This is a genomic window from Mesorhizobium sp. M0590 (assembly GCF_040320905.1).
In the GTDB taxonomy this organism is placed as follows: domain Bacteria; phylum Pseudomonadota; class Alphaproteobacteria; order Rhizobiales; family Rhizobiaceae; genus Mesorhizobium.
The window spans coordinates 1-57301 of record NZ_JAMYQN010000025.1; the positions used below are offsets into that span (position 1 = coordinate 1).

Genomic DNA, 57301 nt, shown 5'->3' on the forward strand with positions numbered 1-57301 from the left:
AAATTTAGTGTTTGGCGGTGTACACTTTCCCTTTAATTATATTTAACCATCCTCTTTGTCCTAATTGTTCGAAGTAGCGGGAATTCATTCGCGGGGCGCCCTTTTCGGGGGCGCCCGGCAAACGTTCCATCTTACCGCTTGCGCAAATCTGCTTGCGCCAGGTCGAGCGCCGTGGCGATGCGGTCGCAGGCCATGTCGATCGTCTCGCGCGTCCAGATCAGCGGCGGCGACAGGATCATCGTGTCGCCGGTAGCGCGCAGCATCATGCCCTGGACAATCGCGTGGTCGCGAACCATCACCGCCGCGCTGCCGGCCGGCAGGAAGCGCTCCTTGGTCACCTTGTCCTTGACGATCTCGATCGCCCCCATCAGCCCGAACGAGCGCACCTCGCCGACCAGATCGTGCCCACCGAGACGTTCCTGCAGGGCCCTGGCGAAGTAAGGCCCGGTGTCGTTCCTCACGCGCTCGACCAGGCCTTCGCGCTCGATGATCTCGAGGTTCTTCAGCGCCACCGCGCAGGCCACCGGATGCCCGGCATAGGTGTAGCCGTGATAGAATTCGCCGCCCTTTTCGACCAGCGTCGCCGCGATGCGGTCGCCGACCAGCAGCGCCGACAGCGGCTGATAGCCAGAGGTCAGCGCCTTGGCCGTGGTGATGGTGTCGGGCTCGACATCGAAGGCTTGTGCGGCGAACCACTCGCCTGTGCGGCCATATCCGGTGATGACCTCGTCCAGCATCAGCAGGACATCGTATTTGCGGCAGATGCGCTGCACCTCCGGCCAATAGCTCATCGGCGGGATCTTCACCCCGCCTGCCCCCATCACCGGCTCGCCGATGAAGGCGGCCACCTTGTCGGCGCCGGCTTCGAGGATCGCGTCCTCGACCGCTTTTGCCGCGCGCAGGCCGAAATCATGGTCGCTTTCGCCGGGCAGTGCGAGCTCATAGGCATAGGGCATCATCACATGGACGATGTTGGGCACGGCGCCGCCGAGCTGCTTGTGCATCAAATCCATGCCGCCGAGCGAGGCGCCGGCGATGGTCGAGCCGTGGTAGCCCATCTTGCGTGAGATGATGCGGTTCTTCTCGGGCCTGCCTTCCAGCACCCAATAGTGACGGACCAGGCGCAGCGCCGTGTCGTTGGCCTCCGAACCGGACGAGCCGTAGAACACCTGGTTGATGTGCCTTGGCGCGATCTCCGCCAGCTTTTTCGACAGCAGAACCGGCGTCGGCGTCGAGCATTTGAAGAAAGAGTTGTAGTAGGGCAATTCCTTCATCTGGGCGTAGGCGGCGTCGGCCAGCTCGTCGCGGCCATAGCCGACATTGACGCACCACAGCCCAGCCATGCCGTCGAGGATTTCCGTCCCTTCGGCATCATAGATGAACGGCCCGTTGGCGTGGGTGATGATGCGCGAGCCGGTCTCGCGCATCTCTTTGTGGTCGGTGAACGGATGAAGGTGATGCGCGGCATCGATCTGCTGAAGCTGCTTCAGCGAATAATTCTGGTAGGTCATGTCTGGTCTTTCCTCTTGAACCAATCCGGCAGCTTTCGCGCCGGGGCGGATTCGTCAGAGGACAGCGGGCGGCGAATAGCCGATGCGAGCGCAGAGCCGCAACAGCTCGGCGCGTAGCGTGCGCGACGACGGCGTCACCGCCACCCCAAATGCGCAACCCGATTTCGCCAGCCGAGCCATGCATGCACCTTAGGCTGCCTCGAGCCCTCAGTTCAAGCCGTGCCGGTCAAGCGACGCCGGTCAATTGGTGCCAGTCAGGGCCCGCTGCAGGAAGACGTACTTCATCGCCGCCTGTGCGGCCTGCGGCCGCCGGTCGCCGCGTCCGCCATGGCCGCCCTCGGTCTCCTCGAAGAACAGCGTCTTGCCGTGGCCGGCCGCCTGCAGCCGTGCCGCCATCTTGCGGGCATGCCCGGGATGGACGCGATCGTCGGCGGTCGAGGTCGTCAGCAACACCGGCGGATAGGCTGCATCCGTGTCTACATGCTGATAGGGCGAATAGGCGGCGAGCCAGGCTGCCTCTTCCGGCTTCGCCGGATCGCCATACTCGGCCATCCATGACGCGCCGGGCGGCAGCTCGGTGTAGCGCAGCATATCGAGCAGCGGCACGTCGATGATCACTGCACCGAACAATTCCGGGTGCTGGGTCAGCGAGACGCCGGTCAGCAAGCCACCATTCGATCCGCCCTGGATGCCCAGTGTGGCGGGCGTAGCGATGCCGCGTTTGACCAGATCTTGCGCGACGGCAGCGAAATCGTCGAAGGCATTCTGGCGATTGGCCTTGAGCGCCGCCTGGTGCCAGTTCGGGCCGAACTCGCCGCCGCCGCGGATGTTGGCCTGCACATAGGCATTGCCCTTCTCCAGCCACAGCCTGCCGCGTACGCCGGCATAGCCGGGCAGCAGCGGCACTTCGAAGCCGCCATAGCCGTAAAGCAATGTCGGCACGGGTCCATGCAAGTCGCGCCTCCTGACGACGAAGTACGGGATCATCGTGCCATCCTTCGAGCGCGCCTCGAACTGTTCGGAGAGCAGGGACGACGCGTCGAAACGCGCCGGCTGCGACTTCACCGTTGCCAGCCCCGCGGCGTTGTCGTCCGACCAGATGATCGAGCTCGGCGTCAGGAAATCGGTGAAGGAGAAGGAGACGCTGGAACCGAAATGCTCGGCATGGCTGATGCCGACATTGCCGTTTTCGGGCAACGCCACGGGCTTGAACTCCCAGCCGCTGTCGCTGCGCTTGCCGGCGACGACCTTGCCGCGCACATTGTCCATCAAATTGATGAACAGCCGGTCCTGCGTGCGGGCAATGCCGGCGATCGAGACGCGGTGCGCCGGCTCGAGCACGGTATCGAGGGATCCGAATAGCCCGGTTTCGATCCAGCGCTCGAAATCGAGTGAATAGAGTCCGTCGGGCTTACACAGCGTGCCGTCCGGCGCAGTCCACGGGGTACGCACGCCAAAGACGAGCTGGCCTTTGAACAGCGCCGTATCGGTGACGTCGTCCGGCAACGGGATGCGCCTGTTTCCGCCGGAAGGCAGCCGCAGGAAGCTGTGCGAGGCGAAGAAGTCGATGGTCCGGGCGAGGAAGACATGACGCTTGTCGCCGTCGAATTCGACGGACCCGCCGGCGGCAAGATCCTGCTTCAGCGCCTCGAAGATCGGCATCGCCGCTTCCAGTGGCGTGCCGCGCCGCCAAAGCTTGACCACGCGCGGATAACCGGACTGGGTCTTGTCGTCCTCCTCGAAGGCGGCGGAAACGATAACCGTGTCCTCGTCCAGCCAGCTAAAGCTCGATTTCGAGGCAGGAGCGCGAAAGCCGCCATCGACGAACGATCTGCTTTCGATATCGAATTCGCGCATCTCGCTGGCATCGCCGCCATCCGGCGACAGGTTGAGCAGGCAGCGGCTGAAGTCGGGGTAGAGCCGGCTGGCGCCGCTGAACACCCATTTCACCCCCTCTTTCGCCGCCAGACTGTCGAAGTCGATGATCGTCTGCCATTCCGGCTTGTCGGTCTTGTAGGAGGCGACGGTGGTGCGCCGCCAGAGGCCGAGTACGTTCGTCCGGTCCTGCCAGAAATTATAGACATAGCCGTTGATAGCGGCCCCGACGGCGATGTTATCCTCGGCTGTCATCAGGTCGAGCGCCGTCTCGAACGACGTCTGATAGGACGGATCACCCTGCAGCTCCCCGACCGTAACTGCATTTTGGTGATGCACCCAGTCGAGCGCCTGCTTGCCCCTCCTGTCCTCAAGCCAGAGAAACGGGTCTTCGGCCGCCGAACCCGGCTGGCCCTTGGTATTCGATTTGGTCATGAGGTCTCCGGTTGAGTCGGGTGGCGACATAGCCAAGATCGACATGGGGCCGCTTACATTCAAGCCATTCGTCAGAAACGGCGGCTTTCTGGCATTCACACCATCCGTCTTCGAATGACCGTTACAACTGCCAGCGCCAGGCAAATGGCACCGAGCGTCATTGGCAGGCCGCCGGCGCCAACAACATCCATGGCGCTGCCCGCCAGCGGCGGCACGGCGATGCCGCCGACGCCCCACATCAGCGAGAAGGCGGCGTTGCCGGCGACCAGTGCCGAGCCGGTGAACCGCTCGCCGAGTTCAATGATCGACATCGTGTAAATGCCGTAGGAAACCGCGCCCCAGATGAAGACGCACGGCCAGATCAGCGGCGTCTCGATGAGAACCGGCAACAGAACGCATCCCAGCACCGTCATCGAAACACAGATGAACCGCACCAGCCGCGCCGTCAGTCGTTCCGCCAGCAGGCCGAGCGGCACCTGCATAGCGATGTTGCCGGCGATCATCACCGACAGCAGCGCCGACATGCGCGCTTCGGCGATGCCATAATGTGTTCCGTAGACCGGCAGCAAGGCGAGCACCGCCTGTTCGAAACCGGCGGCCACGATCACTGCCGATAACAGCAGCCACGCCTGCGGCACGAACCCCAGCACCGAAACGCGGTGCCCGCTCTCGTCGACCTTGGGCAGCCGTGCCAGCACCGAGGCGAGGCAGGCGCCGCAAAACAGAAATGCGGCGATGCCGACGAGGAACGGCGGCCATCCCTCGGTGCCGACCGCAAGCAGGCACAGCGGCCCCGCCGCAAAGCCCGCCGAAATGATGGTCGAATAGATGCCCATGACGCGGCCGCGGCGTGTCGGCGGCGCCAGTGCGATCACCCAGACTTCGCTCAGCACGTAGAGCGGGTTGGTGACGGCGCCGATCAAAAAGCGCAGAGGAAACCACAGATAGACATTTTGCGTCCAGCCGATCAGCGCCAGCACCAGCGCGGAAAGTGCCGCGCAAGTAAGCGCGGTGCGCCCTGCCCCGAAACGCCGCGCCAGCGCCGGAACCAGCGGCGACGAGACGATGAAGCCGATCGGCGTCATTGCCGCCGACAGGCCGATCATGGCCGGCGAAACGCCCTGGCGCTGCAGGATGAAGCTCAACAGCGGATAGCTCAGCCCTTGCGCGATGGCGAACACCGAGACGGTGGCGATCACGCCGGTGATCGCCGCCCATTGCACTGTCTCGCCGCTGTCCTGTTTCGCCCGGTCCATGATGCAGGACTAGCGTTTCGCTTTCATCGCGGTAAGCACCGGCAACGAAAACCGCTTGCGCCAGCCGGAAGAGATAAGAGCCTGACGATCCCTCCGGCTGCCCTTCAGGCATGTCGCTTCCCTCGTCCTAGTGGTCGCCGCCTCCGCAATGGCTGGCCGGCCGGCAGTCCATTATGCCGCCGCATTGCCGCAGCGTACGAGGACTATCATGACCGCCGCCCTTCAGCCCGCCGAACCTGCATTGGCAAACGACCGCGCCCGTCGCGGCGGCCGCGCGGGAAAGCGTGCCGGCGGATCGGCGGCGTTCGAGCAGCCGCCGTTTCGGCAGTTGAAGAACCCGCTGGCGCCGACCCGGCTGGTTTCCGACGACGAGCTGGAATCTATCCACCTCGCCTCTCTGCGCGTGCTGCGGGAAATCGGCGTCGACGTGCTGCATGACGAAGCCCGGCGCATCATGAAGGCGCATGGCGCCGATGTCCGCGAAGGCAGCGAGCGGGTGCGCTTCGACAGTGACATGATCCTGGAACTGGTTGCGCACTGCCCGCCGGAATTCACCATCCACGCCCGCAACCCGGCGCACAACGTGCGCTTCGGCGGCGATAATCTGATCATCTCGATGATGGCGTCGGCGCCCAATTGCTCCGACGTCGACCGCGGCCGCCGGCCGGGCAACCAGCAGGACTACCGCAACTTCCTCAAGCTTGCGCAGATGCACAACATATTGAACTGCACGGGCGGCTATCCGGTCGAGCCGATCGACATCCATCCGTCCGTCCGCCACCTTGAATGCATCCGTGACCTCGCCACGCTGACCGACAAGATGTTCCACATCTATTCGCTCGGCAAGGAGCGCAACGTCGACGGCATCGAGATCACCAGGATCGCACGTGGCATCAGCCATGAGCAGTTGCTTGCAGAGCCGTCGGTATTCACCATCATCAACACCAATTCGCCGCTCAAGCTCGACGTGCCGATGATGGAAGGCATCATCCAGATGTCGAGCAAGGGCCAGGTGGTCATCGTGACGCCGTTCACCCTGTCCGGCGCCATGGCGCCGGTGACGATTGCCGGCGCGCTGGTGCAGCAGAATGCCGAGGCGCTGTCCGGCATCGCCTTTGCGCAGATGGTGCGCAAGGGCGCGCCTGTCGGCTACGGCGGCTTCACCTCGAACGTCGATATGAAGTCCGGCGCGCCGGCCTTCGGCACGCCGGAATATATGAAGGCGCAGCTGGTCGGCGGGCAGCTCGCCCGCCGCTACAACATCCCCTACCGCACCTCCAACACCTGCGCCGCCAACACGGTCGATGCGCAGGCCGCCTATGAAAGCGTGTTCTCACTGTGGGGCGCCATCCAGGGCGGCGGCAATCTGATGATGCATGCGGCCGGCTGGCTGGAAGGCGGCCTGCGCTGCTCCTACGAGAAGACCATCCTCGACATAGACCTGTTGCAGATGGTCGCCGAGTTCCTGACGCCGCTCGATCTTTCCGAGGAAGCACTCGGTTTCGACGCCATACAGTCCGTCGGCCCCGGCGGCCATTTCTTCGGCACCCAGCACACGCAGGACCGCTACAAGACCGCGTTCTATGCGCCTATTATCTCGGACTGGCGCAATTTCGAGAGTTGGGCGGAGGCCGGGTCGCCGACGGCGCTCGAAAAGGCCAATCGCGTCTGGAAGGAACGGCTGGCCTCCTATGAAGAGCCTTACATGGATCCGGCAATCAGGGAGGAGCTCAACGCTTTCGTCGACAAGCGCCGGGCCGAAGGCGGCGCGCCGACCGATTTCTGATCATCTGATGAGTAGTCGACCCCCACTCCGTCTTGATGGCAGGCTGGCCGGAAACATCGCTGTATCCGATCTCCGCTTTGTTTTCGCGCCCCGCTCACTCGATTCAATCTCTTCAAAAACGGAATTATCTTCATGAAATCTCATGCAAAAGCGGTTGTCATCGGCGGCGGGGTCGTTGGCTGCTCGGTGCTCTATCATCTGGCCAAGGCTGGCTGGAACGACATCATGCTGATCGAGCGTTCGGAGCTCACTTCCGGCTCGTCCTGGCATGCGGCGGGCGGCTTCCATACGCTGAACGGCGATCCCAACGTCGCCAAGCTGCAGGCCTACACGGTGCAGCTTTACAAGGAGATCGAGGAGATTTCCGGCCAATCCTGCTCGCTGCACCTGACCGGCGGCGTGATGATGGCTGACACGCCCGAGCGCATGGACTTCTTGCGGCTCGCCCACGCCAAGGGCCGCTATCTCGGCATGGACACCGAACTGATCACGCCGTCCGAAGCCAAGGCGATGTTCCCGCTGATGGACGAGACGAATTTCGTCGGCGCCATGTGGGATCCAGTCGAGGGTCATCTCGACCCTTCCGGCACCACCCATGCCTATGCCAAGGCCGCCAGGAAGCTAGGCGCCGAGATCGTACTGCGCAACCGCGTCGTGGAACTGACGCAGGAGGTCGACGGCACCTGGAACGTCGTCACTGAGCAAGGCACAGTCAAAGCCGAGCATGTGGTTAACTGCGGCGGCCTGTGGGCGCGCGAGATCGGTCGCATGGTCGGCGTCGAACTGCCGGTGCTGGCCATGGAGCACATGTATCTCCTGACCGAGCCGATGCCGGAGGTCGAGGAATTCAACAAGTCGACCGGCCGCGAGATGATTGGCGTGCTCGATTTCAAGGGCGAGATCTATACCCGCCAGGAGCGCAACGGCATCCTGCTCGGCACCTATGAAAAGGCCTGCAAGCCGTGGTCGCCGGTCAGCACGCCCTGGGATTTCGGCCACGAGCTGCTGCAGCCAGACATCGACCGCATCGCGCCGTCGCTCGAGATCGGCTTCAAGCATTTCCCCGGCATCGAGAAGGCCGGCATCAAGCAGATCATCAACGGCCCCTTCACCTTCGCGCTGGACGGCAACCCGCTGGTCGGCCCGGTGCAGGGCCTGACCAATTTCTGGTGCGCCTGCGCCGTCATGGCCGGCTTCAGCCAGGGCGGCGGCGTCGGCCTGGCGCTGTCGAACTGGATGGTCCATGGCGACCCCGGCTTCGACGTCTGGGGCATGGACGTTGCGCGCTTCGGCGAATGGGCAACGCTGCGCTATACCAACGCAAAGGTCCGCGAAAATTATTCGCGCCGCTTCTCCATCCGCTTTCCCAACGAGGAATTACCGGCGGCAAGACCAGCGCAGACGACCCCGCTTTACGACACCATGCTCGCCAACAACGCCGTCATGGGCGACAGCTGGGGTCTCGAAACCCCGCTCTGGTTCGCGCCGAAAGGCTCGGAGCCGAAGGACGTCGTGTCCTTCCACCGCTCCAATGATTTCCGCCCGATCGGCGAGGAAGTGCGCGCCACCCGCGAGAGGGTCGGCGTCACCGAGATCGCCAACTTCGCCAAATACGAAGTCTCCGGGCCAGGGGCCGAGGACTTCCTCAACCGTCTGATGACCAATCGCATGCCGAAGACCGGCCGCATCGTGCTGACGCCCATGCTGAACGAGTTCGGCCGGCTGATCGGGGACTTCACCATTGCCAAGGCGGGCCCAAGGGGTGGGGAAGACCGCTTCATGATATGGGGTTCTTCGGCAGCGCAAAAATACCACATGCGCTGGTTCGAGAAGCATCTGCCGAAGGACGGTCCAAGGGCGTCAGAGGTGCGCATCCACCGCTTCGACCAGACGCTGGTCGGGTTGTCGATCGCCGGGCCGAAATCCCGCGACCTGCTGCAGAAACTGGTCGATGTCGACATCTCGACCAAGGCCTTCCGCTTCATGGATTTCCGCGAGATGGCGGTCGGCGGAGCGCCCTGCATGGTCAACCGGATCACCTACACCGGCGACCTCGGCTATGAGATCTGGATGGCGCCTGCCTACCAGCGCCTGGTCTACAAGGCAATCAAGGAGGCTGGCGAAGAGTTTGGCCTTGTCGATTTCGGCATGCGGGCTTTGCTCTCGATGCGCCTTGAGAAGAACTTCCCGACCTGGTTCCGCGAGTTACGTCCGATCTACGGACCGTTCGAAGGCTCGATGGACCGCTTCATCAAGCTAGAGAAGAACGACTTCATCGGCCGGGAAGCAGCGGCCAAGGAACAGGCAGAAGGGCCGAAACTGCGCCGTGTCTCCTTCATCGTCGATGCCGCGGATGCAGACGTCATGGGCGACGAGCCGATCTGGGCCAAGGTCGGCGGCAAGGATTACGGCACCGTGGAAAAGCCGCATGGCTATGGCGCGCCGCGCTTCGACGCGGGCGGCAAGGAAGTGCGCGGCTCGAACGCCGCCGAAGGCGCGTCTGCCGTGCGCGGCATTGTCGACGGCGACTGGCGCGTGGTCGGCTGGGTCACCTCCGGCGGCTATGCGCATTATGTCGAGAAGTCGATGGCGCAAGGCTATGTACCGGCAGCGCTTGCCGAGAACGAGAGCGCCGGGCTGTTCGAGATCGAAATCCTCGGGCACCGGCGTCCCGCACGCATCAATGTCGAGCCGCCCTTCGACCCGAGCGGCGAAAAGATGAGGACGTAGGCGCAGCCAGCCGGTCGCATTGTGCGGAGCATACTCTTCATGCTAGCGCAGCCGGCAACACTCTGCTGGCAAGGGCGATGAGATTTCATTGAAGTACAATCTGAGATGGGCCGAGTGGCTGGCCGAGGGACGGATCGGCCCCTTCCCGGCGGCGATCGTCATGGTCGCGGCTTATTTTGCCTTGCAGACCATCATACTGTCCCTGTTGAGCTCTTGGGCGGGAACCGGCGTCGGCATCGATGATGCGGAGCAACTGATCTATGTTCCGCATCTCTGGGCTGGATATGGCGGCTCGCAACCACCTCTCTACACCTGGATCAACTGGCTGGCCGCGCATGTTTTCGGCACCAGTATCTTCACGCTGAAGCTCGTCAAATACTCCGTGCTGTTCCTTGCCGCCTGCAGCGTGTTCGCCGCCATGCGGCGGTTCGGCTACACCAAGGCGACAGCGGCGGCGGCCATGTTCGGCCTGTTTACGATCCCGCAGATCGTCTGGGAATCGCAGCGCGCCTTGTCGCATTCCGTCGCCGTCGTCGGCTTCTGCTCGCTGCTCCTGCTGGCCATGGCCTATCTTCTCGAGCGGCGAAGCATGATCGCCTATGCGGCGTTTGGCCTGGCCACCGCGGCGGCAATTCTTGCCAAATATAATGATGTCTTCCTCGTGGTGGCCCTTGTTGCGGCCGCGCTGTCGCTGCGCGAATGGCGCAGTGCGATTCTCGATCCGAAGTTCGCCATCAGCATAGCGGTCGCGATATTGGTGCTGGCGCCAACCACCTATTGGAGCCTCATGCATCCCGCCGATTTATTGTCGAGAGGCGAGAAGTTCGGAATAGACGCGCAACGGGGGCGCATGGCGGCGGCCTTTGTCGGTGCCGGCAAGTTTATCATGGGAACCTTCAATTTCGCGGTCTTGCCGGTGCTAGTTTCCGCGCTGGCTTTCGGGCTGGCCGGGTTTCGTTTCTCCGAGTGGCACCCGAAAGGTCCGGCTCGGGAAATTCTGTTGCGGCGTACCTTGGCGCTCGGCTTGGCCATGCTTGCAATACTTGTACTGGCCACCGGCGTGACGGTGGTCAAGGACCGCTGGCTGCTACCGGTCCTGTTCATGTTGCCGCTGGCCATCGTCGCCACTATGGAACGGCTGGCGCCGCGCGGCAGGAATGCGCAGCTGCTGGTGATCGCGGCTGGAGCGATCATCGCCGTGCTGCTCGCGCCCGCCACCTGGTACGTCCAGATAAACGGGACCAGTGGCCTCTCGCGGATGATCCGCGTGGATTACCCCGCCCTCTATCGCCAACTGACTGCGGACGGATCGGTCAAAACCGCAATATCTGATGGTGCATGGGTCGGAAACCTGCGGCTGGTCGACGAAAAACTGGTCGCACTTGACCAGGAAGTGCCTAATTTCGAAACGCTGATGCAGGAGCCGGCCGTACTCGTCTGGCTTGACCGCGACGATCCGCGGCCGGTCATTTTGGAGCAGCTCAAAGCGGCCGGCTATGAGCCGGACGGCCAACCACGGCAAATGATGGTTCCGCTGTTGCGCGGCACCGGCAAGTCCGCCCGGGCCGGCGCCTATGTAAGATTGAAGAGAATGGCGGTGGGAGAAGCCACGGCGCCTAAGGAAGGCGTTAGCGGAGGAGCCGAGGGTGGACAGGAACCCCACTGACCGGCCCCGTCATCACCGCAAGATCATGCCGTTCGAGCCCGACGGCTCGAATGATGCGCTGCACAAAAAATCGCGGCTGAAGGCCGCTGAACTCAACCAGCATGCGCTGGGCTATGGAGCGCTGGCGGAAGCCGAATGGCAGGCGGCGGGCATTGCTGCTCCTAACCTGCCCGCCATGCGCCGATACCGGCTCGAGCGCATCCGCGCCGAGCTGAAGCGCCGCGACTATGCGGGAGCCCTGCTCTACGATCCGGTCAACATCCGCTATGCCACCGACGCAACCAACATGCAGCTCTGGGTCGCACACAATCGGACCAGGCATTGTTTCGTTGCCACCGATGGCCCGGTGGTGCTGTTCGACTATTTCTCCTGCGAGCACCTTTCCGATCATTCCGGCGTCGTCGACGAGGTGCGGCCGGCGGTGTCGTGGGCTTATCTGTACAGCGGCGAGCTGACCGGAAAAGTCCGCCGCTGGGCAGCCGGCATCGCCGACCTGGTATTGGAACATGGCGGCGGCAATCGCCGTATCGCCGTCGACCATATCAATCCCGAGGGCATCGAAGAGCTCGCCCGTCTCGGCATCTCGACCGGCAATGGCGAGGCGGTGATGGAAAATGCGCGGCTGATAAAATCACCCGACGAGATCCTTGCCATGCGCCGGGCGATCGCCGCTTGCGAGGCGGCAATGGGCGAGATGGAGAAGGCGCTGAGGCCTGGCATCTCCGAGAACGAATTGTGGGCCGAACTCCATCGCGGCAACATCGCGCGCGGCGGCGAATGGATCGAAACCCGGCTCCTGTCGTCGGGTCCGCGCACCAATCCATGGTTCCAGGAGTGTTCGTCGCGGACGATCGAGGCCGGCGAGCTCGTCGCTTTCGACACCGACCTGATCGGTCCTTACGGCTTCTGCGCCGACCTTTCGCGCACCTGGCTTTGCGGTGACGCGCCGCCGTCGCATGAGCAGCGCGACCTGTTCCGCATCGCCGCCGACCAGATCGCCCACAACACGGAGCTGATGCGGTCGGGCATATCGTTCCGCGACCTCGTCGAGGGCTCGTCAGTGCCACCGGGAGACTGCTTCCCGGCCCGTTACGGGGTGCTCTATCACGGCGTCGGCCTTGCCGACGAATACCCGACTTTGCCGCATGCTAGCGACTGGACCGACGACACACCGGACGGAGTGCTCGAACCTGGCATGGTGCTGTGCGTCGAGAGCTATATCGGTCGGCTTGGCGGCTACGAAGGCGTCAAGATCGAAGAACAGATCCTGATCACTGAAACCGGCAACGAGAAGCTTTCGACCTACCCGCTCGACAATCGGCTGCTTGGCGGCTGAGCGACGCTAGCATGTCGCGCAAAAGTGTGCAGCGGCTTTGCGATAACGACATGCATAAAACAAGAATCTAAAGCGCGTCGCATGAGGCCGACCGAACGCGACGCGCTTTACGTGAGCGCCGCGATCGCCTCGCGCATCGCGGCGACGATCGTTTCCGGCGTCGTCCTGGCGGTGATGAACGGCAAGCCTTTGCGCCGCCTTGTCCAGCCGACGACCGTCACCTTCTGCGCCGCAGGCTCGAAACGCTGCGCCAGCGCCCAGCTCTCGCAATCGATCGCCGCGACGTCCGCCCTGCCCTCGGCAACGGCAACGATCGAAGCACGGTGCCCACAGCTTTCGCTCAGCGCGGAAAAGATATCCAGACTCTCGCCCAATGCTTGCAGGTCGCGGGCTGGCGCGATGATGCCCGACATGGAATCGAGGCTGTTGAAGGTGAAGCGCTTGCTGCGAAGCTGATCGAGCGGAATGACGGCACCGCCGTCGGCCGGCGCCCTTGCCGGCGGTGCCTCGCCCGCCCTCATGACGATGGCGCTCGAATAGAGTTCGCCCTGTCCACCTTCGAAGGCGTCGTAACGCGGCTGGCCGACGAGTTGGACACGCTGCGACAGGCCGAGTTCCATCGGTCCCCAGCAGGTTTGCGCAAAGAGCAGCGCCGGATGCAGCCAGAGCTGGTGAAAATCCAGTTCGTCCGGCGGCAATGTCGCCGGATCGGGCGCGATGGGTTTTCCCTGATCGTCGCGAATACCGCCAGGCACGGGGGGCAAATCGCCGGTGCGGCGGATGATCGTCTCCGGCGCATCGATGCCTTTTTGTCTGAAAGCATCGCACAGCCGCGCCCATTGCGCGTCGACATCGTCCCGCGCTTCCGGCCAGTCGTACATCGGCAAAGCCGCAATGAATTCGCTCATGCCGGGATTTGACCGTTATGCGGGGAAATTGGCAACGTCAGGAAAGCGTCGTCCGCGCGGCACCGCCTGCAACAACGCAAGAATCATTCTTTCGGCGGCTCGGCGGGTACCGGTGCGCTGCCAAGCCCATTGAGGCTGCGTGCCCTGACGCGCGGCTTGAATGCGCGTCCTGGTTCCGGCATGCGCCGCAGCACGGGATGGACGACCGGCTCCTTCGCCTTGAAGGCATAGGCCTTGAGCAGCGCGAAATAGTTCGGATAGGCGTAGCCATTGTTCATCCGCAGCCATTCGTCGCGGCGGTCGCGAAACACCTTCGGCAGCCTGTACCAGGCCACCGTCGGGCTCTTGTGATGGACGAAATGCAGATTGTTGTTGAGGAACAGGAAGGACAGCGGCGAGCGCTCGACGATGATCGTGCGGCCTTCCGGATGTTCAGACCATTGGTGCTCGGCGTAGGTGCGGATCGAAATCAGCGACTGCCCAAGCCACACCGGCACCAGTATGTAGAGCCATAACGGCATGCCGAAGCCGAACTGCACGACAGGCAGCACCACGACGAGGCCGATCGCATGCAGCAGCCATGCCTTGCGGATGGAATTGTCGCCCGCGGCAACCTGCCTGGCGTCGTCGATGAAAAAGCCGATGCAGGAAAGCCACGGGCCTAGCACCAAACGCCCGATCATCGTGTTGTTGACCTTCAGCAGGAATTTCATCGCCGACGGCAGCTCCTCGTGCTGCCAGAGAGCCTTGTAATAGCTTTCGGGATCATCGAGCGGATCGGTCAGGCGCTCGTCTGCATGGTGGCGCAGATGAATGGTCTTGAATCGGCGAAACGGCCAGACAAGGCCAATCGGCAGGAAAACAAAGGCTTCATTGAGCCGCGCATTCCGGGTTGGGTGGCCGTGCAGGACCTCGTGCATCAGCGAGGATTGTAGCGCCGCAATCAGGGTCAGAAAGGCGAGTGCCAGCAGCGGGTAAGAAGGCCAGAGCAGGAAGCCGGTAGCGAGCCAGCCGCCGTAGCAGAGAAGTGCGAGAAATACGGTCGGCCATTCGATGGTCGCTGCGCCGTGTCGCCTGTTGCCCATGCTCGTCATGCTATCGACCACTGCCTTCCAGTCGCCGGAACCCGTTTGATTCCTGACAACATTGTGTCAGGAGCGTTGCGTCGGCGCAACGCGATAAAGCGCACAACCTGTTGCGATTGCGCATTTTCAGCTGCATATGTTATGTATTGTAAACAAGCTCGTAGATTCATTTGCGCTCGAAACGCCATGTAGAGCGCTTCGGCGCAAAATTTTGCTCACGTCAGGGAGAGTAGAGATTTGGACAAGCGCGACCTGTCGACGATCTTTCGCGAGCGCCTGAAAATGCTCTTGACAAGGTCCGATTTGAACCAGTCGGCCTTCGCCGCCGCGGTTGGCATCGACCGTTCGGCACTGTCGCAGCTGCTCTCCGGCGCCTCGACCCGCCTTCCCCGCGCCGAAACGCTGCTCAACATCGCCGCCGAATTCAAAGTCTCGCTCGACTGGTTGCTCGGCCTCAGCCACGACGAGGGTGTTACCGGCGAAATCCGCGAGAGCCTTGAGATCGAGGAGGCGCCGGACGGCTTCGACCGCACGCTGCTGGCTCGCTGGCATGCCGAGGCGGCGGGAACGAAAATCCGCTACGTGCCGGCCGGCATTCCCGATCTTCTGCGCACCGAGGCGCTTGTCGACTACGAAGCCGTCATCGCCAACAAGAGCCGCGAGGCACAGGCCGGCGAAACGCAGTACCGCATCGACTACAACCGACGGCCCGAAACCGACATGGAAGTCTGTATGCCGCGCCACACGCTGGAGATCTTCGCGCGTGGGCTGGGCGTGTGGGACCGCTTCCCGAAGGCCGACCGCCACCAGCAGCTCCTCCATATGGCGACGCTGCTCGACGACCTCTATCCCACCTTCCGCCTGTTTCTCTATGACGGGCGGATGCGCTATTCGATCCCCTACACCATCTTCGGGCCCTATCGCGCCGCCATTTACGTCGGCGACATGTATCTGGTGCTGAACGCCACGCAGCCGATCCGCACCCTGACCAGCCATTTCGACAATCTGATCCGTGCCGCGGACGTCAACGCGCATGAAGCGGCCAGCTTCACACGAAAGCTGGCGGAGATGCAATTTTGACCGGTTGCTCTACGTGCCGACATTGACGGCACATAAAGAATTCTTTATATCCTTATCTCAGTTATTCTTCCGGGAAGGCGTATTTCACATGACCAATCCGATCGACGCTCTGCTTGCCGAAAAGGGCGTCCTGCTCGCCGATGGCGCCACCGGCACCAATCTGTTCGCCATGGGCCTTGAGGCCGGAGAGGCTCCCGAGCTCTTGAACGAGACCGCGCCCGACACCATCACCAGCCTGCACCAGAACTTTGTCGATGCCGGCGCCGACATCATCCTGACCAACTCTTTTGGCGGCACCCGCCATCGGCTCAAGCTGCACCACGCGCAGGACCGCGTCTATGCGCTGAACAAGCGCGCGGCCGAGATCGCAAGCGCCGTCGCCGGCAACGCTGGCCGCAAGGTGATCGTGGCCGGCTCCGTTGGCCCGACCGGCGAGCTGCTGGTGCCGCTCGGCGCCATGACCTATGACGAGGCGGTCGAAGCCTTTGCCGAGCAGATTGAGGGGCTGAAGGCCGGCGGCGCCGAAGTCGCCTGGATCGAAACCATGTCGGCGCCTGACGAAATCCGCGCCGCCGCCGAAGCCGCCATCCGCGTCGGCCTGCCCTATACCTATACCGGCTCCTTCGACACCGCCGGCCGCACCATGATGGGACTGCTGCCGAAGGACATCCACGGCGTCGTCGACGGCCTGTCGCAGACACCGCTCGGTGTCGGCGCCAATTGCGGTGTCGGCGCCTCCGACATTCTCGCTTCGCTGCTCGACATGACCGAGGCGAAGCCGGAAGCAACGGTGATCGTCAAGGGCAATTGCGGCATTCCCGAATTTCGCGGTGCCGAGATCTACTATTCCGGCACACCCGAGCTGATGGCCGACTATGTGCGCCTCGCCGTCGATGCCGGCGCCAAAATCGTCGGCGGCTGCTGCGGCACCTCGTTCCAGCACCTCGCCGCCATGCGCAAGGCGCTCGATGCGCACACCAAGTCGGATCGCCCGACCGTCGAGCAGATCGTCGAACGCATCGGCCCGATGCGCAACAAGCAGGCTACGGTCAACGTCGCCGAGACCAGCGAAGCCCGCCGCGAGCGGCGCCGCGGACGCGCCTGACGCTTTCGTCTGCGACATGGTCCGCGCGAAGCAGTGCGGCCGCGAAAAAAGGCCGGCAAGGTTTCCCTCGCCGGCCTGCCTCACCCGCCCGTAGGCCGGCTCCCCCTATCAGAACGATCCCATCTGAAGAAACCGGCCGTCATTGCCACTACCGGTTACCGCCGAGCGCCGAGGCAAGGCGCACAAGCGAGAGGAACTCGGACCGGTATCCAAACGGGTCGGCTCCTCTGGCGGCGGTGGCAATCTGCATGATCTTGTCGTAGCCGAACTTCGCGGTCGCATCCTCGTCGCGCAGCTTCTGGCCGAAGGCAGCAACGGCAACGGAGAAACGCTGGTCGGTGCTGGCCTGGTCGAACGACGCCACCTCGTTGGTTGACGTTACCGGCGTGGTGATCAGCTTCGAGGTGTCCTCGTTCGGCAGCTTGTAACGGATCTTGACGAAAGCATATTCGTCGGCATTGGCGACACCGCCATTGTTCACCGAGGCCTGGCCGTAGCGCAGCTGGTCGATCTGTTCGCCGCCGCTGCCCTTAGGCGTGATCTCGTAGATCGCGGTGACTGAATGACCTGAGCCGATCTCGCCGGCATCGACCCGGTCATTGTTGAAATCCTCTCGGTTCAAGGCGCGGGTTTCGTAGCCAATCAGCCGGTACTCCGAGACCTTGTTCGGGTTGAACTCGACCTGGATCTTCACGTCCTTGGCGATGGTGAACAGTGTCGAGGAGGCATCCTCGACCAGCACCTTCTCGGCCTCCGCCAACGTATCGATGTAGGCAGCAGTGCCATTGCCGTTCTGGGCGATGGTCTGCATCATCTGGTCGTTCAGATTGTCGCGGCCGAAGCCGAACACCGACAGGAATACGCCTGTCTTGCGCTCCTTTTCGATCAGCCGCTTCAGGTCGTCGTCGTCGGTCTGGCCGACATTGAAGTCGCCATCGGTGGCGAGCATCACCCGATTGATGCCGTCCTTGACGAAGGATTTCTGCGCCAGCCTGTAGGCTTCCTTGATGCCGGCCTCGCCTGCCGTCGAGCCGCCGGATGTCAGATTGTCGATGGCAGCGAGGATCTTGTCCTTTTCCGAAGCCTTGGTGGGTTCCAGCACGGTACCGGCATCGCCCGCATAGGTGACGATCGAGACGGTGTCGTCAGGTCTCAGCTTGTTGACAAGCAGCCGGAAGGCCGACTGCAGGAGCGGCAGCTTGTCCTGCTCGTTCATCGAGCCCGACACATCGATCAGGAAGACCAGATTGGCCCTGGGCTGCTCGGCCGGCTTCACGTCGAAACCCTTGATTGCGACATGCATCAGCCTGGTGTGCTCGTTCCACGGCGTCGGCATGACGCTGACGGTCGAGTGGAACGGCGTCGAGGCGGAGTCCGGTCCCTTCCAGGCATAAGGGAAGTAGTTGATCATCTCCTCGACGCGAACCGTGTCGGCCTGCGGGATAAAGCCTTCCTTCAGCGAGCGCCGGACGAAGGAATAGGAAGCGGTGTCGACATCGATCGAGAAGGTCGAGACCGGGTCTTCAAGTGCGGCATGCACCGGGTTGGTCTTGAAATTCTCGACGCGGTCGCGGTTTTCCTCTTGCGGCAGCATCTGGTCGGCCGGCGCAGCGGCGGGCTGCTGTGCCATCAGCTTGGGCTCGGCAACCGTGCCAGGCACGCGTCCGACCCGCGCGCCGCCATCGACTGCCGGAGCCGCGGAGCTTGCACCCCCATCCAACGCGAACTCGCCGCTCTGCGCCGGTTCGGGTGCATTGCGGCTGAGCACATCCTGCTGCGTCAGCCCGCCGACCGCGGTCGATTCCGCCTTCGGCGGCGATGTCGGCGCCACAAGCGCCTCGCCGGTGTCGCGGCTTTCACTGTCGGCGTCCGCCTTCTTCTGCTTGTCCGCTTCGGCAACGACCGGCGGTTTGACGGTCGCCGGTTTGTCAGCCAGCGTTTCGGTGATCTTATCCCCGCCGAATTCGGGCCCGCCGAATTTGGATTCCCCCAGCATATAAATGGTAGCGTATCCGGCGATCGGCAGGGCAACGAGCCCGGCAATGGCCGGCGTGGCGAAGAGTTTCTTTTGCATGATTTCGCTCCAGAGCCTTTGTGCTCGCTCTGTGAGACGAAGCCCGCTCACCGATCCTTGGGCGCCCGGCAAAGTTTTTTCTTCCATGTCATAGGCGCGCAGCGCGGCCTGGAGGGCACGCGCCTTTGCGTCCGCGTCCGGCGCCGGTGCTGCGATGTCGCGCAGTCTGTTCAGTTCGTTGTCGTCGACCATGGTCACACTTCCCCGGCTGAACGCATCAGCGTCTTCAGCCGTTTCTTCGCTTCATGGATGTGCCAGGAAACCGTCGTCTCCGAGATCGCCATCGCCTCGGCGGCGGCGGCGTGGCTCAGCCCTTCGCCATAAACCAGCAGCACCGCATCGCGCTGCTTGTCCGGCAGCTTGCGCACCGCTGCCCAGAGCGTCTCGGCCGGGTCTTCCGGCTCAGCCGAGATTTCCCCCGAAATCAGCGCATAGGCGCCATAGGCCTCGGTCTTGACCGTCTCGCGGGCGGTCTTGCGCATCATGTCGCGCGCCGCATTCAGCGTCATGGTGTAGAGCCACGTCGTGAAGGCACCGCTGCCGTGATAGTCGCGGATCGCCCGCCCGAGCCGGACGCAGACTTCCTGGGCGATGTCCTCGGCGTCGGCCTTTTTCCCGCACCAACGATAGGCGGCGCGATAGACGAAACCATAGTGCCTTTCGAGCAACTTGCCGAAAGCACCCCGGTCTCCGCCCTTCGCCCGTCCGATCAGTTCGGCGTCGGAGGCTTCGCTTTCGTCCAGCATCATCGCCATCATTTGCCTGTTGGACGAAGGCTAATGGCGGTTCCTTGGGGCGATGGAAAGAATTTTTTGGCGGGCGGTCACGTCGTAATGGTTGGCGTGCCTTGGCCGAGCGTCTCCGCAAACAGCGTCGTCAGCCGCTTCCAGTGGCGTTCGGCGCCGGCTGCATCGAAGGCACTATGGTCCGGCATGCACCAGCCATGCGCCATGCCGGCATAGTTCTCTATGACATGATCGACCTCGGCGGCGCGCAGTGTTTCGGCCAGCCGCGCCGATTGCTCCGGCGGAAAGCTGCGGTCCACACCGGCAGTGCCGATATAGACCCTTGCCTTGACCGAGGCGGCCTTCCGATGCGGACTGTCGGCTGCGTCACCAGCCAGATTGCCGCCGTGAAAAGTGGCCGCGGCGGCGATGCGATCGGGATAGCTGGCCGCCGCGTTCAGCGCCCGCGCTCCGCCCATGCAATAGCCGACAATGCCGACCGGCCCGGTTAGGCCCTGGGCAGCGAGCACATCGAGGAAAGCGCCGCTGTCGCGGATCGTCATCTCCTGGGTCGTGCCGCCCAGGAGACCTGTGATGGCGGCCTTGCTCCTCTCGTCGCCGAACGCAGTCTTGGGATCGAACGGACCGTAGGGCGCATTGCGGTAAAAAAGGTCCGGCACAAGCACCGCATAGCCCTCGCCCGTAAGCCGCTCCGCCATCTGATCAAGCGCCGGTCGCGGACCGAAAACGTCCATGTAGAGGATGATCGCTGCCTTGGCTGGGGCCGCCGAACGGTACAGCCGGGCCTTGGCAATGCCGTCGCTTGTCTTGATCTGCATCGCTTGCGTGGCCATCATCCGCTCCGTTGATCTGACGTGCGATAGATACCCGCGGTGACCGTCGCGGCAAGCTGTAATGAGGCGATCTGCTTCAAGATTTCGTGCGGCATTCGGCGACGCTACAGACGCGCGAATGCTGCCATGTGAAAGGCCTGAACCTCGGCCGGATAGCGATAATCGGTAGCGTAAGGACAGGCGTTGCGTTCGAGGCAGCCGCCGGTCCGGCAGGGCGCGCCGTTTTGCCCGCGCACATGGGCCAGACAGGTTTCATGTGCAAAACCATTCGCAGAATAAGCCTCGACCGGACAGGATTTCAGGCAAGGTTTTTCCAAACATGTATCGCAAAGGTGAATCACGTCGTGGGGTTCTTGGAGCGCAATCTCATTTTCGAACAGCAGCGCGCCGCGATAGGCATGCCAGAGCCCGTATTTCGGATGCATGAGAATGCCGAGCGGCGACGGCTTCAGCCCCTCCGCACGCATCGCCCATTGCTGGAACGGCAGATAAGGCCTGTCGGACGGTGACACGGCGCGCGCCCCGAATTTTCCGGCCACCGCGCCGATCACTTCGCGCGACCATCTGTCGAGCGGATCGTCGATCGGCTGTGACTGTTTCTCCAACCAGCGCAGGAAGTGCGGCCAAGGTGCGGCACCCGCCTGCCCCACCAGCAGCACGGATTTGGCGGCGACGCCGGAGAGACCGGAGGGTGTTTCTTCACCACCTGCAAAATTGAAGCCGCCGCGAAGCATGAGGCCGGAGGCGGAAAGCGCTGCCGCGATGGTTTCAGTCATGCCGCGCTCGGGATCACCCCTTCTTGTCCGGGTCGGAGAAGGCACTCCGCCAGACTTCCTTGTGGATGATGTTGGCGACTTTAGCCCCGCCTGATTCGGGCTCCTTTCAGGTGAAGGCGTCGGCCATCGACGACTTCTTCCTGGCGATGAAGTCCTTCAGCCCATCGTCGATGCCCGGATCGAGATACGGCGCCTCGTAGCTTTCGAGCCAGCGGCGCGCGAGCTCGTTGGCGCGCTGCGGCGCGGTTTTTTCGCCTTCGGCCAGCCACTGCTCGTAGGAATTGTTATCGGCGATGTTGGAGCGGTAGAACGCGGTCTGGAAATTGGCCTGGGTGTGATCGCAGCCGAGATAGTGGCTGCCTGGGCCGACCTGGCGGATGGCATCCATCGCCTGGCCGTTTTCCGACAGGTCGACACCCTCGGAGAACTTCTGCGTCATGCCGAGCTGGTCGATGTCCATCATGAATTTTTCGTAGCAGGAGGCGAGACCGCCCTCGAGCCAGCCGGCCGAATGCAGCACGAAGTTGGTGCCGGCGAGGATCGTCGAGTTGAGCGTGTTGGCGCTCTCGTAGGCGGCCTGCGCATCGGGGATTTTTGAAGCACAGAGCGAACCGCCGGTGCGAAACGGCAGGCCGAGCCGACGGGCAAGCTGTGCGGCGCCATACGAGACAAGCGACGGCTCCGGCGTGCCGAAGGTCGGCGCGCCAGACTGCATTGAGATCGACGAGGCGAAGGTGCCGAACAGCACCGGCGCACCCGGCCGGATCAGCTGTGTGAACGACGCCCCGGCCAGAACCTCGGCCAAAACCTGGGTCAGCGTGCCGGCGACCGTCACCGGGCTCATCGCACCGGCAAGGATGAACGGCGTGACGATGCAGGCCTGATTGTGGCGCGAATAGACCTTCAGCGCTCCCAGCATGGTCTCGTCGAAGACCATCGGCGAGTTGGCATTGATCAGGCTGGTCAGCACCGTGTTGTTCTCGACGAAATCGTCACCAAACACGATCTTGGCCATCGCCACCGTATCTTCAGCGCGCTCGGGCGCGGTCACCGAGCCCATGAACGGCTTGTCCGAATATTTGATATGGCTGTAGACCATGTCGAGATGCCGTTTGTTGACCGGCACGTCGACCGGCTCGCAAACCGTGCCGCCCGAATGATGGATCGACGGCGCCATATAGGCGAGTTTCACGAAATTCCGGAAATCCTCGATCGTCGCATAGCGCCTGACGCCGTCGAGATCGCGCACGAAGGGCGGTCCATAGACCGGCGCGAACACTGTCGCGTTGCCGCCGATCTGCACCGAGCGCTCGCCGTTGCGGGCGTGCTGGGTATAGACGGACGGAGCGGTCTTCAACAGCGAGCGGCAGAGGCCCTTGGGGAAATGCACCCGCTCGCCCTTGACGTCGGCGCCCGCCTCTTTCCAAAGCTGCAGCGCCTCGGCGTCGTCGCGGAAGATGATGCCGATCTCCTCCAGCACCGTGTCGGTGTTCTTTTCGATCAGCGCCAGCCCTTCCTCGTCCAGCACTTCATAGACGTTGATCTTGCGCTTGATATAGGTGAGCTGTGTGCCGGGGCCGCCGCCCGAACGTGCAGCCCGTCGGGCTGCGGCGCCACCGCTGGCAGCGCGCCCGCGCCGTGCGTTTGACGCTTCCTGATCGACCGGCGCGTTCTCACTCATAATCGTTCTTCCCTGGCTTTCGTTCTGGCCTGATTTACTCCGGCCGGGCTCTTGCACCGGCCTGAAATCCGTTTGCGGCCGCATATTGCGGTCTCTGGCCGGATCGTAGCCATGCACCCTATTCGAAACGGCCCGCCAGCGCCAACGCCTGTCGCAAAATCGACAAGAATTCCAAGAGATTTACGGTCGCTTTCGTTTTGCGGGAAGTCGCAAATCAGCTATGGACAACCGGCCCGTGCGGGTTAGGTATTGACGCGATATTTTTAAGCTGCCGCAACAGTTGTAGCCGGCAAGGAGCCTGAGAAAAAATGGCCGACGACGAGATCATCCTTTCGGAACTCTCCGACGACGAGTTGGTGCAGCAGATGCACGACGATCTTTATGACGGGTTGAAGGAAGAAATCGAGGAAGGCACCAATATCCTTCTCGAGCGCGGCTGGGCGCCTTACAAGGTGTTAACCGAGGCTCTGGTCGAGGGCATGCGCATCGTCGGCGAGGACTTCCGCGACGGCATCCTGTTCGTTCCCGAAGTGCTGCTGTCGGCCAACGCGATGAAGGCCGGCATGTTCATCCTGCGTCCGCTGCTTGTCGCCACCGGCGCGCCGAAGCAGGGTAAGATGGTGATCGGCACCGTCAAGGGCGACATCCATGACATCGGCAAGAATCTGGTCGGCATGATGATGGAAGGCGCCGGCTTCGATGTCATTGACCTCGGCATCAACAATGCGGTCGAAAAATATCTCGATGCCATCGAAAAGCACCAGCCCGACATCATCGGCATGTCGGCGCTGCTGACGACGACCATGCCTTACATGAAAGTCGTCATCGATACGATGAAGGAAAAGGGCATTCGCGATGACTATGTCGTGCTGGTCGGCGGCGCACCGCTCAACGAGGAATTCGGCAAAGCCGTCGGCGCCGACGCCTATTGCCGCGACGCCGCGGTGGCGGTCGAGACCGCCAAGGACTTCATGAAGCGCAAGCACAACGTCCGCGCTTCGGCCTGAGCCAATAAGTCCGGCACCGACGAGAAAAGCCGCGCCTTGCAGTGCGGCTTTTTTATTCCCAAATATTTAGAGCCGTGCGGATCAGGGTTTCTTGACGGTATCGTCAACAGCCTTCGCAGTGGATTTGATATCCTTACCGACGCCGCGCACCGTGTTGGCGCAGGCCGAAACAGCCAAGGCGCAGGCGAGAATAGCGATTGGCGCGACGCGGAACAATTTCATGAATGGTGTCTCCCTCAGGATATAAATTCGCTGGACAGCAACGAAGATGGATTAGACTGGTTCCATGACTACCGCGCGAAAACAACAATCCGATCAAGGCGACAGGCTGCTCGTCATCGCCTGCGGGATGATTGCGCGCGAAGTTTTGGCGGTCAAGGAGCAGCTCGGGCTCGACCATCTCGACCTGACCTGCTTGCCGGCGGAGTTCCATTTCTATCCGGACCGCATCGCGCCGGCCATGGACAAGGCTATCGAGAAGGCCAAGACCGACGGCTACAGACACATATTCGTCGGCTATGCCGATTGCGGCACGGGTGGCCTGCTCGACCGGATCTGCGAGAAGCACGGCGTCGAGCGTATGGCCGGGCCGCATTGCTTTGCCTTCTACCAGGGCATGGATGCCTATGCGAAGGTCGCCGATGACGACATGATGTCGTTCTACATGACCGATTTCCTCTGCCGGCAATTCGATGCCTTCTTCATGAAGCCGCTCGGTCTGGACAAGCACCCGGAGCTGATCAAGGACTATTTCGGCAATTACGAGAAGCTGATCTATATCGCCCAGACCGACGACCCGGAACTCGACAAGGTCGCCGAAAAGGCGGCGAAAATGCTCGGCCTCGCTTATGAGCGGCGCTCGACCGGCTATGGTGACCTGACGGGCGAACTTAAGCGGGTGGCCTCACATCCGGAGGACGTCCGTTAGACGCCCCGCTTCGGATTATTTGCTCGCCGGTTGCGGATCCGACACGAAATCGACAACGCGGCCGTTTTCTAACCGGATCGGTCCCCTTGCAGTTGGATCCTTGCGCAACGCCTCTGCAATCAGGGCTTCGACGGTGTCGAGGTTGACTTGCAGAATTGAGGAGTCGCCCAGTTCCCAGTACTCGCCTTCATCAAAGACATCGAGCTTGTCGAAAAGAGGAGCAACTTTGCGGAGCAGCTCGATGATTTCGATATGCGCGTCCGACCCGGCAAACTGGGTCTTACAAAATTGCTGCATGAAGAGGTGCCTGTCGAACTCGAACCGAAGGGGCTCCGACTTGGGATGCGGCAGAAGCTCTATTCCTATAACCGGGCCGAGATAGTCCACGCTGCGTTCATCAACGACCCGATGGAGAACCATTTCGGCTTCGTCTATTTTCCGAAACGGCCAGCCTCGAGTGACAGCAAACGCCTCCACTTCCCGCAATAGCACAGCGTAGTGCTCGTCTTCGCGCAGCTGTCCCTCAAAATGGATCGTCACCCCCAACATGCACCTCCCCGCGCAAACGTTTTGCGATGATAGCCGCGCTTCTATTCGATCGCCAGGGCGGCAAGCACATCGGCAAAGCTCGTCTTGCAGACGAAACCCAGCCGCTTCCTCGCCCGCGACGCATCGTAGACCCGGTCGATCGACGAAAACATCGTCCAGCCTTTCTTCGTGTAGAGTGCCGGATAATCCGGAAAATAGCGCGCGACGACCGACGGCGCGTCGGCGATCAAGGCCGCGCAATCTTCGGGCTGGAAAGGCGTCGGTGCCGAGATGATGAAAGTGTCGAAGCCCAATTGCGGCGCTTTCTCCAGGGCAGCGATGTGGGCGTCGGCTGCGTCCTCCACCGTCAGCCGGCGGAACAACAGCTCATTGGCCTTGGTGTTGGCATCCGACTGTTCGATCACGTGCGCCATGTCGTCCGCCTCGGGAAAAAACCGGGCGGTGCGCAACACGATCACCGGCAGGCCGAACTGCAAATGATAGAGCCGGCAGAGCTGTTCGGCTGAAAGCTTGGTGACGCCATAGATGTTGCGCGGTTCAGGCGACATGTCTTCCGTCAGCCATGCCGCCTTGCGCGCCCCGCCGGTGAAGCCGGTGCGTATGGACTCGGAAATCATCAGCGATGTCGTCGACGTAAACACGAAGCGCTGAACGCCAAAAGCTGCTGCCGCATCGAGCAGGTTGAGCGTGCCGCGCACATTCGTCTCGACGAAATCCTCGTTGCGATGACGTTCGATGTCAGGCTTGTGCAGCGCGCCGCTATGGATGATGGCCTCGATGCGGTTCTCCTCGACCGCCCTCATGACCAGGTCGCGATCGGCGACTGAGCCGACGATTCGCGTTTCCGAGGATGGGACGGGATCGAGGCCGGTGACGTCATGACCAAGAGCCCGCAGGCGCGGCGCCAAGGCGCTGCCCAGCCAACCGGACGATCCCGTCAGCAAGATCCGCATTCTTTTGCACCTCGTTTCTGCTGTCGATGCTCAGGCACGGATGACAGAACGCGGCGAAACATTAAGGTATGCGCCAGACAAGAAAACAGCCTGCTCCAGCCAACAAAAGGGAAACGCCACCGATGATCGCTCGCCTCATGTTTGCCGCAGCAACTGTCCTCTGCTTGACCATGCCCGCGTTGGCCGATGGCGAGGTGCAGAAGCTGATAACGGCTGCCGACAAGGCGCGGCTCAACAAATATGGCGAGACGCGCAAGGCAGCGCTTGACGAGGCGAAGGCCGGCGATCCCGCCGAGGTCAAGCAGCTCGACGCTTTGCTGGCAAAGCCGCTGGTTCCCTTCTCTGACAGGGACCTGACCGGCAAATGGCAATGCCGCACCATCAAGGCCGGCGGATTGAGCCCGCTCGTCATCTATGGCTGGTTCAAATGCAAGGTGAGTGACGACGGCTCCGGCTGGAGACTGGAAAAGATCACCGGCTCGCAGCGCACCAAGGGCCGCTTCTTCGACGATGGCGAGAAACGCGCGATCTATCTCGGTTCCTTCCACGTCAACGACGATCCGGCAAAGCCCTACGGCAGCGGCCCGGAAAGCGATCAGGTCGGCTATGCCTTCCGCAACAGCGCCAGTGAATGGCGCATCGAGTTCCCGGCGCCCTATTACGAATCGAAGCTCGATATCCTCGAATTCAAGCGCTGAGCCCCGATCACCAGGGGTTAACCCGGTCAGCCTAGCATTCGCGCGCAAAGAACAGGTTCTTTGCGGGGGGGTCGCAGAGCATGGCACTGTCGAAAACAAACCAACGGCCGATCGTCGTCGTCACCGAAGGCGGCCCGCATATCTGGGCGATCGTCAACGCCGTCGCCGATCAACTCGGCCCGGTCAGCGTCATCCTCGAAGCTCCTGAATCCAAAAAGCAATTGCTTCTCGCGCGGGCGCGGCGGCAAGGCTGGACCTCGGCCATCGGTCAACTCGGCACGATGGTGCTGACGCGCCTCGGCAAGCGCTTCTTCGCCGGCCACGCAGCACGGCTTGCCGCCGGGCAGAAGCTGCAAACCGAACCGAAGCCTGGGCAAAAGATCATTTATGTCTCGTCGGCCAACGCGCCGGAGTGCCTGCAGGCGATCGCGGAAATCCAGCCGGGTGTGGTGCTGCTCGCCGGCTGCCGCTTGCTGTCGCGGCAGACGCTGGCGAAAATCCCTTGCCCGGTCCTCAACTACCACGCCGGCATCGCCCCGAAATATCGCGGCATGAACGGCGGCTACTGGGCGCTGGCTTCAGGCGATGCGGAGAACTTCGGCACCACCGTACATCTGGTCGACGCCGGCGTCGACACTGGCGGCGTGCTGCGGCAGACGCGTGGCAAACCGCAGCCGGGCGACACAATTTCAAGCTACGCGTTGCGGCAGGCGGCCTTCTCGCGCGACATCTGCGTCGAAGCGGTCAGGGATGCGCTGGCCGGCAAGGTCGGCACGGTGGATCCCGGCCTGCCTTCGAAACAATGGTATCATCCGACGGTATGGTTTTATCTCTGGACGGGGATAAGGAACGGCGTCTGGTGACGCGCCGATTTACCGGACAGCCACCCGCCACTAACATTGCATCATGAGCGACATCGACCACCGCACCATCATTGCCGGCCTTTCGGTCGAGGACCGTCGCGACCTCACCGCCAGGGTTGACCGGCCAGGCATTGTCCGGCTGGCGGTCCATGCCGGGCTGGTTATCCTGCTAGGCGCGCTGATCGCCGCCCGCATCCCGTTCTGGCCGCTGCTCGTCTTGCCGCAGGGAATCCTGATCGTCTTCTTCTTCACGCTGTTGCACGAGACCATCCATGAAACGGCGTTCAGGACGGCGTGGCTCAATCGCGCTGTTGCCGCCGTGGCCGGCTTCCTGATCCTGCTGCCGCCGGAATGGTTCCGCTATTTCCATTTCGCCCATCACCGCCATACGCACGACCCGGACAACGACCCCGAACTGATGGCCCCGAAGCCGGAGACCATCAGCCAATATCTGCGCTATCTGTCAGGCGGCCCCTATTGGATCGCCATGGGCCGTGTGATCGCAACCAATGCGGCGGGCCGCAACCGCGACGGCTTTGTGCCGGAAAAGGGCCGCGGCAAGGTGGTTGCCGAAGCACGGCTGTTCCTGATCGGCCATGCGGCATTGCTGGCCGCATCGCTCGCCGCGCAGTCGGCGCTGCTGTTGTGGGTCTGGATCTTGCCGGTGCTGGTCGGACAGCCGTTTTTGCGTGCCTACCTGCTGGCCGAGCACGCGTTGTGCCCGCATGTCGCCAACATGCTCGAGAACACCCGCACCACCTTCACCACAAGGCTGGTGCGCTTCGTGGCTTGGAACATGCCGTACCATTCCGAGCACCATTCCTATCCGGCCGTTCCCTTCCACCGCCTGCCGCGCTTCCATGACATCGTCGCGGAGCATTTACGCACGACCGAACGAGGTTACGTGCGCTTCCACAGGAAGCTGGTCGGCAGCTACGATGGCCGCGCCGGCTGACCAGTGCTGGAAGAAACTCCGCTTTCAACCGCGGCCGTCGATTGCGTCGCTTTTGAAGGCCCCCGCGTCGTCCCATAACAAGCAGCCCAACAGCGCTTCCGGCAATGCTCGAAACCACTGCATTGGCCAAAAGATCGGAATCGATCTTCGGAGAGCACGATGCAGCGGAGTTAAATGGTAGAGCATCGTTTGTGCGTCCGATTGGACGCACGGCGCTCTGCAGGAGCAGGAAATTATGGCCGATCTGATCGTCGTCTACTGGCGCGACATCCCCGCCCAGGTCATCGTCAAGAAGGGCCGGCAGAACGCCAAGCGCGAACTGCCGCTGCGCTTCACCGAGGCGATCGACATGTGCGCCATGCGCACCGGCGCTGGCGGCACCGACGACTATCTTGCCGAATGGCGCAAGGCAGAACCCCTCCCGGTCAGTGACGATCTTGAAGCCGAGGCCGAGAAGGCTCTTCAGGAACTTGATGCGAAATACGACCGTGAGCGGCTGGTCGCTCTGGTCAAGGCGGGGGGCAAAGAAAATGTCTGATCCCCAATCAATGCCGGCGACGACGGCTCAAGCCGGCGTGACCCAGGCGACCATCGTCAAGAAGGCGGCGCCGAAATCCGACTACAAGCCGGCCGACGTGTCGCCACAGCGGCGTGTGCAGCGCTCTTTCGCGGTGCGCCTTTGGTCTGTGCGGCATTCGCGGCTGCTCGAATGGTTCTATGGCAAATTCGCCGACATGTTCCTGCTCCTCCATCCGCTGTGGAAGGGCATCGGCTACAGCCGTGTCGAAGGGCCTGTGAAATTCGTCGAAAAGCGCGTCAAGGGTTTCATGTTCGACTGCCGCATGTGCGGCCAGTGCATCCTTTCCTCGACCGGCATGTCGTGCCCAATGAACTGCCCCAAGCAATTGCGCAACGGCCCTTGCGGCGGTGTCCGCGCCAACGGCAATTGCGAGGTCGAGCCTGACATGCCTTGCGTCTGGGTCAAAGCTTGGGAAGGTTCGCGGAACATGGTGCATGGCGACAAGATTTTGGAAGTGCAGAAGCCGGTGGATCAGTCCTTGCGCGAAACCTCCGCGTGGCTGCGGGTCACCGCGCAGGCCGCGGCCGCCCGCAATGCGGCCCGGAATACTACGAAGACCGGAGCGTCGGCATGATCGGCCGTCAGCCAGACGAGAATCCGGCCGGCATCCATTTGCCGCTCGATCCCCTGCCCGGCCACACCTCGCGTGGCCGGCTGGAACGCGTCCTCAGGCGCGGCGAGTTCGCAGTGACGACCGAGCTCAATCCGCCTGACAGCGCCGATCCGGAAGACGTCTACAACCGCGCCAGGATTTTCGACGGTTGGGTCGACGCCATCAATGCCGTCGACGCTTCCGGCGCCAACTGCCACATGTCGTCGGTCGGCATCTGCGCGCTGCTGACCCGCATGGGCTATGCCCCGATCATGCAGATCGCCTGCCGCGACCGGAACCGCATCGCCATCCAGGGCGACGTGCTTGGGGGTGCTGCGATGGGCGTCGCCAACATGCTGTGCCTGACCGGCGACGGCGTGCAGGCCGGCGACCAGCCCGGCGCCAAGCCGGTGTTCGATCTCGACTGCATGTCGCTGCTCGAAACCTGCCGCGTTATGCGCGATAACGGCAAATTCCTGTCCGGCCGAAAACTCACGACGCCGCCGCAGCTTTTCCTTGGCGCGGCCATCAACCCGTTCGCGCCGCCGATCGATTTCCGGCCCTATCGGCTGGGCAAGAAGATCGCCGCCGGGGCACAGTTCGTGCAGAGCCAGTACTGCTTCGACGTACCGATGTTCCGCACCTACATGCAGAAGGTCCGCGATCTCGGCTATACCGAGAAATGTTTCATCCTGTGCGGCGTCGGGCCGCTGGCCTCGGCCAAGACGGCCAAATGGATCCGCTCCAACGTACCGGGCATTCACATTCCCGATCAGATCGTCAAGCGCCTGGAAGGCGCCCAGGATCAGAAGAAGGAAGGCAAGCAGCTCTGCATCGACATCATCAATGAGGTGAAGGAAATTCCCGGTGTATCCGGCGTCCATGTGATGGCCTACCGCCAGGAAGAATACGTCGCCGAGATCGTCGACGAATCCGGCGTGCTGAAGGGTCGCCGGCCGTGGAAACGCGAAATCCGCCGCGACGACCAGCTCGTTGCCGACCGGCTCGACCACATACTGCATGACGACCTCACTGAAACCCAGGTCGACATGGTCAAGACCGCGCATTGACAGCGCGAATCGTCAGCATTCGCTTGATCAGAAACAGATAACGATATAAAGAACTCTTTATATCACGATGGAGAGATTTCATGACCCGGACCATCGTCGCCTCGGCGACACGAGAAATCATCATCGGCTTCGATCAGCCCTTCTGCGTGATCGGCGAGCGCATCAACCCGACCGGCCGTAAGAAACTGGCCGCCGAAATGATCGCCGGCAATTTTGAGACCGTCATCAAGGATGCGCTGGAGCAGGCCGCCTGTGGGGCGACCATGCTCGACGTCAATGCCGGCGTCACTGCAGTCGATCCCAACGCCACCGAGCCGGCGCTGCTGGTGCAGACGCTGGAGATCGTGCAAGGCCTGGTCGACCTGCCGTTGTCGATCGACTCCTCCGTGACTGCGGCAATCGAAGCGGCGCTGAAGGTCGCCAAGGGCCGGCCGCTGGTCAATTCCGTCACCGGCGAGGAGGAAAAGCTCGAAGCCATCCTGCCGTTGATCAAGAAATACAACGTTCCCGTCGTCGCCATTTCCAACGACGAGACCGGTATTTCGATGGACCCCGATGTGCGCTTCGCCGTCGCCAAGAAGATCGTTCAGCGCTGTGCCGACTTCGGCATTCCGGCGCATGATGTGGTCGTCGACCCGCTGGTCATGCCGATCGGCGCGCTGGGCGATGCCGGCCGCCAGGTATTTGCCCTGCTACGCCGGCTGCGCGAGGAGCTCAAGGTCAACACCACCTGCGGCCTCTCCAACATCTCGTTCGGCCTGCCGCACCGTCATGGCATCAACGCCGCCTTCATCCCGATGGTGATCGGCGCCGGCATGACCTCGGCGATCATGAACCCGGTGCGGCCGCAGGAAATGGAAGCGGTGCGCGGCGCCAACGTGCTGAACGGCACCGACGAGAACTGCACCAACTGGATCAGGACCTACAAGGACTACAAGCCTGCTGAAGGCGGCCAGGCCGTTGCCGCCCGGACGCAGGTCAACGCGCCGGGCGATGGCAATGGCAATGGCGGACGCAGGCGCGGCGGCCGCGAAGCGCGTATGGCGCGGGGTTGAGCCAGGTCTTGGCCGACACGATATGGGGCCTAGGACTGGGGAGGAACCGAGACATAGCGGCATCGCTGCCGTGGCCAAGACCCGAGCTGCGTAGAAAGTAAAGTCTGGAACGTATGAACTCTCCCGTCAACATCACCGATCCGCTCGTGCTGTTCATGCCGTCGGGCAAGCGCGGGCGGTTTCCGGTCGGCACGCCGGTTCTGGATGCCGCGCGCCAGCTCGGTGTCTATGTCGAGAGCGTGTGCGGCGGGCGTGCCACTTGCGGGCGTTGCCAGATCGAGGTGCAGGAAGGCAATTTCGCCAAGCACAAGATCGTTTCCTCCAACGATCACCTCTCGCCCAAGGGCGCCAAGGAAGAGCGCTACGAGCGCGTACGCGGCCTGCCCGAGCGCCGCCGGCTGTCCTGCTCGGCGCAGATTCTCGGCGATCTCGTCGTCGACGTGCCGCAGGACACCGTCATCAACGCGCAGACCATCCGCAAGGACGCCGACACCAGGGTCATCGCCCGCGATGCGGCAATCCGCATGTGCTATGTCGAGATCGAAGAACCCGACATGCACAAGCCGCTCGGCGACCTCGACCGTCTGAAGATCGCGCTGATGAAGGACTGGGGCCTCAAGAGCCTCGATTTCGACTTCCATCTGTTGCCGCAGGTGCAAGGTATTTTGCGCAAAGGCAACTGGACCGCGACCGCCGCCATCCACAAGGACACCGACAGCGAGACCGCACGGGCCATCGCTTTGTGGCCCGGCCTCAAGAACGAGGCGTACGGACTTGCCTGCGATATCGGCTCGACCACGATCGCCATGCATCTGGTGTCGTTGCTGTCGGGCCGCGTCGCCGCCTCGTCGGGCACATCCAATCCGCAGATCCGCTTCGGCGAGGATCTGATGAGCCGTGTCTCGTACGTGATGATGAACCCGGACGGCCGTGAAGGTATGACGGTCGCCGTGCGCGAGGCCATTTCGGGGCTTGTGGACAAAGTCTGCACCGAAGGCAACGTCCAACGCAACGACATCCTGGATTCCGTGTTCGTCGGCAATCCGATCATGCACCATCTGTTCCTCGGCATCGATCCGACCGAGCTCGGCGGCGCCCCCTTCGCGCTAGCCGTCTCCGGCGCCGTGCACATCAAGGCATCGGATATCGGTTTGAAGCTCAACCAGGGCGCCAGGCTCTATATGCTTCCTTGCATTGCCGGCCATGTCGGCGCGGACGCTGCCGCAGTGACGCTGTCGGAAGGGCCGCACCGCCAGGACGAGATGATGCTGATCGTCGATGTCGGCACCAATGCCGAGATCGTGCTCGGCAATCGCCACCGGGTCGTGGCGGCCTCATCGCCAACTGGCCCGGCCTTCGAAGGTGCGGAAATCTCCGGTGGCCAGCGCGCCGCACCGGGTGCCATCGAGCGCGTCCGCATCGATCCTGAAACGCTGGAACCGAAATACCGCGTCATCGGCTCGGAACTCTGGTCCGACGAGCCGGGCTTCCTCGACAGCGTGCAGGCGACCGGCGTCACCGGTATTTGCGGCTCCGGCATCATCGAGGTGGTCGCCGAGATGTATCTCGCCGGCATCATCTCCGAGGACGGCGTCGTCGATGGATCGCTGAGCGGCCACTCGCCTCGCGTCGTCGCCAATGGCCGCACCTTCTCCTATGTGCTGAAGGAAGGCGAGCCCAAGATCACCATCACCCAGACTGATGTGCGCGCTATCCAGCTTGCCAAGGCCGCCCTTTATGCCGGCGCCAAGCTTTTGATGGAAAAGCAGCACACCGATCATGTCGACCGCATCCACTTCGCCGGCGCATTCGGCTCGTTCATCGACCCGAAATACGCAATGGTGCTGGGCCTGATTCCGGATTGCGACCTCGACAAGGTCTCGGCCGTTGGCAATGCGGCCGGCGCCGGCGCCCGCATGGCGCTGTTGAACCGTGGCTATCGCCGCGAGATCGAGGAAACCGTTAGCAAGATCGAGAAGATCGAGACGGCGCTAGAGCCGAAATTCCAGGAACATTTCGTTTATGCCATGGCGCTCCCGAACAAGATCGACCCGTTTCCCAAGCTGTCGGCGGCGGTGAAACTGCCGCCGCGCAAGACGGTGAGCGAAGACGGCATTGCCGGCGACGCTGCCCCGCGGCGGCGTTCGCGCGAAGGCCACGCCGCGCGGCGCGGGCGGGGATGACTCGCCTCCGCTAGGCGGTCAGACCTTCCATTTTCATTTGTATGCAAATGTTTCCAGATCGCGCCGATCTGGAAACGAAAACGCGTTTTCGTGAAATCCGCCAGATACATAGGCGGAGCATTTAACCGGCATCGAACGGCAGGCGGAAACAGTTTTCGGCCACCGCAACGCTTCAAGGAGATCAAGATGTCGATGTTCGAAAGCCTCGGCCGCTATGGTGCGGCCTTCAAGAAAACACGCGAAGCGCGCAAGTCGCTGCGCATCCTCAACAGCTTGCCGCCTGAGATCCAAAAGGACATTGGCTGGCCGGTGTCGCCGCGTTCGAGCGAAAGGCAGCTTTCGGTCGGATGAGGCATGCAGCGCGGATGAAATTCATCGACAAATGCAAGCTGCTCGGTATTCGCCGGAGCCGCAATGCGGCTCCGGCTGCACCCAGCAATTGGCTGCGCGCCGCGTTGCTGCCGCGGCGTTGAGCTGCGCCGGTAGGCCAGAGACTTCATGGCCGGACGCTTTGTCGACAGCTGGGATCAAACGACCGTGTTGAGATTGCATCAATCTTGACTTTTTTGGTGGCGACACAATCTTCGAAATAGTCGGGGGTTCTCTTAGTCGGCTCAGCCGAAGTCCGTGTATCTGCATGCCCAGTCTCAAAAGCCACGTCGTGTCGTTCGTCCTCAGGTACAGCCGCAAGAAGGCGTTTTCCAGCCCCGAGAACCTGCAGCGCTGGATCGCCTATGCGCGCAAGACGGAAAACCATCAGCCGCCTGCGTCGCTGCGGTCACGCCTGGAGATCACAACCCGCACGATCAACGGCTTTCCCGTCTACGAGATCGCTCCCCAGGCTGGTGAGCGGAGGCGGATTCTCTACCTGCACGGCGGCGCTTATGTCTTTGAAATCACACCCTATCATTGGCGGCTGATCGCCGACATGGCCGACCGCCTCGGGTTCGGTATCACCGTGCCGATCTATCCCATTGCTCCCGAACACGACTTTCACGCCATGTTCGGCATGGTCGGCGCCGTCTACCGCCAGATGTTCGGCGAAACCAGGGCGACTGATATCATCTTCATGGGCGATTCCGCCGGCGGAAACATGGCCGTCGTGCTGACGATGATGGCTGCGCAAAATGGCCTGCCCTTGCCATCACGCCACGTGCTGATTTCGCCCGGTCTCGACGTGTCGCTCGCCAACCCAGAAATGTATGAGGCCGAACGCAACGATCCGTGGCTGGGCATTGCCGGCGGCCGCGAGGCGATCCGACTTTACAGCGCCGGCATAGATCCCACCGACTGGCGCATCAGCCCGGTTTACGGCGACCTGTCGGTGCTGCCCAAAACGCTGCTGCTGACCGGTTCACGCGATCTGCTCACCCCCGACAATCTGATCTTCGCGGAAAAGGCGCGCGCGGCCGGCGTCGAAATTGAGATCGTCCACGAGCAAGGCATGTTCCATGTCTGGCCGTTGATCGACATGCCGGAGGCGCGACGCGCGCGGGACAGTATAGTGGCCTTCTTGACCAACGAAACTGACAGTTACCATGCCAAGGCAGGAGAGTTGTCGCTGCAGAGGACAGACCGCGACGGAACCCCTCGCGATCTGGTTGCGCCGCTCAGGTCGTAGTTTGGGTCAGAACTTCCCAGTTTCCCTGAACATCTCAAACGTCGCGCGGATATGATCGGCGACTGCCTTCACCGGCGCGCTGGCGTCCGGCGTCACCACCATGGCCAGATTGTAGGTGCCGATGTCAGGCATGCCGTCCTTCGGGCACAGCTCGACCATGTCGCTGCCGAGGAACGATTTCGGCAGCGGCGCGACTGCAAGATCCGCCATGATCGCGGCGCGCTGGCCGGCCGTGTGTGCGCTCATATAGGCGATACGGTAGTTGCGGCCCTCGCGGCCAAGCGCCTCCAATGCCCCTGCCCGCCAGGCACACCCCTCTTCCCACAATGAGACCGGCAGCGGCTCACGCAGATGCGCGCAACCGCCCTTGGCACCGGCCCAGACGATCGGCTCGGTGAGCAGCACTTCGGCGCCAATCGCGCTGGTCTTGTAGGAGTTGGTGAGCAGCGTGATGTCGAGCGCCCGGTCGTCCATGCGCCGGCGCAGATTGACGCTCTGGTCGATGGTGACGTCGACCGCGATCGATGGATGCGACTGTGCGAACCGCTTCAGCACATGCGGCAGCACACGTTCGCCGTAATCGTCCGGCGAGCCGAGCCGCACCACCCCGACAATGTCTGGAATGATGAACTTCGACACCACCTCGCGATTGATCGACAGCAGCCGGCGCGCATAGCCGAGCAGCATCTCGCCATCGGTGGTCAGCGTCACCGAACGGGCGTCGCGCGCGAACACCGAGCGGCCGAGAATGTCCTCCAGCTTCTTGATCTGCATCGACACGGCCGACGGCGTGCGGAAGACCGCATTGGCCGCAGTGGTGAAGCTGCCGGTCTCGGCGATTGCGACGAAAGTGCGCAGAACATCGAGATCGAGCAGCGGCAGCGGATGATTGAGTGGGGCGTTCATGGCAAGCGACCTTCAATTTTTCTGATGCAAACCATCATTCCATTTCGTTTGATTGAACATCAGTTTGGGAGGATAGTCAACTCCATCGAAGGCAGGACGCATCGAAGTGGTCCCGAAACAACCATGACACGGACCTGCAATCGACACGAAATGAGGCTGAAACAAACCCGGTGTACCGCCTGACGCTGCAAGCGCCGGGACAACCCGGCCCAACGCGAAGGAGAATGAGATGTCTATCCTGTCATCCATCGGTCGGATCGCGACCGAGTTCAGCGAGGCCCGTGCCCGCTACCAGACGGAACGCGCCATCCGCGCGCTGCCGATTGAACTGCAGAAGGATATCGGCTGGCCCGAAGCTGCCGATGCCAAGGCCGGCACTCGCCATGGTGTGGGATCCTGGGCTGGAGCAAAGTAAACCGTGTGTATCAACAGCTGAAGGCCTGCCGCGCAGATCAGCCCGGCAGGCCTTTTTGTTTGTACTCCAATGATTTTCCCGAGCCATGTCGCCGTCGCATGCCGCATATAAGCAAGTCGCATAGCAGCCCGCACTGGCAATCAACACATTGTAAATAATCGAAAATCCTGGGCAGAATGCCCAAATTTGTCGCATTCCGTGTCGCTTTTCATATCAAGTGCTTCGCTTTTGCGATTTAGTTTCCCCTCACGTAAGCCTATATCATCATCAACAAACGAGCTGCCCCACTCCATCAAGCGAAGGCGACCCGTCTGAGCAACCGAATGGAGATGATCATGAAGCTTTTTGCCCGCCTCTTTGCCCGTCGCGAAATGAACCTGACGACTGCGCTCGAGCGCCAGCGCCTGGCCAACACCATGCCTGGCCAGACCGGTGCCATGGCTGCCGCGCGCCTCGGCTTCGTCGCCTGAGACGCGGCAATCCCGGCGGAAGCAGCCTAGCGCTGCTTCGAAATCGATCCAGCGCCGCTTCGGTTTTGCCGACGCGGCGTTTTCGTGTGCGCAGACTGCGTAGGCTCGTTTGCTCGATCCGGCGGCATGTCGCGTCCTTCGCCGCATAGCGATTGCCCATTTGCGACCCGTGTCGCAAATAAAGTCGCTCCGTTGCCATCTAGCCAATTGACAGGAAACGTCTTTCCTGATGTCGCTATGCTAATCGCGACATCCTGTTCGCGCCATTGCAGCGTGAGGATCTACCCGTGAACGTCGTAAAGCACCCGATTCGGCGATCGTTCGTATTCTTCCTGGTCCCCGATTTCACCATGATCGCCTTCGCGACGGCGCTCGATCCGTTGCGTTCGGCCAACCGCATGCTCGGCTATGAAGCCTATCGCTGGCGGCTCGCCAGCATCGACGGCAAGCCGGTGCGCGCCTCGAACGGCGTCGAATGCGCCGTCAACACCTCGCTGGAGGAAGAGCGCAAGAAAATGTCCGGACCGGACCGGCCGAACATGGCCATCGTCTGCAGCGGCATCAATGTCGAGCGCTACCAGAACAAATCGGCCTTTGCCTGGTTGCGCGAGGAGTACAATCGCGGCGTTGCCGTCGGCGGCCTGTGCACCGGCGCGCATATCCTGGCCGCCGCAGGCCTGCTGTCCAACAAGCGCTGCGCCATCCATTGGGAGAACCTGCCGGGCTTTTCCGAGGCGTTCCCCAAGGCCAATGTCTTCGCCGACCTCTTCGAGATCGACCAGAACATCTACACCTGCGCCGGCGGCACCGCCGCGCTCGACATGATGCTGAAGCTGATCGGCGACGATTTCGACGAAAGCCTCGTCAACCGCGTCTGCGAGCAGGTGCTGACTGATCGCGTGCGCAGCCCGACCGACCGCCAGCGCCTGCCGCTGCGCGCCCGCCTTGGCGTGCAGAATTCCAAGGTTCTGACCATTATCGAGCTGATGGAAGCCAATCTCTCCGAGCCGCTCTCGCTGATCGAGGTCGCTGACCATGTCGACCTGTCGCGCCGGCAGATTGAGCGCCTGTTCCGCACCGAGATGGGGCGCTCCCCTGCCCGTTACTATCTGGAGATCCGCCTCGACCGCGCCCGGCACCTGCTGATCCAGTCGTCGTTGCCGGTGGTCGAAGTGGCGGTCGCCTGCGGCTTTGTTTCCGCCTCGCATTTCTCCAAATGCTATCGCGAGTTGTACGCCCGCTCGCCGCAACAGGAACGCGTCGACCGCAAGCAGCTTCTAGCGGCTTGATCCAGCACGTTTCGCGGGCGCGGCCGCATTGTCATGACATTGTCTGGCGTGGTATCCTTCAATCGAGAGGTACCAATGACCAGAACCACCAGATCGGAAAAACTGGACTTGCGCCTTACCCCCCAGGCAAAGCGTACACTCGCAACCGCCGCCGCGACTGAACGCCGTTCGCTCAGCGATTTCGTGCTTGAAAGCGCGCTTGCGCGAGCCGAAGAAACATTAGCCGACCGGCGCAGCTTCCATCTCGACGCCGAAAAATGGGTCGCGTTCATGGCAGCGCTCGACGCGCCAACGCGTGATCTCCCCCGCCTCAAGCACCTATTGAACGAACCAAGCATCTTTTCCGGTCGCGATCCAGCGTGAGCGAATTCCAGATCGAGAAACTGGCCCGCACGCATTTGGTGGACATGTTCGACTGCGGTGAAGAACCGCTCAATCGCTTTCTCGTACGCTATGCATTCCAAAACCAGCAAGCCAATGCTTCGCAGACCTACATTGGTCTCTCTGGCGAAGATGTGATCGGCTTTTATACCCTGGTCGTTGGTGAAGTTAAATATGAGGGTGCGCCCGAGCGATTGACGAAAGGTCTCGCACGCCATCCGGTGCCTGTAATGCTGCTGGCGCGTCTTGCGGTCAGTCTGGACTGGCAAGGCAAAGGCGTCGGCGGCGGACTGTTGCGCGATGCCGTCCTGCGCAGTTTGCAGGCGGCGGATATTGCAGGTATCCGCGCGGTCGTCGTCCACGCCAAGAACGACGGCGCCCGCACGTTTTACGAGCGCTACGGATTCGCGCAATCGCCGACGGACCCGCTGCATCTTTACGTGCTTATCAAGGACTTACGAAGTCTCTGAGCCGTTCAGGCGCCTTGCTGACCCGACTATATCTGCGCCGTGCGCATCGCCTCGACGCGGATATCTTCCGTCAGCCGCGCCTTCAGTGCCGAAAACTCCGGGCTGGTCTTCAGCGTGTAGTGGCGCGGATGCGGCAGGTCGACGGCAACGTCCGATTTGATGCGGCCCGGCCGTGCCGTCATCACGACCACGCGCGACGCCATGAAGATCGCCTCCTCGATGTCGTGGGTGACGAACAGCACCGTTTTTTGCCGCCGCTCCCAGATGCCGAGAAGCAGTTCCTGCATCAGCCCGCGGGTCTGGTTGTCGAGTGCGCCGAACGGCTCGTCGAGCAACAGAATCTCCGGATCGTTGGCCAGTGCCCGGGCAATCGCGGTGCGCTGCTGCATGCCGCCGGAAAGCTGCTTCGGCCAATGGTTTTCAAAACCTCTCAGCCCGACGAGATCGACGTAAGAAGCGACGATTTCGCTGCGCTCGTGCTCGGCCATTCCACGTTCGCGCAGGCCGAAGGCGATGTTCTCGGCAACCGTCAGCCACGGAAACAGCGTATAGGACTGGAAAACCATGCCGCGGTCTGGACCGGGCCGGTCCACCACCCTGCCGTCGAGCAGAACACGTCCCCCACTCGGCGCTTCGAGGCCGGCGACGATCCTGAGCAGCGTCGACTTTCCACAGCCGGATGGCCCCAGGATGGTGATGAAGTCGTTGGCGGCAACCGCCAGATCGATCGGCATCAGCGCCTTGACCGGCTGCCCACCGCCGACACCGGCGAAGGTGCGCGAGACGCCTTCGATGAGCAGCTTGCTCACGCCAGGCTCCATGGAAACAGCCAACGGTTGAGCGCCTTGAATGCGAAATCGGACAACAGCCCGATCAGGCCGATGACGATGATGCCGAAGATGATCTGCCCTGTCGCCAGCCGCGACTGGCTGTTGATGATCATGTAGCCGATGCCCGACGACGAGCCGATCAGCTCGGCGACGATGACATAGGTCCAGGCCCAGCCGAGCACCAGCCGCAGGGTCTCGGCAATCTCCGGCGCATTGGCCGGCATGATCACGCGCCGCACGATGCCGTTGTCGGACGAGCCAAGCGTGTAGGCCGCCTCGACCAGGTCGCGCCGTGTGCCGCCGACCTTGACCGCGATGATCAGGATGATCTGGAACACCGAGCCGACGAAGATCACCAGCAGTTTTTCGAGCTCGCCAACGCCCGCCCACAGGATGAGCAGCGGGATGAAGGCCGATGCCGGCAGATAGCGGGCGAAGGAGACGAACGGCTCCAGGAACGCCTCCACGGGCTTCCAGGCACCCATCACGATGCCGAGCGGCACGGCAACGATGGCCGCCATCAGGAACCCGCCGAAGACGCGCCAGATGGTGATAAGGATGTCGAGCCAGAAGCGGTCCTCGACCAGCAGCCGCCAACCGTCTCTCACCATCGACAGCGGATCGGCAAGGAAAATGCGATTGACGTGGCCGCCAAGCGTGATCCACGCCCAGAACGCCACGAACAGCACGAAGAACGAAATGCCGAGCACGGTTCGAATGCCCGGCGAGACCGGATGCAAGGGGCGCGGCATCTTCGACCGTCCTCTGATCTGAATGAAAAAGCGGCGGCGCACGCGCCGCCGCCGGGCGACAATCCTGCCGGTTAGTCGGCGACGGCGCTGGTGTCGGCCAATGTCGAGACGTCAGGCGCTTCCTTGATCAAACCCATCTGCAGCAGAAGCTCGCCGGCGGTCTTGGAAAAGTCCTGGAATTCCTTGGTGAAGAACTGCTTGTTTTCAGCCTTGTCGGCCCATTTCAGGTATTTGGCCGATTCTTCGAATTCCTTGGCCGACTGCTTCACGTCGGCACCCATCGTCTCATAGGATTTCGCCGGATCGCTCTTGATCAGGTCGAGTGCCTCGAAATAGCTGTCGGCAAGCGCCTTGCCCGCATCCGGATTGGCCTTGAGGAACTCCGGCGTGCAGCCGACCGTATCGAGCACCATCGGATAGTCGAGAGTGGTCACAAGGATATGGCCCTGGTCGGACTTTTCGCGCACCGCCGAGATGAACGGCTCATAGGTGACCGCCGCATCGTTCTGGCCGGCGAGAAACGCCTGCGCCGCCGCATCCGGCTCCAGGTTGACGACCGTCACGTCCTTGGTCGACATGCCGTTCTTGTTGAGCACCCAGGCCAGCATGAAATAGGGCGAGGTGCCCGGCGCCGAAGACGCGACCGACTTACCTTTGAGATCGGCGACGGTCTTGATGTCGTTGCGGGCGACGATGCCGTCGGCGCCGTAGGATTTGTCGAGCTGGAATATCTGCTTGGTCGTCACGCCATTGGCGTTCCAGACCAGCCAGGTCTCGACCGTGGTGGCGGCGCATTGCAGGTCGCCGCTGGCGATGGCGAGCGGCCGGCTGGCTTGCGGCACCTTCTTCAAGGTGACGTCGAGGCCGTGCTTTTCGAAGATGCCGGCCTGCTTGGCGAGCGTCAGCGGCGCAAAGCCGGTCCATCCACTGATGCCGATGCTGACCGATGTGGCGGCCATCGCCGGCGCGGACAATCCGACGGCAAGCGTCAAGCTTGCGGCAAGAATTCCGATCCTGTTCATGTCGGTTCCCCTTTTATGTGTTCGGATGGGGAATTGTGTCACAGACGCCCGCAGGCTTGTCAATGAAGCAGATGCTGCACTGCGGTATGTCACCATCGACAGCAAACTCCGCCATCAGCGGCTGTTGTACATCCAGCTGCGGTCGCGCCACATTTTTTCACCGACCAGGCAGTCGGTGACGGGGATGTCCTGTGCCAGCACCAATGGCGGATGCGCCGCCTCTTCCGCCGCTCGCTGCGGCGAGGCCGGACCGGCAAGCTCCAGCACCAGCTTGCGGCGGATGGCCTCCGGAAACTGCGTCCAGTCATTGACCGGGATCATGAAGGATCCCGGCCCGCCGATGACGCAGTCGCTGTAGTAGCGGTCGAGATTGTTGACATCGTAAGCGCTGCTGAACCCGCCCCTGGTCATCAGCGGCAGGCCGTTGACGGTGATGCCTTGCTTGATCACGGCGTCGCGGGTGATATCGACAGGTGCGCCCTGGTTGTTGGGGCCGTCACCCGAAATGTCGATCACCCGCTTGACGCCCTGGAAGCCGCTTTCAGCAAAGAGATCGCTGGCGAATTCCAGCGCGCCGGAGATCGAGGTGCGCCTGGCACTGGCCGGCGGATGAGCGGAAAGCTGCGCTGCCAGCCGCTCGGCGTCGGCACGATTGGCGATCACCGTCCACGGCACGACGACCTGCTGCCAGGTCGCGCCAGCCCATTCGACATAGGTGACGGCAATCTTGCCATGAGCGCCTTCGCCGATTGCCTGCAGGACATCGTCATGCGTCAGCGCCGCCGCATAGCCATGACGCTGGATTTCGAGCTCGTCCGGCGACATGGACAGCGAAACGTCGACTGCCAGCACCAGTTCGACGTCGACCGGCTCGGCGGCGCGGGAGTTTGCAGTCAGCCATAGCACCGACGCCAGCGCGGCGGCACCCGAGACGAGATGTCTTGCACGGGCAAAACCAGACATGCCGCACGGTAAGCGAAAATCGCCGATCGACAAAGAGAAAAGCCCGGTGGAGAGCCGGTCTCATTCGGTCACATTTTTGCGAACCGCCGGAAAACGAATTTCATTTGTGGATGCGGTGCCCGCCCCGCCCCCACCACTCCACGGCCTTCTCGACATCCGTCTCGGAGGATGGGTCCGGCTTCGGTTTTCTAGCACCGACCCCGCGCGCTGCCCTCCAGTTCGGCTTGAATGACGGCGGAAGCCACAACAGAATACCCGCGGCAGGCAAGATGATCGCAAAACGCAGAATTGAAAGTACGATGCCGCAGATGCCGACGATCTGCGCGGCCCGGCGGACGCCGAAGCGTCTCAGGAACAAATGTCTTGCAATCACGCCGCCATCCAGATCGAAGGCGGGCAGGATGTTGAGAATGATAAGTGACACGTTCAACAATGCGCCAATCCAAAGCGTCCATTCCAGAGGACCGGCCGACCTTGACGGCAGCCACCCGAATGGCCTTTCGGGCGCAAGTGGGATGAGTTCTCCAAAAACCAGATAATAGGCCGCATCGAAAAACGCGGCGAGCGCGACGTTCGCCAGGGGACCCGCTATCGCAATCCGCGCCCAGGCAGGCGATGGCGCTGCGGCGCGTTTGAAACGCGTGAGCCCGCCGAAGAGATATAATTCTATCATGTCGGTGGCGACGCCTTGTCGGCGTCCGATCCAGGCGTGTGCCAGTTCGTGCAGAAATATCGACGCAAACAGAAGCGCTGCAAAGATAGAGGTATGGATCAGTGCATCCTTGGGTCGGCTCGCCCACTCGTTCAGGAAGGGCAGCACAATGGGAATTGCGAAGGTCCAGCTGACGCGAACCGGGATATTCCGGTTCAGCTGAAACACAAGCGCATCGTTTTTTCTGTCCCAGCCGATCCGCCGCAAAGGCACCCCCCAATCGCAGCGCGACGGTAAGCGAGAATCATCGCTCCACAAAGCGAAAAGCCCGACGATGAATCGGGCTTCTGCATTCAGGTCCTGCTGGCACTGCTCGGCTTGCCTGTGTGGAGAATCGGCAGGCAAGCAACGCTTAGCTGCGCGGATTGAGGTTCTCCGGGTCGTAGAGCGGCCTGTAGCCGACGGCGGCCACTTCGACCGGGTACTTCTCGCCGAAATATTCGACGCTCAGCTTGCGGCCCTCCTGGCAATACGCCCAGGGCAGGTGGGCGAGCGCGATGTTCTTGCCGAGGGTCGGACCATAGGCCACCGAGGTCGTGAAGGAGCGGCGGCCGAGCTCGTCGACGAGCGTCTCACCGGTTTGCGGGTCCATCACCGGCATCGTGCCAACCGGATAGCGGGGAACACCATTCGAATCTGTATTGTCCGTCATGATAAGCGTGCAAAGCATGGCCGGCTGATGCACCCGGGCGCGATATTCCAGATGCTTTGCCTTGCCGCAGAAATCGGCCTCCTTGACTTTCGGACGGGCAAGGTCGGCTTCCAGCAGATTGTATTCGGTCAAGAGGTCCGCGTTTTGCAGGCGCAGGCTCTTCTCCATGCGGCGGCTGTTGGCATAGGTCTCGACGCCAAAGGCCATCACGCCGGTCGACCGCAGCGCGTCCCAGACAGCCAGGCCGTCCTCGTAGCGCATATGCAGTTCCCAGCCTTGCTCGCCGACATAGGAGATGCGGAAGGCGGTCACGTCCTTGCCGGCGATCCTGACGGGCTTGATCGCGGCAAAGGGAAAATTCTCAAGCGTCAGTCCGTCGGGGTTTTCCACGACCTTGCCCAATGTTGCCCGCGCATTCGGACCCCAGATGCCGACGGTCACATATCTCTCGGTCACATCGGTGACGGTAACGTCGAAGCCTTTGTCCTCTGCCGTCCGGCGCATGTACTGGAAGTCGCGCGGCCCGGCATCGGCGCCGTCGATGACGCGGCAGCGGTCGGCCATGCGGATGACGGTCAGGTCGGCGCGCACCATGCCTTCCTCGTCGAGGAAATGGGTATAGATGCCCTTGCCGATATTGCCGTCACCGCCGATCTTTGCCGCGCACAGCCATTCCATCAGCGCGACATGGTCCGGGCCTTCCACGTCGTACATGGCGAAATGCGACAGGTTGACGATGCCGCAATCCTCGCTCATCGCGAGATGCTCGGCGTTCGAGACGCGCCAGAAGTGGCGGTTATCCCATTCGTTTTGGCGCACCGGCACCCGGTTGCCGTATTTCTCGAGCAGATGCTCGTTGGCGGCGTAGCCATGGGCGCGCTCCCAGCCGCCGAGCTCCATGAAATAGCCGCCGAGTTCCTTCTCGCGCTCCCAGAAGGGCGAGCGGCGGACATTGCGAGCCTTGGAGAAGGGCTCGCGCGGATGGACCGCCGGGTTGTAGACCTTCATCGCGGTTTCGGTGCAGCGATCCCAGATGAACTGTTCTTTCGTCTGGTGCGGATAGAAACGCGAATAGTCGATGGCGTGGTGGTCGATCGCCGTGCGGCCGTCCGTCATCCAGTCGGCGATGAGCTTGCCCATGCCGGGGCCGTCCTTGACCCAGATCGCCACGGCATACCAGAGGCCCCTCACCTTCTGGCTTTCGCCCATCGAGGGGCCGCCGTCCGCCGTCACCTGCAGCAGGCCGTTGAAGGAATGGCTCTCATTGTAGCCCAGCTCGCCCAGGATCGGCGTCAGTTCCATGGCGCGCTCGAGCGGCGCCAGGATCTGCTCCATGTCGAGATCGCGTTGCGACGGCGAAAGCCGTGCCCGGTTTTTCTCGAGAAGATCGCGCGGATGGCAAAGGCGCGGATTGGTCTCTTCGTAATAACCCCATTCGATCTGCCCGCCTTCGGCGGTCTTAGGGTCGCCAGTATCGCGCATGTAAGCCGAGTTGCCCTGGTCGCGCAGCAGCGGCCAGCCGATCTCCTTGCCGGTGCCGGCGAACTCAGTGTACGGCCCGAAGAAGGTAAGCGGATGGTCAATCGGCATGACCGGCAGGTCCTCGCCCGCCATTTCCGCGATCAGCCGTCCCCAGATGCCGGTGCAGACCACGACATAGTCGGCTTCGATGGTGCCGCGGTCGGTCACCACGCCCTTGATGCGGCCGTTCTCGATGACGAGCGACCTGGCCGACGTATTGGCAAACGCCCTGAGTTTGCCGGAAGCTTCCGCCTGGTCGACAAGCTTGCCGGCGACGGTCTGCGAGCGCGGGATGACGAGGCCGGCGTCGGGATCCCACAGGCCGCCCTGTACCATCTGTTCTTCGATCAGCGGGAATTTTTCCTTGATCTCGGCGGGATCGATCAGGCGGGCGCGTGTGCCGAAGGCCTTCGCCGAGGCGATCTTGCGCTTGATCTCCGCCATGCGAGCGTCGTCGCCGACGCGGGCGACCTCGAGGCCGCCGATGCGCGCGTAGTGACCCATCTTTTCGTAGAAATCGATGGAATAGAGCGTCGTCCAGCACGACAGGAAATCATGGCTGGTCGTGTAGCAGAAGTCGGAGGCATGCGCCGTCGAGCCGATATCCGTCGGGATGCCCGATTTGTCGATGCCGACAATATCGTCCCATCCGCGCTCGATCAGGTGATGGGCGACCGATGCGCCGACGATGCCGCCCAGCCCGACGATGACGACCTTCGCCTTTTCCGGAAACCCTGCCATTGCCCGCGACTCCAAGATGCTATTGCGAGCAGACTATAGGGCGGCGCGGCGCCGCGCTTGCAGCCTGTTTGCGACATCGCCAAAAAAGCCCGCGCCACCAGCCCGTCGAATGCAGTTAGACCTACGCCTTCGCCCTGCTCGGTACGAAGGCGCTGCTAGAGCCCGCCCTGCGCAGCTTCGAAGAAAAGTGCATACCTTCATCGCCGATTACCGGAAGCAAATAAAAGGCCGGGCGTTTGCCCGGCCTTCAAAAATCATGGCGTCGACTTTACTTGATGCGCGCGACGCCGCCCGAGATCTCAATCGTCTCCGAACCGGTCAGCGCCTCGAGGTCGCCATTCGGCAAGGTAACAAAACAGCCGCTCGGGCAAAATTCCACGGTTTCGCCAGCGGCCAGCGCCAGCTCGGTCTTGCCGCCGCCTTCCGTCACGATCAGCGTGCGGGTCTCGGCGTCCTTGTTGACCGCGCTGGCGGCATGGGCCGAACCGCCCACGGCCAGAAAAGCGATGGCGGCGACGAGAGACTTCCACATTTTGCAGTATCGGTGTTGCCACCGCCTCTGTTGCATTTCGCAAGGCATTCTCGCCGTTTGCAGGTGAGCTTATATGCAATGCAAGCTGAACGGCAACTGAATGCCGCATTCATGCCGCAATTGGTTTCCGAAGGCTTGAAGGCAAGCTCCAATCAGCTAGTCAGGATCGGGCTTCCGTACCTTGCGTCCCGACTTGGCGAGACGTTTCGCCTCGACCGCCGCTAGGGCTTTTGCTTGTTCCCGCTCGGCGAATTCGACTTCGATCTTGTCGTCGTCGATCGGCCACGCCTCGTGCTTTTTGGTCTCGACGACGGCGCGCGGTGTCGACGGAATTTCGATATGCTGGTCGGCGAACACATCGAAGATGGCAAAGCGGATGTCGTTCTGGACGATATTGCCACTAAGAACGTCTGCCAGGAATACGCGGATCTCGAATTCGAGCGCGGCCGGGCCGAAATTGGAAAACAGCACAAAGGGTTCGGGGTTTTTCAGCACCAGCGGATGACTGCGCGCGATCTCCAACAGGACGCCATGCACGTGCTTGATGTCGCTGCCATAGGCGACGCCGACCTTGATATCGATGCGGCCGAGCTTGTTGCGGTGCGTCCAGTTCCCGACCGCATTGTTGATCAGGTTTGAATTGGGCAGGATCACCGACTGCCGCTGGAACGTTTCGATCTCGGTGGCGCGCACGCTGATCTTCTTGACCGTGCCGCTGATGTCACCGGCAACGATCCAGTCGCCGACCTTGAACGGCCGCTCGGCCAAAAGGATCAGGCCCGAGACGAAGTTGGAGACGACATTCTGCAGGCCAAAGCCGATGCCGAGAGACAGGGCGCCGGCGACCAACGCGAGATTGGAGAGGTCGATACCGGCCGCCGAGATGCCGACCAGTGCCGCGACCGCGACGCCGGCATAGCCGACCGCCAGCCGGATCGAATTGCGCACACCGGTGTCGACCCGGCCGCGCGCCATCACCGAACCGTCGAGCCAGCCCTGGAACCAGCGCGTCAGGAAATAGCCGATGATGAAGACGACGACGCCAGTGAGGATGCCGGTGACCGAGATCGTCACCGAGCCTATGGTGAGGCCCGTCGCCAGCTTGTAGGCCCAGGCCTGGATGTCGCCGGGCTGGAAGCCCCACATCAACAGGATCAGCGGCAGGAACACCAGCACGATCATGATGTTTATGGCGGCGCTGACGACAAGCCCGAGCTGGTCGAGCGCGGTCTCTTCGTAGCTTGAATTGGCCGCTAGCCAGCGCCCGATCGAAGTGTTGGCGAAACCACCTTCCTCGCCGATCGCCCGCGCCGACAGGAAGCCGATATAGGCGGTGACCAGGATAGTGCCGGTAACCACGACCTGCACCGAGACGAAAATAGCAAGGCCGATAAAGCCGAGCAGCGCCGACGCTATGGTGAATAGCCCTAGCGCGACGGCGGTGTAGCGCAGCCATGCCGGCCACGGGCGCCAGCTCCCGTCGGCAGCCTTGAACGGCTTCAGCAGCCCCATCAGGATCAGGATGACGCCGACGCTGATGGTGGCGACAAAGCTTCTGGCGATGGTCAGCGATAGCGGCGAGCCCATCTTGTCGTTGACGACCGACAGGAAATAATTGATGCCGATGGCGACGGCCATGGCAGTCGTCAGCCGCACCAGCCAGCGCGCCGGGCCGGTTTCGACAGGGATCAGACGCCAGTTCGGCAACCGCGGTTCCAGCGCCGCATTGGTCAGCCGGTTGACGCAGAACACCACCGCGATAACGGCAACCAGCGAATTCAGGAAGATGCCGATGTCGCCGCGCAAGACATTGTAATAATTGAAGAAGAAGACCGTCGAGATAAGGAAGGCGCCAACCGCCAGCGACGGCAGCAATGTCGACCAGAACGCCACCGACAGGCGGCTGAGATAGGATGGATCCTCGACGGAAGGATCGGCTTCGAAGACGCGGCCGAACAGGCGCCGCCCGCCGACAAAAAGCACGGCGGCCAGCGCAAGCGCCATCAACGTCGCGGCAAGAATTGCCTGGAACTTGAACTTGAAGGCGAAGCTCAGCCAGGACGACACCGCTTTGTAGAAACTGGTAAATTCGTCATTGGCGTTGGAAATGACCTCCGGGCTCAATGCATCGGACAGCACGTAGCGCTTGGTGAGCTGATTGCGGAACAGCTCGCTGCGCATGTTGCCGATCTTCTCGATCAGCCCGCTGACACGGATCGACAGGTTCTGCGCGCTGGCAATGACGGCGTTAATCTCGGCTTTTTCGGAAGCCAGCGCCTGGCGTTCACCGGTCACGATGTCGGGCTCGGCCGGCTGGCCCGCGGCCGGCGGAGGTCCCAGCGTCTCGATCCGATCGTTGATATCGCCGAGACGCGAGCGGAACGCCAGCGCGCTGGTGAGCGCCGCCCGCGACAGATCCTCCAATTGCAGGCGGATTTCCACCAGGGTGGCATCGTCTTGGCCGTCCTGCTGTATCTTCTTCTCGAGATCGTCGGTTTTGGCCGTCAGGCTCTGGATGACCTTCTGCTGGTCTGTAACCAGCCCGGCGGCACCCTGCCCGAGCGCCTGCGCCATCGCGTCGAACGACGGCGGCGCCAAGACAACAAGCGCAACGATCAGGACCAGGCGGAGTAAACGAAAGAACATGATTTTTCTGGCGACTCGCGGACGGCAGCGGCAGTTTTGAAGCACGTCCTTGATAAAGACGCTCATATCACGGGGCAAGTCATGCCAGGCGGCTCGTTTTCGAAGTCCGCCAATCGAAGTCGGCCAATCCAATCGAAGTCGGCCAATCCAGTCGAAGTCGGGGAGTCGAAAAGCGATGGCGCAATCTTGGCTTTGCGTTGGCGGCCTGCTCTATAGTCTGCCGCAAAGCCTGAAATGGATGACAATAAGAATGGCGGAATATTCGGCCTTTTCGCTTCTCAAGAACGCGCTGACCGGAAACAAGGACTGGAGGCCGGCCTGGCGCAAGCCCGACCCGAAGGCGTCCTACGACGTGATCGTCATCGGCGGCGGCGGCCATGGCCTGTCGACCGCCTACTACCTAGCCAAGGAGCACGGCATCACCAATGTCGCGGTGCTGGAGAAGGGCTGGCTCGGTTCCGGCAATGTCGGCCGCAACACCACGGCGGTCCGTTCCAACTATCTCCTGCCGGCCAACACGCGCTTTTACGAGCATTCGATGAAGCTGTGGGAGAACCTGGCCCATGACCTCAACTACAACGTCATGTTCTCGCAGCGCGGCTGCCTGAACCTCGCCCACACACCTGCTCAGCTCGACGACTATGCCCGGCGCGGCAACGCCATGCGCCATCTCGGCGTTGACGCCGAACTGATGACCACGGCCGAAATCGCGCGCCTGGTGCCGGCGCTCGACGTCTCAGCCACCGCGCGTTTCCCGATCGTCGGCGGCCTGATGCAGCGGCGCGCCGGCACCGCCCGCCACGACGCCGTCGCCTGGGGCTATGCGCGCGGCGCAGATCGCCGCGGCGTCGACATCATCGAAAATTGCGAGGTCACCGGCTTCCTGCGCGACGGCGACCGCATCACCGGCGTCACGACAACGCGCGGCGAAATCCGCGCAAAAAAGGTAGCGGTCGCGGTTGCCGGCAGCACCGGGCGGGTCATGCGGCTTGCCGGCATCGAGACGATGCCGATCGAGAGCCACGTGCTGCAGGCCTTCGTCACGGAATCGCTAAAACCGTTCATCGATACGGTCCTGACCTTCGGCATGGGCCATTTCTACATGTCGCAATCGGACAAGGGCGGCCTTGTCTATGGCGGCGATCTCGACGGCTACAACAGCTACGCCCAACGCGGCAGCCTGCCGATCGTCGATGAGGTGATGAGCGAGATGCTGGCGCTGTTCCCTGGGCTGGCCCGTGTCCGCATGCTGCGCTCATGGGGCGGCGTCTGCGACATGTCGATGGACGGCTCGCCAATCATCACCACCGGTCCGCTGCCGGGCATGTATCTCAACTGCGGCTGGTGCTATGGCGGCTTCAAGGCGACGCCGGCTTCCGGCTGGTGCTTTGCCTGGACCATTGCCAAGGACGAGCCGCACGGTCTCAACTCGGCCTTCACGCTCGACCGCTTCTACCGTGGCCTGGTGATCGACGACAAGGGCCAGGGCGCCACGCCCCGGCTGCATTAGGTTAGAGATCCATGCTCATCACCTGCCCCTATTGCGGCCCGCGCGACGTGATCGAATTCACCTATCAGGGCGACGGCAATCGCCAGCGCCCACAGCCCGCCTCGCAGAACCTCGACGCCTGGAACGCCTATGTCTACGACCGGCTTAATCCAGCCGGCGACCACAATGAGATCTGGCAGCATTCCGGCGGCTGCCGCGCCCATCTCAGGGTCGTGCGCAACACGCTGACGCACGAGATCTCCAGCACCGCGTTCGCGCGCGGCGACCACAACTCGGTTGCGCGGCACCGGGCCGAGGACAAGCCATGAGCCCGCGCCGTACAGAGGCCGGGGGCCGCATCGACCGGCTGCGGACCATCCGTTTCACCTTCGACGACGCGCCTTATACCGGCCATGCCGGCGACACGCTGGCTTCGGCGCTGCTGGCCAACGGCATCACCCTGTTTGGGCGTTCGTTCAAATATCACCGCCCGCGCGGCGTGCTGACCGCCAGCGTCGAGGAACCGAACGCGCTGGTCACAGTGTTGAGGGGCGAGGTTCGCGAGCCGAACATCCCCGCCACAATGGTCGAGATTTATGACGGGCTGGCCGCGATCAGCCAGAACCGCTTCCCTTCGCTTGCCTGGGACGTCAGTGCCGTGAACCAGCTCGGCGGCAAGCTTTTGTCGGCCGGCTTCTACTACAAGACCTTCATGGGACCGGTGATCGGTCCGCTGAAGGGCACTCGCTTCTGGATGTTCTGTGAGCATTTCATCCGCCGTGCCGCCGGCCTGGGCAAGGCAGGCACGGCTCCCGATACGGCGCGCTACGAACGCATGAACGCGTTTTGCGATGTGCTGGTAGTCGGCTCCGGCCCGGCGGGGCTGATGGCCGCCAGGGCGGCTGCCGATCAGGGTGCACGCGTCATCCTGGCCGAGCTCGAGCCGCATTTCGGCGGCTCGGCCAATTGGTCGGGCGAGACGATCGATGGCATGCCGGCCGCCGACTGGGCAGCGCGCGCCGCTGGCCAGCTCGAAGGCCGTGACAATATCCGCCTGCTGCCGCGCACCACCGTCTGGGGCTATTATGACGGCAACACGCTTGCCGCGCTCGAACGTGTCACCGACCACAAGGAAACGCCCGGCAAGGGCGAATCGCGCCATCGCTACTGGACGATCCGCGCCAGGTCGGTGGTGCTGGCCACCGGATCCCTGGAGCGTCCGCTGGTCTTTCCAGGCAATGATCGGCCAGGCGTAATGCTGGCGCATGCTGCCGAGCGTTATGCCATTGAATATGGCGTGCTGCCCGGCGACAGGATCGGGCTGTTCACCAACAATGACAGCGCCTATCGCGCGGCCCTGGCGCTGAAGAAGGCCGGCGCCGTGGTCGTCGCCATCATCGACGTGCGCCCTGAGCTTTCGAGCGAAATGCGCAAGCTGGCCGGCGAGACCGAGGCCGAGATCCTTTCTGGCCACGCGGTGATCGCCACCGAGGGCGGCAAGGCGCTTTCCGGCTTCAAGGTGCAGCGCTTCGACATGGTCAACGGCGCGCTTTCCGGCGATGCGCGCAGCATCCACGCCGATTGCCTATTGATGTCGGGCGGCTGGTCGCCGACCATTCATCTGGCCAGCCAGGCCGGAGCCAAAGCGGAATGGAACGAAGCATTGCAAGCGTTCCTGCCGCCCAAGCCGACGACACAGCAATGGATCGGCGCCGGCGCCTTCACCGGCAGTTTCTCCACCGCCGAGGCGATCGCCGAAGGTCGCGCCGCCGGTCTTTCCGCTGCGGGCGCAACCGCCACGCCGGCGGCCTTGCCTGCCGTCGAAGCAGCACCTGGCGATCCCGATCCGGCGCCGGTGTTCGAGATCAAGGCCGAAGGAAAAAGCTTCGTCGACTTCCAGCATGACGTGACGGCGGATGACGTGCGGCTGGCGCATCGCGAAGGCTTCGTCTCGGTCGAGCATCTGAAGCGCTACACCACGCTCGGCATGGCAACCGACCAGGGCAAGAGCTCCAACATACCCGGCCTGGCCATAATGGCCGAGGCGCTGGGCAAGCCGATCCCGCAGGTCGGCACGACGCGCTTTCGCCCGCCCTTTTCGGCGGTGTCGATCGGCTCGCTAGCCGCCGAACGCTTCGGCGATCTGAAGCCCGAGCGGCTGACGCCGATGCATGACTGGCACGTCGCCAACGGCGCCACCATGTATTCCGCCGGCCTGTGGTATCGGCCGATGATCTACGGCCATCCCGGCGAGACGATCGAGCAGGCCTATGTCCGCGAAGCGAGAGGCACGCGCGAGAGCGCCGGCATCGTCGATGTCTCGACACTGGGCAAGATCGCGGTGCAAGGCCCCGACGCGGCGGAATTCCTCGACCGCCTATACACCAACATGTTTTCGACGCTGGCCGTCGGCAAGGCGCGCTACGGGCTGATGCTGCGCGAGGACGGTCTCGCCTTTGACGACGGCACCACGTGGCGCCTCGGCGAGCAGGATTTCCTGATGACCACCACCACCGCCAATGCCGGCAAGGTGATGCAGCATCTGGAATATTTCCTCGACGTGATCTGGCCGGCGCTGAAGGTCCACGTCACCTCGGTGACCGACCAATGGGCCGGTGCCGCCATCGGCGGGCCGAAGGCAAGGCAGATACTGGCTGCTTGCGTCAGCGGCACTGCCGTCGACAATGCCGCCCTGCCCTTCATGGGCATCGTCCACGGCGAAATCGCCGGCGTGCCGGTGATGATCTGCCGGCTGTCCTTCTCCGGCGAAATGGCCTTCGAGGTCTATTCCGGCGCCGGCTACGGCACCCATGTCTGGGAGGCGCTGATCGAAGCCGGCAAGCCGTTCGGGCTGGTGACCTACGGGCTGGAGGCGCTGGGCACCATGCGCATCGAGAAAGGCCACGTCACCGGTGCCGAGATCGACGGCCGTACCACGGCACGCGACCTGCATCTCGACTGGATGCTGTCGAAGAAGAAGCCGTTCATCGGTTCGGCGATGATGGACCGCGAGGGGCTGATCGCGCCCGACCGCCTGGAACTCGTCGGTATTGTTTCGCTCGACAACCAGCCGCTCAATGGCGGCGCACACATCGTCGAGGAGCTTGACGAAGCCAATCCGCACGGCTCGCTTGGCCACATCACCGCTTGCTGCTATTCGCCGGCGCTGGGTAAATATATCGCGCTTGCCCTGGTCAAGGGCGGCAAGGCGCGGCGCGGCACGCGCGCTTATGTCTCCGACCCGCTGCGCAACCGGTTCGGGCCGGTCGAGATCGTCTCCAACCATTTCTTCGATCCGGACGGGAGCCGCATGCATGGTTGAACGCCAATCGCCGCTTGAGCCGGTGCTGCATCCGGGCTCGCATGGCAATTTCGAGCATGGTGTCGAAATCATCCTCTCCGAAACCAGGCCGGGTTCGATCCTGCAGCTCGCCGCCTGGCCCGGCGAGGAGAAGAAGTTGATGGCCGGCATCCATGCGGTCACCGGCCTGGCTTTGCCCGACGGCGCCGGTGGCGGTGTGACGAACGGCGCCAGGTCGGTGTTCGGCTTTGCGCCGGGAAAGTTCACTGTGGTCGATGAAGCCGAGGGATTGGCGCCGGCCTTTGCCAGTGTCGTCACTTCGGCCATCGGTACGGTGACCGACCTTTCGCACGGCCGCACCGCGATCCGTATCGCCGGGCCGAAGGCCGAGTGGGTGCTGGCGAAATTCTTCGCCATCGACTTCGCGCTGCCGGCCTTCCCGATCGGCGCCGGCCGCTCGACCATGCATCACGACATCTTCGCGCAGATCCAGCGCACCGGCGCCGATCAGTTCGACATCTATGTGTTCCGCTCGTTTGCCCGCTCGTTCTGGAAAGCGCTCTGCCATGCGAGCGAGGAAGTCGGCTACGAAGTGCAGTAGAGCCGGACGGCGCTTCACGTCACTCCGCGAACGTCACCCACTCTTCCAGCGGCGCGCGGTCGGTGCGGAAGGCATTTTCGGGCTTGGACGTATCCTCGTGGCCGAGCGCCATGCCGCAGACGATGATCTCCTCGTCGGGAATGTTGAGCACCGGCCTGATCTGCCGGTGATAGGGCGCGAAGGCGGCTTGCGGACAGGTGTGCAGGCTCCTGCCCCGCGCGGCGACCATGATGTTTTGCAGGAACATGCCGTAGTCGATCCACGACCCCTTGTTCAGCCGCCGGTCGACGGTGAAGATCATGCCGACCGGCGCGTCGAAGAAGACGAAGTTGCGGTCGTGCTGCGCACGCATCCTGTCGACCTCGCGCCGGCCGATGCCGAGCACGCCGTAGAGGCCGAAACCGTTGGCCCGCCGTCGCGTCAGATAGGGTTCGAAGAACTGGTCGGGATAGTAGCGATACTCGTCCCACTCGGCCTTTTCGGCGCGGATGCCCGAGCTGAGGATGGCGTCGGTGATGCGCTGCTTGACCTCGCCCTTGGTCACATAGACTTTCCAGGGTTGCATATTGGTGCCTGAGGGCGCGCGCGCGGCAACGGCGAGAATATCGCGGATGATCTCGTCGTCGACCATATCGGGCAAGAAGGCGCGTACCGACCGCCGCGAGGTGATCGCGTCATCGACGATCGCCGCCGCAATCCGGGAGTTGTTTTCCAGCATGGGCCGTCCTTTTGCGTATGATCCCGAACCGATTTTCCGGAAGGATCATGCGCCGACTAGAAGTGATGGAGCATCCTTGCGCGTCTTTTTGAACGCCCGATAGCCTACCCGCCTCGACCGGACGCCCCACTCGCCGCTCGTGCGCCGAGCCTTTGCCCGAACCGTCAAAATGGCGCAAGTAAATCTTGTGGTTGCGTGAAAATCCTCTTGATTTTTTCATGAACCCGCCATCAAATGAAATTTGCTGAGAATTTTTCACCAAGACAGGGATGGCTTTGCCCTCAACCGCCGCCAGATCGGAACAGGACAGCGGCGAACGGCTGCTGGCCGGCGACATTCGCGCGTTGCGCAAGGCGCGCGGCTTGACGCTTGCTGAAATCGCACTGAAGCTCGGCCGTTCCGTCGGCTGGGTCAGCCAGGTCGAGCGCGGTCTGTCGGTCCCGTCGCTCGGCGATCTCAGGGCCTTCGCCGAATTGTTCGGCGTGCCGGTCAGCCTGTTCTTCAGCCATGACGTGCCTGTCGAGACCGAGCGCGGCGTGGTCGTGCGCGCCGGCAACCGGCGCACGCTTGGCACAAGCGATTCCGGCCTGGTGGAGGAGCTTCTGTCGCCCGATCTCGGCGGTAGCTTCGAGATGCTGCGTTCGGTCTTCGCTCCGGGTGCCGAGATGAAGGCCGAGGCGCGCCGGCCGACCGAGGAAGCCGGCTACGTCGCTTCGGGCAGTTTCGACATCGAAATTGCTGGCATCTGGCACCGGCTTGGCGAAGGCGACTCCTTCCGCTTCGACGGCAAGCCGTTCCGATGGCGCAATCCTGGAGCCGAGCCGGCTGTCGTCATCTGGGTGGTTTCGCCGCCTGTCTATTGAACGAATGCATGTCGCCCAAAAGTGCGTGGCGGTTTTGGGACAACGACATGCATCAAAACAAATAGTCGGAGAAGAACATGGCCGGTTTGC

General features: G+C 62.5%; 52 protein-coding genes (1 of these 52 cut by a window edge). 29 read left to right on the forward strand and 23 right to left on the reverse strand.

Going from position 1 to position 57301, the window contains the following annotated elements:
- Window positions 1–131: 131 nt before the first annotated feature.
- The 3 genes from NKI52_RS28595 to NKI52_RS28605 all read right to left on the reverse strand — a co-directional run bounded on the left by NKI52_RS28595 (window position 132) and on the right by NKI52_RS28605 (window position 5077).
- Complete coding sequence (locus tag NKI52_RS28595) at window positions 132–1511, reverse strand: aspartate aminotransferase family protein (protein WP_023676490.1); 1380 nt, start codon at window positions 1509–1511, stop codon at window positions 132–134.
- A 240-nt stretch (window positions 1512–1751) separates the two neighbouring features.
- Window positions 1752–3821 (reverse strand): prolyl oligopeptidase family serine peptidase, encoded by a 2070-nt coding sequence (locus NKI52_RS28600; protein ID WP_352587681.1) that lies wholly within the window; start codon window positions 3819–3821, stop codon window positions 1752–1754.
- A 95-nt stretch (window positions 3822–3916) separates the two neighbouring features.
- Window positions 3917–5077: an MFS transporter gene (locus tag NKI52_RS28605; RefSeq protein WP_023676492.1), complete on the reverse strand. Its 1161-nt coding sequence runs from the start codon at window positions 5075–5077 to the stop codon at window positions 3917–3919.
- Window positions 5078–5285: 208 nt separating this feature from the next.
- Between NKI52_RS28605 and NKI52_RS28610 the strand changes: the two genes are divergently transcribed.
- The 4 genes from NKI52_RS28610 to NKI52_RS28625 all read left to right on the forward strand — a co-directional run bounded on the left by NKI52_RS28610 (window position 5286) and on the right by NKI52_RS28625 (window position 12595).
- Window positions 5286–6863: a trimethylamine methyltransferase family protein gene (locus NKI52_RS28610; protein WP_023676493.1), complete on the forward strand. Its 1578-nt coding sequence runs from the start codon at window positions 5286–5288 to the stop codon at window positions 6861–6863.
- 132 nt (window positions 6864–6995) lie between these two features.
- A complete protein-coding gene (locus NKI52_RS28615; protein WP_023676494.1) occupies window positions 6996–9593 on the forward strand; it encodes a GcvT family protein in 2598 nt (865 codons plus the stop codon).
- Window positions 9594–9681: 88 nt separating this feature from the next.
- Window positions 9682–11259 (forward strand): ArnT family glycosyltransferase, encoded by a 1578-nt coding sequence (locus tag NKI52_RS28620; protein ID WP_352700438.1) that lies wholly within the window; start codon window positions 9682–9684, stop codon window positions 11257–11259.
- 25 nt (window positions 11260–11284) lie between these two features.
- A complete protein-coding gene (locus tag NKI52_RS28625; protein ID WP_023676496.1) occupies window positions 11285–12595 on the forward strand; it encodes a M24 family metallopeptidase in 1311 nt (436 codons plus the stop codon).
- A 107-nt stretch (window positions 12596–12702) separates the two neighbouring features.
- On the opposite strand, the gene NKI52_RS28630 is transcribed toward NKI52_RS28625, so the two are convergent.
- Entirely contained in the window at window positions 12703–13503 is an 801-nt protein-coding gene (locus NKI52_RS28630; protein WP_352700439.1) for a phosphate/phosphite/phosphonate ABC transporter substrate-binding protein, read from the reverse strand.
- An 83-nt stretch (window positions 13504–13586) separates the two neighbouring features.
- Window positions 13587–14597: a fatty acid desaturase gene (locus NKI52_RS28635; protein WP_352700440.1), complete on the reverse strand. Its 1011-nt coding sequence runs from the start codon at window positions 14595–14597 to the stop codon at window positions 13587–13589.
- A gap of 228 nt (window positions 14598–14825) precedes the next feature.
- On the opposite strand from NKI52_RS28635, the gene NKI52_RS28640 reads away from it, so the two are divergent.
- The gene (locus NKI52_RS28640; protein ID WP_352700441.1) at window positions 14826–15668 is read left to right on the forward strand and encodes a helix-turn-helix domain-containing protein; all 843 of its coding nucleotides are present in this window, start codon (window positions 14826–14828) and stop codon (window positions 15666–15668) included.
- An 88-nt stretch (window positions 15669–15756) separates the two neighbouring features.
- On the forward strand, window positions 15757–16773 hold the full coding sequence (gene bmt, locus NKI52_RS28645) for a betaine--homocysteine S-methyltransferase (RefSeq protein WP_352454606.1): 1017 nt from the start codon (window positions 15757–15759) through the stop codon (window positions 16771–16773).
- Between the two features lie 148 nt (window positions 16774–16921).
- Here the strand turns inward: bmt and NKI52_RS28650 are convergent, their stop codons facing one another.
- The 5 genes from NKI52_RS28650 to NKI52_RS28670 form a co-directional block, all read right to left on the reverse strand.
- Window positions 16922–19039, reverse strand: coding sequence for a vWA domain-containing protein (locus tag NKI52_RS28650; RefSeq protein WP_023676501.1), 2118 nt, complete (start codon window positions 19037–19039; stop codon window positions 16922–16924).
- A 2-nt stretch (window positions 19040–19041) separates the two neighbouring features.
- Complete coding sequence (locus tag NKI52_RS28655; RefSeq protein WP_023676502.1) at window positions 19042–19602, reverse strand: RNA polymerase sigma factor; 561 nt, start codon at window positions 19600–19602, stop codon at window positions 19042–19044.
- A gap of 68 nt (window positions 19603–19670) precedes the next feature.
- Complete coding sequence (locus tag NKI52_RS28660; RefSeq protein ID WP_023676503.1) at window positions 19671–20426, reverse strand: dienelactone hydrolase family protein; 756 nt, start codon at window positions 20424–20426, stop codon at window positions 19671–19673.
- 104 nt (window positions 20427–20530) lie between these two features.
- Window positions 20531–21160, reverse strand: a complete 630-nt coding sequence (locus NKI52_RS28665) for a hypothetical protein (RefSeq protein WP_352587665.1) — start codon at window positions 21158–21160, stop codon at window positions 20531–20533.
- A 148-nt stretch (window positions 21161–21308) separates the two neighbouring features.
- Window positions 21309–22883: a trimethylamine methyltransferase family protein gene (locus tag NKI52_RS28670; RefSeq protein ID WP_352587662.1), complete on the reverse strand. Its 1575-nt coding sequence runs from the start codon at window positions 22881–22883 to the stop codon at window positions 21309–21311.
- Window positions 22884–23191: 308 nt separating this feature from the next.
- Between NKI52_RS28670 and NKI52_RS28675 the strand changes: the two genes are divergently transcribed.
- Entirely contained in the window at window positions 23192–23890 is a 699-nt protein-coding gene (locus NKI52_RS28675) for a cobalamin B12-binding domain-containing protein (RefSeq protein WP_023676506.1), read from the forward strand.
- A gap of 81 nt (window positions 23891–23971) precedes the next feature.
- Here NKI52_RS28675 and NKI52_RS28680 read toward each other — a convergent pair whose 3' ends face one another.
- The gene (locus NKI52_RS28680) at window positions 23972–24112 is read right to left on the reverse strand and encodes an entericidin A/B family lipoprotein (RefSeq protein ID WP_023676507.1); all 141 of its coding nucleotides are present in this window, start codon (window positions 24110–24112) and stop codon (window positions 23972–23974) included.
- A 64-nt stretch (window positions 24113–24176) separates the two neighbouring features.
- Between NKI52_RS28680 and NKI52_RS28685 the strand changes: the two genes are divergently transcribed.
- Entirely contained in the window at window positions 24177–24818 is a 642-nt protein-coding gene (locus NKI52_RS28685) for a DUF1638 domain-containing protein (RefSeq protein ID WP_023676508.1), read from the forward strand.
- A 15-nt stretch (window positions 24819–24833) separates the two neighbouring features.
- On the opposite strand, the gene NKI52_RS28690 is transcribed toward NKI52_RS28685, so the two are convergent.
- Complete coding sequence (locus tag NKI52_RS28690; RefSeq protein ID WP_156937334.1) at window positions 24834–25364, reverse strand: hypothetical protein; 531 nt, start codon at window positions 25362–25364, stop codon at window positions 24834–24836.
- Between the two features lie 44 nt (window positions 25365–25408).
- Window positions 25409–26320, reverse strand: coding sequence for an NAD-dependent epimerase/dehydratase family protein (locus tag NKI52_RS28695; protein WP_031211725.1), 912 nt, complete (start codon window positions 26318–26320; stop codon window positions 25409–25411).
- Between the two features lie 122 nt (window positions 26321–26442).
- Between NKI52_RS28695 and NKI52_RS28700 the strand changes: the two genes are divergently transcribed.
- The 10 genes from NKI52_RS28700 (at window position 26443) to NKI52_RS28745 (ending at window position 35937) form a co-directional block, all read left to right on the forward strand.
- A complete protein-coding gene (locus NKI52_RS28700) occupies window positions 26443–27018 on the forward strand; it encodes a DUF4893 domain-containing protein (RefSeq protein WP_023676510.1) in 576 nt (191 codons plus the stop codon).
- An 80-nt stretch (window positions 27019–27098) separates the two neighbouring features.
- Window positions 27099–27881 (forward strand): formyl transferase, encoded by a 783-nt coding sequence (locus NKI52_RS28705; protein WP_352587656.1) that lies wholly within the window; start codon window positions 27099–27101, stop codon window positions 27879–27881.
- A 43-nt stretch (window positions 27882–27924) separates the two neighbouring features.
- Complete coding sequence (locus NKI52_RS28710; RefSeq protein ID WP_352587653.1) at window positions 27925–28836, forward strand: fatty acid desaturase; 912 nt, start codon at window positions 27925–27927, stop codon at window positions 28834–28836.
- A 235-nt stretch (window positions 28837–29071) separates the two neighbouring features.
- On the forward strand, window positions 29072–29374 hold the full coding sequence (locus tag NKI52_RS28715) for a virulence factor (protein ID WP_352452105.1): 303 nt from the start codon (window positions 29072–29074) through the stop codon (window positions 29372–29374).
- The gene (locus NKI52_RS28720; protein WP_352454616.1) at window positions 29367–29990 is read left to right on the forward strand and encodes a methylenetetrahydrofolate reductase C-terminal domain-containing protein; all 624 of its coding nucleotides are present in this window, start codon (window positions 29367–29369) and stop codon (window positions 29988–29990) included. The genes NKI52_RS28715 and NKI52_RS28720 overlap by 8 nt, the downstream gene beginning before the upstream one ends.
- On the forward strand, window positions 29987–31078 hold the full coding sequence (locus tag NKI52_RS28725; protein ID WP_023676515.1) for a methylenetetrahydrofolate reductase: 1092 nt from the start codon (window positions 29987–29989) through the stop codon (window positions 31076–31078). Before NKI52_RS28720 ends, NKI52_RS28725 begins: the two co-directional genes overlap by 4 nt.
- Before the next feature lie 80 nt (window positions 31079–31158).
- Window positions 31159–32133 carry a methyltetrahydrofolate cobalamin methyltransferase gene (locus tag NKI52_RS28730; protein WP_023676516.1) on the forward strand — a complete coding sequence of 325 codons (975 nt, stop codon included), beginning with the start codon at window positions 31159–31161 and terminating at the stop codon, window positions 32131–32133.
- A gap of 113 nt (window positions 32134–32246) precedes the next feature.
- Window positions 32247–34316 (forward strand): ASKHA domain-containing protein, encoded by a 2070-nt coding sequence (locus NKI52_RS28735; protein WP_352700442.1) that lies wholly within the window; start codon window positions 32247–32249, stop codon window positions 34314–34316.
- A 186-nt stretch (window positions 34317–34502) separates the two neighbouring features.
- A complete protein-coding gene (locus NKI52_RS28740) occupies window positions 34503–34667 on the forward strand; it encodes a hypothetical protein (protein WP_352700443.1) in 165 nt (54 codons plus the stop codon).
- Between the two features lie 286 nt (window positions 34668–34953).
- Window positions 34954–35937, forward strand: a complete 984-nt coding sequence (locus tag NKI52_RS28745; protein ID WP_352700444.1) for an alpha/beta hydrolase — start codon at window positions 34954–34956, stop codon at window positions 35935–35937.
- 6 nt (window positions 35938–35943) lie between these two features.
- On the opposite strand, the gene NKI52_RS28750 is transcribed toward NKI52_RS28745, so the two are convergent.
- The gene (locus tag NKI52_RS28750) at window positions 35944–36843 is read right to left on the reverse strand and encodes a LysR substrate-binding domain-containing protein (RefSeq protein ID WP_023676521.1); all 900 of its coding nucleotides are present in this window, start codon (window positions 36841–36843) and stop codon (window positions 35944–35946) included.
- A 229-nt stretch (window positions 36844–37072) separates the two neighbouring features.
- Here NKI52_RS28750 and NKI52_RS28755 point away from each other — a divergent pair, with 229 nt between their 5' ends.
- The 5 genes from NKI52_RS28755 to NKI52_RS28775 all read left to right on the forward strand — a co-directional run bounded on the left by NKI52_RS28755 (window position 37073) and on the right by NKI52_RS28775 (window position 39868).
- Complete coding sequence (locus NKI52_RS28755; protein ID WP_352452109.1) at window positions 37073–37258, forward strand: hypothetical protein; 186 nt, start codon at window positions 37073–37075, stop codon at window positions 37256–37258.
- 335 nt (window positions 37259–37593) lie between these two features.
- Window positions 37594–37728: a hypothetical protein gene (locus tag NKI52_RS28760; protein WP_013894968.1), complete on the forward strand. Its 135-nt coding sequence runs from the start codon at window positions 37594–37596 to the stop codon at window positions 37726–37728.
- 350 nt (window positions 37729–38078) lie between these two features.
- Window positions 38079–39017: a GlxA family transcriptional regulator gene (locus NKI52_RS28765; protein WP_348625928.1), complete on the forward strand. Its 939-nt coding sequence runs from the start codon at window positions 38079–38081 to the stop codon at window positions 39015–39017.
- Window positions 39018–39050: 33 nt separating this feature from the next.
- Window positions 39051–39380, forward strand: coding sequence for a type II toxin-antitoxin system TacA family antitoxin (locus NKI52_RS28770; RefSeq protein WP_352700445.1), 330 nt, complete (start codon window positions 39051–39053; stop codon window positions 39378–39380).
- Window positions 39377–39868: a GNAT family N-acetyltransferase gene (locus NKI52_RS28775; RefSeq protein WP_352635640.1), complete on the forward strand. Its 492-nt coding sequence runs from the start codon at window positions 39377–39379 to the stop codon at window positions 39866–39868. The genes NKI52_RS28770 and NKI52_RS28775 overlap by 4 nt, the downstream gene beginning before the upstream one ends.
- A 26-nt stretch (window positions 39869–39894) precedes the next feature.
- On the opposite strand, the gene NKI52_RS28780 is transcribed toward NKI52_RS28775, so the two are convergent.
- The 8 genes from NKI52_RS28780 to NKI52_RS28815 all read right to left on the reverse strand — a co-directional run bounded on the left by NKI52_RS28780 (window position 39895) and on the right by NKI52_RS28815 (window position 50239).
- Window positions 39895–40677: an ABC transporter ATP-binding protein gene (locus tag NKI52_RS28780; RefSeq protein WP_352452112.1), complete on the reverse strand. Its 783-nt coding sequence runs from the start codon at window positions 40675–40677 to the stop codon at window positions 39895–39897.
- Window positions 40674–41450, reverse strand: a complete 777-nt coding sequence (locus tag NKI52_RS28785; RefSeq protein WP_023676527.1) for an ABC transporter permease — start codon at window positions 41448–41450, stop codon at window positions 40674–40676. Before NKI52_RS28785 ends, NKI52_RS28780 begins: the two co-directional genes overlap by 4 nt.
- A 71-nt stretch (window positions 41451–41521) precedes the next feature.
- Entirely contained in the window at window positions 41522–42472 is a 951-nt protein-coding gene (locus NKI52_RS28790) for an ABC transporter substrate-binding protein (protein WP_352452114.1), read from the reverse strand.
- Between the two features lie 114 nt (window positions 42473–42586).
- Window positions 42587–43435, reverse strand: coding sequence for a DUF1194 domain-containing protein (locus tag NKI52_RS28795; protein WP_023676529.1), 849 nt, complete (start codon window positions 43433–43435; stop codon window positions 42587–42589).
- A 100-nt stretch (window positions 43436–43535) separates the two neighbouring features.
- Complete coding sequence (locus NKI52_RS28800) at window positions 43536–44492, reverse strand: site-2 protease family protein (RefSeq protein ID WP_352700446.1); 957 nt, start codon at window positions 44490–44492, stop codon at window positions 43536–43538.
- A 7-nt stretch (window positions 44493–44499) separates the two neighbouring features.
- Window positions 44500–47061: a GcvT family protein gene (locus NKI52_RS28805; protein WP_352635645.1), complete on the reverse strand. Its 2562-nt coding sequence runs from the start codon at window positions 47059–47061 to the stop codon at window positions 44500–44502.
- A 268-nt stretch (window positions 47062–47329) separates the two neighbouring features.
- Complete coding sequence (locus NKI52_RS28810; RefSeq protein WP_023676533.1) at window positions 47330–47593, reverse strand: hypothetical protein; 264 nt, start codon at window positions 47591–47593, stop codon at window positions 47330–47332.
- A gap of 156 nt (window positions 47594–47749) precedes the next feature.
- Window positions 47750–50239, reverse strand: coding sequence for a mechanosensitive ion channel family protein (locus NKI52_RS28815; protein WP_352568957.1), 2490 nt, complete (start codon window positions 50237–50239; stop codon window positions 47750–47752).
- A gap of 250 nt (window positions 50240–50489) precedes the next feature.
- On the opposite strand from NKI52_RS28815, the gene NKI52_RS28820 reads away from it, so the two are divergent.
- Genes NKI52_RS28820 through NKI52_RS28835 form a run of 4 tightly spaced genes read left to right on the forward strand, consistent with a single transcriptional unit; the run spans window position 50490 to window position 55630 of the window.
- Complete coding sequence (locus NKI52_RS28820; protein ID WP_352568999.1) at window positions 50490–51749, forward strand: sarcosine oxidase subunit beta; 1260 nt, start codon at window positions 50490–50492, stop codon at window positions 51747–51749.
- An 11-nt stretch (window positions 51750–51760) separates the two neighbouring features.
- Window positions 51761–52057, forward strand: coding sequence for a sarcosine oxidase subunit delta (locus tag NKI52_RS28825; protein ID WP_023676536.1), 297 nt, complete (start codon window positions 51761–51763; stop codon window positions 52055–52057).
- A complete protein-coding gene (locus NKI52_RS28830) occupies window positions 52054–55050 on the forward strand; it encodes a sarcosine oxidase subunit alpha (RefSeq protein WP_352568958.1) in 2997 nt (998 codons plus the stop codon). Before NKI52_RS28825 ends, NKI52_RS28830 begins: the two co-directional genes overlap by 4 nt.
- A complete protein-coding gene (locus NKI52_RS28835) occupies window positions 55043–55630 on the forward strand; it encodes a sarcosine oxidase subunit gamma (protein WP_023676538.1) in 588 nt (195 codons plus the stop codon). Before NKI52_RS28830 ends, NKI52_RS28835 begins: the two co-directional genes overlap by 8 nt.
- Before the next feature lie 19 nt (window positions 55631–55649).
- On the opposite strand, the gene NKI52_RS28840 is transcribed toward NKI52_RS28835, so the two are convergent.
- A complete protein-coding gene (locus NKI52_RS28840) occupies window positions 55650–56348 on the reverse strand; it encodes a nitroreductase (RefSeq protein ID WP_352623286.1) in 699 nt (232 codons plus the stop codon).
- Between the two features lie 269 nt (window positions 56349–56617).
- On the opposite strand from NKI52_RS28840, the gene NKI52_RS28845 reads away from it, so the two are divergent.
- Together NKI52_RS28845 and NKI52_RS28850 are read left to right on the forward strand one after the other, a co-directional pair.
- Window positions 56618–57211: a helix-turn-helix domain-containing protein gene (locus tag NKI52_RS28845; protein WP_031211731.1), complete on the forward strand. Its 594-nt coding sequence runs from the start codon at window positions 56618–56620 to the stop codon at window positions 57209–57211.
- A 77-nt stretch (window positions 57212–57288) separates the two neighbouring features.
- Window positions 57289–57301: the beginning of a GcvT family protein gene (locus NKI52_RS28850; RefSeq protein ID WP_352568960.1), read on the forward strand. 2441 nt of this gene lie beyond the right edge of the window; 13 of the gene's 2454 nt are visible here — the first part of the coding sequence; it begins with the start codon at window positions 57289–57291; the stop codon falls past the right edge of the window.

Excerpts from the sequence above, each read along its gene's own strand:
- NKI52_RS28595 (WP_023676490.1), bottom strand. The coding sequence starts at position 1,511 with ATGACCTACCAGAATTATTCGCTGAAGCAGCTTCAGCAGATCGATGCC.
- NKI52_RS28600 (WP_352587681.1), bottom strand. The coding sequence starts at position 3,821 with ATGACCAAATCGAATACCAAGGGCCAGCCGGGTTCGGCGGCCGAAGAC.
- NKI52_RS28605 (WP_023676492.1), bottom strand. The coding sequence starts at position 5,077 with ATGGACCGGGCGAAACAGGACAGCGGCGAGACAGTGCAATGGGCGGCG.
- NKI52_RS28610 (WP_023676493.1), top strand. The coding sequence starts at position 5,286 with ATGACCGCCGCCCTTCAGCCCGCCGAACCTGCATTGGCAAACGACCGC.
- NKI52_RS28615 (WP_023676494.1), top strand. The coding sequence starts at position 6,996 with ATGAAATCTCATGCAAAAGCGGTTGTCATCGGCGGCGGGGTCGTTGGC.
- NKI52_RS28625 (WP_023676496.1), top strand. The coding sequence starts at position 11,285 with ATGCCGTTCGAGCCCGACGGCTCGAATGATGCGCTGCACAAAAAATCG.
- NKI52_RS28630 (WP_352700439.1), bottom strand. The coding sequence starts at position 13,503 with ATGAGCGAATTCATTGCGGCTTTGCCGATGTACGACTGGCCGGAAGCG.
- NKI52_RS28635 (WP_352700440.1), bottom strand. The coding sequence starts at position 14,597 with ATGACGAGCATGGGCAACAGGCGACACGGCGCAGCGACCATCGAATGG.
- bmt (WP_352454606.1), top strand. The coding sequence starts at position 15,757 with ATGACCAATCCGATCGACGCTCTGCTTGCCGAAAAGGGCGTCCTGCTC.
- NKI52_RS28650 (WP_023676501.1), bottom strand. The coding sequence starts at position 19,039 with ATGGTCGACGACAACGAACTGAACAGACTGCGCGACATCGCAGCACCG.
- NKI52_RS28655 (WP_023676502.1), bottom strand. The coding sequence starts at position 19,602 with ATGGCGATGATGCTGGACGAAAGCGAAGCCTCCGACGCCGAACTGATC.
- NKI52_RS28660 (WP_023676503.1), bottom strand. The coding sequence starts at position 20,426 with ATGGCCACGCAAGCGATGCAGATCAAGACAAGCGACGGCATTGCCAAG.
- NKI52_RS28665 (WP_352587665.1), bottom strand. The coding sequence starts at position 21,160 with ATGCTTCGCGGCGGCTTCAATTTTGCAGGTGGTGAAGAAACACCCTCC.
- NKI52_RS28670 (WP_352587662.1), bottom strand. The coding sequence starts at position 22,883 with ATGAGTGAGAACGCGCCGGTCGATCAGGAAGCGTCAAACGCACGGCGC.
- NKI52_RS28675 (WP_023676506.1), top strand. The coding sequence starts at position 23,192 with ATGGCCGACGACGAGATCATCCTTTCGGAACTCTCCGACGACGAGTTG.
- NKI52_RS28680 (WP_023676507.1), bottom strand. The coding sequence starts at position 24,112 with ATGAAATTGTTCCGCGTCGCGCCAATCGCTATTCTCGCCTGCGCCTTG.
- NKI52_RS28685 (WP_023676508.1), top strand. The coding sequence starts at position 24,177 with ATGACTACCGCGCGAAAACAACAATCCGATCAAGGCGACAGGCTGCTC.
- NKI52_RS28695 (WP_031211725.1), bottom strand. The coding sequence starts at position 26,320 with ATGCGGATCTTGCTGACGGGATCGTCCGGTTGGCTGGGCAGCGCCTTG.
- NKI52_RS28700 (WP_023676510.1), top strand. The coding sequence starts at position 26,443 with ATGATCGCTCGCCTCATGTTTGCCGCAGCAACTGTCCTCTGCTTGACC.
- NKI52_RS28705 (WP_352587656.1), top strand. The coding sequence starts at position 27,099 with ATGGCACTGTCGAAAACAAACCAACGGCCGATCGTCGTCGTCACCGAA.
- NKI52_RS28710 (WP_352587653.1), top strand. The coding sequence starts at position 27,925 with ATGAGCGACATCGACCACCGCACCATCATTGCCGGCCTTTCGGTCGAG.
- NKI52_RS28715 (WP_352452105.1), top strand. The coding sequence starts at position 29,072 with ATGGCCGATCTGATCGTCGTCTACTGGCGCGACATCCCCGCCCAGGTC.
- NKI52_RS28720 (WP_352454616.1), top strand. The coding sequence starts at position 29,367 with ATGTCTGATCCCCAATCAATGCCGGCGACGACGGCTCAAGCCGGCGTG.
- NKI52_RS28725 (WP_023676515.1), top strand. The coding sequence starts at position 29,987 with ATGATCGGCCGTCAGCCAGACGAGAATCCGGCCGGCATCCATTTGCCG.
- NKI52_RS28730 (WP_023676516.1), top strand. The coding sequence starts at position 31,159 with ATGACCCGGACCATCGTCGCCTCGGCGACACGAGAAATCATCATCGGC.
- NKI52_RS28735 (WP_352700442.1), top strand. The coding sequence starts at position 32,247 with ATGAACTCTCCCGTCAACATCACCGATCCGCTCGTGCTGTTCATGCCG.
- NKI52_RS28740 (WP_352700443.1), top strand. The coding sequence starts at position 34,503 with ATGTCGATGTTCGAAAGCCTCGGCCGCTATGGTGCGGCCTTCAAGAAA.
- NKI52_RS28745 (WP_352700444.1), top strand. The coding sequence starts at position 34,954 with ATGCCCAGTCTCAAAAGCCACGTCGTGTCGTTCGTCCTCAGGTACAGC.
- NKI52_RS28750 (WP_023676521.1), bottom strand. The coding sequence starts at position 36,843 with ATGAACGCCCCACTCAATCATCCGCTGCCGCTGCTCGATCTCGATGTT.
- NKI52_RS28755 (WP_352452109.1), top strand. The coding sequence starts at position 37,073 with ATGTCTATCCTGTCATCCATCGGTCGGATCGCGACCGAGTTCAGCGAG.
- NKI52_RS28760 (WP_013894968.1), top strand. The coding sequence starts at position 37,594 with ATGAAGCTTTTTGCCCGCCTCTTTGCCCGTCGCGAAATGAACCTGACG.
- NKI52_RS28765 (WP_348625928.1), top strand. The coding sequence starts at position 38,079 with ATGATCGCCTTCGCGACGGCGCTCGATCCGTTGCGTTCGGCCAACCGC.
- NKI52_RS28770 (WP_352700445.1), top strand. The coding sequence starts at position 39,051 with ATGACATTGTCTGGCGTGGTATCCTTCAATCGAGAGGTACCAATGACC.
- NKI52_RS28785 (WP_023676527.1), bottom strand. The coding sequence starts at position 41,450 with ATGCCGCGCCCCTTGCATCCGGTCTCGCCGGGCATTCGAACCGTGCTC.
- NKI52_RS28790 (WP_352452114.1), bottom strand. The coding sequence starts at position 42,472 with ATGAACAGGATCGGAATTCTTGCCGCAAGCTTGACGCTTGCCGTCGGA.
- NKI52_RS28795 (WP_023676529.1), bottom strand. The coding sequence starts at position 43,435 with ATGTCTGGTTTTGCCCGTGCAAGACATCTCGTCTCGGGTGCCGCCGCG.
- NKI52_RS28805 (WP_352635645.1), bottom strand. The coding sequence starts at position 47,061 with ATGGCAGGGTTTCCGGAAAAGGCGAAGGTCGTCATCGTCGGGCTGGGC.
- NKI52_RS28810 (WP_023676533.1), bottom strand. The coding sequence starts at position 47,593 with ATGTGGAAGTCTCTCGTCGCCGCCATCGCTTTTCTGGCCGTGGGCGGT.
- NKI52_RS28815 (WP_352568957.1), bottom strand. The coding sequence starts at position 50,239 with ATGTTCTTTCGTTTACTCCGCCTGGTCCTGATCGTTGCGCTTGTTGTC.
- NKI52_RS28820 (WP_352568999.1), top strand. The coding sequence starts at position 50,490 with ATGGCGGAATATTCGGCCTTTTCGCTTCTCAAGAACGCGCTGACCGGA.
- NKI52_RS28825 (WP_023676536.1), top strand. The coding sequence starts at position 51,761 with ATGCTCATCACCTGCCCCTATTGCGGCCCGCGCGACGTGATCGAATTC.
- NKI52_RS28830 (WP_352568958.1), top strand. The coding sequence starts at position 52,054 with ATGAGCCCGCGCCGTACAGAGGCCGGGGGCCGCATCGACCGGCTGCGG.
- NKI52_RS28835 (WP_023676538.1), top strand. The coding sequence starts at position 55,043 with ATGGTTGAACGCCAATCGCCGCTTGAGCCGGTGCTGCATCCGGGCTCG.
- NKI52_RS28840 (WP_352623286.1), bottom strand. The coding sequence starts at position 56,348 with ATGCTGGAAAACAACTCCCGGATTGCGGCGGCGATCGTCGATGACGCG.
- NKI52_RS28845 (WP_031211731.1), top strand. The coding sequence starts at position 56,618 with ATGGCTTTGCCCTCAACCGCCGCCAGATCGGAACAGGACAGCGGCGAA.